The sequence below is a fragment of the Bacillus sonorensis NBRC 101234 = KCTC 13918 genome, from assembly GCF_001592005.1.
Classification (GTDB): domain Bacteria; phylum Bacillota; class Bacilli; order Bacillales; family Bacillaceae; genus Bacillus; species Bacillus sonorensis.
Genome location: NZ_BCVZ01000027.1, coordinates 1 through 43,319 on the forward strand (window position 1 = coordinate 1; position 43,319 = coordinate 43,319).

Below are 43,319 nucleotides of genomic sequence, written 5' to 3' on the forward strand. Positions count from 1 at the left end.
TCATTTCCGCTTCAATCAGAAGCGACTTTATTAGTATAACATTTTCAACTAGGCGTGTCAAATGTTTTTTATTTTTTTCAGTCGCTGCTGCTTTAGTAAAAAACCGTTTCGCTAACAGCGACGTCTAATAATATATCACCATCAAGAATCAGAGTCAACACTTTTTTTTATAAAATATCCTCGGTGAAAAATCTTTTGTCCCTTTGTTTCAATCGGCTCTACTCCAACCAGGTCCTTTTCGACCAAAAACTCAAGAATAGCGCCGAGGTCCGCCGTGAAATATTTAAGCTCAGGATGTGTGAGCAGTTCGGCAAATTGCCAAACGTTTTTTTCGCCCATCACATTCAGAATGTGTGCGGCTCCGATTTCAGCTTTGGAATGAATGAGAAAATCGCTTGCGAGGAATAATAACTCCAGCCGTTTTTGCAGACTCTCATTGCTTTCAATCAGTTCTTTATAAAGCTTATATACCTGCGGCTCCATATGCCGGACTTGGTTCCATACCGTTACTTCGGGATGGAAGCCTTTATCAATCACTTCGATTCTGGCCAGATGATGAAGAGCGTGCACGATGGAATTGTAAGCATCCAAAAACTGATCATCTTCAAAAAACGCTTTTCCTTCTATATACCTTCTGATTAATTTTCCGTATTCAAGCCCAATTTTCAGTTTTCGCTCTGAAAAAGGGAATGTATTGAGCTGTTCAATCAGCTTTACGATATATTCGTTTCGGTCAAAGAGAATTTTCCCGTTCAAAATCCAATCTATGATTCTTCTGTTTGTTCCAAGCAGGATCCATTCTTGAAGCTGTTCAACGGAAATGATATGAAGAGAAGCCGTTTTTCCGTCAAATTCATAATGCTTCACGAATACCGGTTCCTCAGCCTTATTTACGATTACTAATAATGCCGCATCAAAGTTATCTGTTGCTGAAGAGGTTTGGTTTCTCCTCTCTATGATCATCACAGCTAAAGTATCAGGGCGGCTTGCTCTTTCTTGGTAAATCGGACGGAGAAGATTTTCCATCACCATTCCTCCAATACAGATGTAAAATACGTTCTCTAAAATGCTTCTCTTTCGTTTTCTACCTACTTCTACGAGCCAATAAAAACTCCTTTATTTTGAAAACACATTGACATATTATAATCAATTCCCCGGAAACTCTCTATAGAAAAATACCATTTCATTCATTTTTATTAAAGAATAACACATCTTAGATATGCTATATTAGAGAGAGGGGGATGAATATGGCGAAATATTCTAGTAAAATCAATAAAATCAGAACGTTTGCCTTAAGCTTAGTATTTGTCGGCTTCATCATTATGTATGTCGGTATCTTTTTCAGGTCTTCTGTCTTGCTGATGTCGGTGTTTATGCTCTTGGGGGTTTTATCTATCATGCTGAGCACGGCGGTTTATTTTTGGATTGGTATGCTTTCAACAAAAGCGGTCAAAGTCATCTGTCCGAATTGCGAAAAGCCGACCAAGGTCCTCGGCCGGGTTGATATGTGCATGCACTGCAGGGAGCCTCTTACGCTTGACAAAAATTTAGAAGGAAAAGAATTTGATGAGTCATATAATCGAAAGTCCGTCAGGCAGGCACTGAAACAAAAATAAGCTGACCGTTAAAAAAGCGGCCAGCTCTTTTTAATGGCTTTCTTTTTTATCGCATTCCTGACATAAACCGTATATCTCCAGTCTGTGGTGACTGACTTTAAATCCTGTCACATGTGAAGCAAGCTGCTCTACTTCATCCAGCCCCGGATAGTGAAAGTCTACGATCTTTCCGCAGCGTTCACAAATCGCATGGTAGTGCTCGGAAGTCACAAAGTCAAACCGGCTTGAAGAATCTCCGTATGTCAATTCTTTCACGAGCCCTGATTCTTTAAATACCCGTAAATTGTTGTAAACCGTTGCTACGCTCATGTTCGGAAATTTTCCTTCCAGAGCTTTATATATATCATCTGCAGTTGGATGAGACATAGAATTTACGAGGAATTCCAGAATGGCATGACGTTGAGGAGTAATTCGCACCCCGGTTTCCTTCAACGCTTCCAACGCTTCTTTCAGGTTATGTTCAGCCATCGTCATGCACCTCTCTTCTAAAAAAAATTCTTATATTATAACGTTTATAATTAGTGTAACTCCAGAGCGGAATTTTTGTCAATTCCAATCCCTGTGAAAACCCTATTTTCAAATCAAAATCCTCTTAATATACATCATGTTCAATCATCCGGCAGAATATGTCCATAACATGAGGCCAAACCTGTTGCGGCCCGGCCCCATGCTTGTTCTTATTTTTCATACACTTCTTTTACAGCTTGCAGAGCCTCTGCAACGTGGTCTTTCACCCTTACTTTCCGCCATTCTTTCACAAGGCGGCCTTCTTTATCAATTAGAAAGGTTGATCGTTCGATCCCCATATATTCTTTGCCAAAATTCTTTTTCAGTTTCCAAACGCCAAAGCTTTCAGCGAGTTTATGCTCATCATCGACAAGCAGCAGAAATGGCAGATCGTGTTTTTCCTTGAATTTTTCATGTTTTGCCTGATCATCAGGACTGACGCCGATGATGACGGCATCAAGTTCTGCAAAGCTTTCATGGCTGTCTCTGAAATCGCATGCTTCCGTCGTGCAGCCCGGTGTCATATCTTTCGGATAAAAATAAAGCACGATGTATTTCCCTTGAAAATCTGACAGTTTTACTTTTTCGCCGTGATCACCAAGCAGTTCAATTTCAGGAACCTTTTGTCCAATTTCTACAGTCATTGTTTTGCCTCCTGTATATTTAAAAGTTTGCTTCCCTTCATTATAAAAAACAGTTCCCTCCTGTTCAAATCAAGCCTGAGAAAACAGGGCCGGTGCGGCTGTCTTTTTGCTCTCAGATCACAACGTGTTACAATATAGCCATACACAGAGGTTATAGAAATGGGGAGGACATTATGCAGCATACACAATCAGAAAAGCTTCATGAAGAAGCTCTTCAGCATATCGTAGGCGGTGTCAACAGCCCGTCCAGATCATATAAAGCCGTGGGCGGCGGATCGCCTGTCGCGATGGAAAAAGCCCAAGGCGCTTATTTTTGGGATGTAGACGGAAATAAGTACATAGATTATCTTGCGGCATACGGACCGATTATTACCGGCCATGCACACCCGCACATTACAAAAGCCATTCAAAAAGCGGCCGAAAATGGGGTGCTCTACGGAACACCGACAAAACACGAAGTCATGTTTGCCAAAATGCTGAAGGAAGCCATTCCGGCATTGGATAAAGTAAGATTCGTCAATTCGGGAACGGAAGCTGTCATGACAACGATCCGCGTCGCCCGCGCGTATACCGGCCGGACGAAAATTATCAAATTTGCCGGATGCTACCACGGCCATTCGGATCTCGTGCTCGTCGCTGCCGGATCAGGACCTTCAACACTGGGTACACCGGATTCAGCAGGAGTGCCAAAAAGCATTGCAAATGAAGTGATCACCGTTCCTTTTAATGATATTGACGGCTATAAAAAAGCCCTTGAAAAATGGGGAGACGATGTTGCGGCAGTGCTCGTTGAACCGATCGTCGGAAACTTCGGAATCGTTGAGCCGAAAAGCGGATTTCTCGAACAGGTGAATCAGCTGACTCACGACGCCGGCGCACTGGTCATTTATGATGAAGTCATTACCGCGTTCCGCTTTATGTATGGGGGAGCACAGGACCTCTTGGGCGTCAAGCCTGATCTGACGGCGCTCGGCAAGATCATCGGCGGCGGACTGCCGATCGGCGCATACGGCGGCAAAAAGGAAATCATGGAGCAGGTGGCTCCGCTCGGCCCTGCATATCAGGCAGGGACAATGGCGGGCAATCCGGCGTCGATCTTATCAGGAATCGCCTGCCTGGAAGTCCTGAAAGAAAATGGGACGTATGAAAAGCTTGACCGCCTCGGCGCCATGCTTGAAGAGGGGATTTTGAAGCACGCCAAAACGCACGGCATCGAGATTACCATCAATCGTTTAAAAGGCGCCCTCACCGTCTATTTCACAAATGAAAAAGTCGAGAATTACGAACAAGCCGAAAATACGGACGGCGAGATGTTTGCGGCATTTTTCAAACTGATGCTTGAACGGGGAGTCAACCTCGCCCCTTCCAAATATGAAGCATGGTTTATCACGATCGCACATACGGAAAAGGATATCGAAGATACGCTGAAAGCCGTTGATGAGTCATTTAAACAATTGAAACAACAAGTGTAACAAAGAGAGCGTTTTTGCTCTCTTTTTTATCAATGAACCGATATTTTGAAAAGGTGTCTCCAGGTCATTTGGCGCTAGAAGAAACAGCTTGTTTTTCTTTTTTTTGACAATGGTTTGTTTTTTCTTAGAAATGGGTTGAATATTTCAGAAGATCGCTGTATATTACTTTATTGTTTGGCAAATTAGCAGAGAAATGTTCTGGTACGATTCATTTTCTGTAAAGAACGAATTTTATTATAGAAAGGGATGCAAGTACAGCCTAATGAAACTTGGTGCCCGTATTCTCAAAACAGGCATTGCCATTACGCTTGCACTTTACCTCGCAGCATGGATCGGCCTGCCTACCCCGGTGTTTGCCGGTATTGCCGCTATTTTTGCGATACAGCCTTCGATCTATCGTTCATTTTTGACGATAGTCGATCAAGTGCAGGCGAATATTATCGGTGCTGCAACAGCTATTATTTTTGGACTTATTTTTGAACCCAGTCCGATTATCATCGGATTGACGGCGGTCATTGTCATTGCGATTAATTTGAAGCTCAAGATCGAAAATACGATTTCGATCGCGCTTGTCACCGTTATTGCGATACTGGAAAGCTCCGGCGACAACTTTTTAATGTTCGCTTTGGTGAGAACCGGAACAGTCATTCTGGGCGTTCTGTCTGCGTTCCTGGTCAACCTGATCTTTCTGCCGCCCAAATATGAAACAAAGCTCGCCAGCCATATTGTCGAGAACACAGATGAAGTCATTAAATGGATTCGTCTTTTGACGCGGAAAACGACAGAGCATAAGATGCTGAAAGAAGACATTGAAAAACTGAAAGAAAAAATGATGAAGGTCGACCATCTTTACTTGCTGTACAAAGAGGAAAGAAGCCATTTAAAACGAACGACGTATGTGAAGTCAAGAAAGCTCGTTCTTTTCAGGCAGGCGATCATCGCGTCCAACCGTGCGCTTGATACCTTAAAAAAGCTGCACCGTCTTGAAAATGATTTTTACCATATGCCGGAGGAATTCCAGGAAACGCTTGTGGAAGAACTTGATTATCTTCTTCACTGGCACGAGCGGATTCTGATGAGATTTGTCGGCAAGATTAAAACACATGATACGGAAGACCTTCTTGAAGAAGGGGACGTGTACAAACAGCATTTGACAGAATCGTTCCTGAAAAACCAGGATAAATTGAAAGAAGAACTATTGGATTACAATATGCTGACCATTATGGCGAGCGCGGTTGAATACCGCGAGCAGCTCGGCCATTTGGAAACGCTGATCTCAAGCTTCCAGACGTATCATCGCGAAGACAGCGAGCTTGAAGTCGGTGATGATGAATGAGCCGCCAACGCTCGGCATGCTGAAAAGCCGGTTAACGACATCGTTAACCGGCTTTTTTATTTGCCTTCTTTCATTTTCGGGTCAAGAGTATCCCGCAGCCCGTCGCCCATTAAATTGAAGCCGAGCACCGCCAGCATAATCGATATACCCGGAAAAAACAATGTCCAGGGAGCCTGTGCCAAGTAAGGCCTGGCATCAGCAAGCATTTTTCCCCATTCAGGGTTTGGAGCCTGCGCCCCCAATCCCAAAAATCCGAGTGCGGCCGCCTCGATAATCGCTGTTCCAATATTGAGCGTGGCCTGGACGATAACGGGCGCCATACTGTTCGGCAAAATATGCTTAAACATCATGCGGAAATTGGACATGCCGACCGCCCTTGCAGAAAGGATATACTCCTCCTGTCTGATGCTGAGCACTTTTGAACGGACAAGCCTTCCAAACGTCGGGATATTAATGATGGCGATTGCAATCAGCGCATTTTCAAGCGAAGGGCCGAGAATGGCGACAATCGCAATCGCGAGAAGGATGCTTGGAAACGCGAGCATAATATCAAACATTCTGGAAATCAGCCCGTCCGCCCATTTGCCGTAAAAACCGGCAATCAGCCCTAATATCGTTCCCGCAACAGCCGAACCCAGGCAAGAAAAGAATCCCACCCAAAGAGAAAGCCTTGCGCCGTAAATCACCCTGGAAAAAATGTCTCTGCCAAAGTCGTCCGTTCCAAAGAAATGTTCTGCAGATGGCGGAGCCAGTCTTTCTGATAATGACTGGTCATTTAATCCGTATGGAGCGATGAGCGGCGCGAAAATGGCCAGAAGGATAAAGAGTGCGACAAGTATGCTGCCGGCGGCCGCAAGCTTGTGCTGAAAGAACTGCTGCATATGTTCCGACAGAGGCGAGCGGACCTTTTCTTCTACCCTCTGCCGTTCTTCCTGCAGGACAACCATATTCCCCGCCTCCTAATACTTAATTCTCGGATCGATCACGGCATACAGCAGATCAACGATAAAATTGATCATGACGAAGATGAAGGCGATCATAAGGATGCCCGATTGAATCACCGGATAATCCCTATAGCTGATCGCATCATAAATGTAGCGGCCGATGCCGGGCCATGCAAAAATCGTTTCCGTCAAAATCGCGCCGCCAAGCAAAAGTCCTGTCTGCAGGCCGATAACGGTAAGAATCGGAATAAAAGCATTTTTTAGACCGTGTTTATATACGACGGAAAACATATGAACGCCTTTTGCTTTTGCCGTGCGGATATAATCAGACTGAAGAACCTCAATCATACTTGCTCTCGTAATTCTCGCGATAATCGCCGCGGGGATTGTCGCAAGGGCCGTCGCCGGGAGAATTAAGTGGCGGATCGTTTCGCCGAACTGGTCAAATCTTCCCTGCAACAGTGTATCAAGCGTGTGAATATAAGTGATGGCTTCTACCGGATTTCTCACATTTTCCCTTCCGGTAGTCGGCAGCCAGCCGAGCTCGATGGAAAAAAACCATTGCCCCATTAATCCCAGCCAAAAAATCGGCATGGATACGCCGATTAAAGCAATCAGCATGGCTGTATAATCAAACACCGAGTTTTTAAACCAAGCGCTGATCATTCCGGCATTCACCCCGATCAATACCGCAATCATCATCGCAAAAAAAGCGAGTTCGAGAGTGGCGAACAAATAAGGCTGCATTTCTTTTATAATCGCCGCCCCCGTGCGGATGGAAGTCCCCAGATCCCCTCTCAATAAATCTCCGATATATCTTCCATATTGAATATACCAAGGCTGGTCAAGGCCGAGCTGAACGGTCAGCTGCTGGACCGCTTCTTTTGTCGCCCTTTGGCCGAGAATCACCTGTGCAGGATTTCCGGGAATAAAGCGGATGATTGAAAAGACGACGAGGGTCATGCCGATAAGAACAGGTATCAGCATGACGGTTCTCTTCAAACAGTAAGCAAGCAATGGCAGTCACCACCTTGTTCAACTATTTCCATTCTACGCCCGACAACACTTCACTCCCCGTCGGGTGCGGGACATATCCTTTTATGTCTTTTGAGCCTGCCAAAACCGGTGTCGAGTGAACAAGCGGGACCCACGGCGATTCTTCATGAATCAGCTCCTGCGCTTGTTCATAAAGCTTATTTCTTTTCTTCTGGTCGGGATCTGCCTGTGCTTCGATTAAGATGTCGTGAAGCTCGTCATTGCTGAAATACGTATAGTTGTTGCCGCCGATATTGTCCTTATCAAGCAATGTGTAGAGAAAATTGTCAGGATCGCCGTTATCCCCCGTCCAGCCCATTAAAAACGAGTCGGCTTCGCCTTTGCTTGCTTTATCTATATAGGTAGCCCAGTCATATGTGACGATTTCCGCTTTGACTCCGATTTTTTCAAAATCAGATTGAATCACCTCGGCGATTTTCATGCCGTCCGGCATATACGGACGCGGAACGGGCATCGCCCATAGCTGCATCTTGAATCCGTCCGGATATCCCGCTTTTTTCAATAATTCTTTTGCTTTTTTGAGATCGTACGGATATGGTTCAACACTGTCATTATAGCCTTCGAGTGAAGGAGGCAGCGGATTTTTCGCAGGGTCTGCAAGGCCGCCGTAGAAGGAATCGATGATCGCCTGTTTATTGACGGCATGGTTTAACGCCTGGCGGACAAGCTTATGATCCAGCGGCTTTCTCGTTGTTGTCAGTCCGAGGTAGCCGACGTTCATGGACGGCCTTTCAAAAATTTTCAGGTTGGGATCGCTTTTGATGCTTTCAATATCTGACGGATTCACGCCGTCCATCAAATCGATTTCACCGGTTTTTAGCGCATTCAAGCGGGCCGAGTTTTCCGGAATCGCTCTGAAAATAATCTTTTTCAGTTTCGGTTTTTCCTGATCCCAATAGTCTTCATTTTTTTCAAGGACGATCCGGTCATTCGGTTTCCATTCAACGAATTGATACGGTCCAGTGCCGACGGGGTGTTCCCTGAATTTGTCCCCGTATTTTTCGATCGCCGCCGGGCTGGCGATTCCAAATGAAGTCATCGCGAGGTTTTTTAGAAACGGTGCCTGCGGACGCTTTAAAATAAATTGGATTTTATGGTCATCAAGAATTTTTATATCTTTTATGACATGCCCATCATCCTTTTTATAGCCTCCGAACATCCCATAGTAAGGAAATTTTTCTTCATCCCCGTTCATCCACCGGTCAAAATTGTATTTCACGGCTTCTGCATTAAAATCGGTTCCGTCATGAAATTTGACGCCTTTTCTCAGCTCAAGCGTATAGGTCAGACCATCGTCTGAAGCCTCCCATTTGACGGCCAGGCCCGGGTGAAGGGTAGTGTCCTGCTCTCCGTAGTTCAGCAGCGTTTCAAAAATGTTTGTCGTCACCTTGAATGCTTCGCCTTCAGTCGTTGTAATCGGATCAAGCGAGGTTGAATCACCGCCTCTTCCGAAAATGAGCGTATCTTTTTCATTTTTGGCACCGCCCCCCTCTTTTTGGCTCTCTTTTCCAGAGCATCCCATTAAACATAAGGACACAGCCAGCATCATTCCCAAGGCTTTCAGCCAATGTTTTCTTTTCATTCTCTAAGCCTCCCTGTTGGTTAAATGACATGCGGTATAATGGCCATTCGCCGTTTCGGCCAGCGCCGGCTCCGCCTCCTCGCATATTGCTTCACGTTTCCGGCATCTCCCGTAAAAAGGACACCCTTTTTCATGAGCACCAGCAATATGAACGTCTGCTGCCGCTTCATCCACTTCTCCCTTTCCGATAACGGGCACTGCTGCCAAAAGGGATTCTGTGTAAGGATGTTTCGGCGCTCTAAATAATGTGTCGGCATCAGCCATTTCGACGATTTTTCCAAAATACATGACCGCCACCCGGTCGCTGATATAGCGAACGACGCCAAGATCATGCGAAATAAAGAGAAAGGTTAGTGAAAAAGCTTCCCGCAGATCTGACAGCAGGTTTAAAATTTGCGCCTGTACAGACACATCCAGCGCTGAAACGGGTTCATCGGCAATGATCAGCTTCGGCTTTGTGATCAGCGCCTTTGCAATTCCGATTCTCTGCCTCTGTCCGCCGCTGAATTGATGGGCATAACGCTCTCCATATGAGGCGTCCATGCCTACGATCTCAAGCATTGAGCGGACGACATCTTTCCTCTCGGCTTTCGTTCCTAACCGATGGACAATCAACGGCTCTTCTAAAATATCTTTGATTTTCATCCGGGGATTTAAAGACGCATAAGGGTCTTGAAAAATCATTTGAAACTGCCTTCTCATCCCGCGGAGCTCTTTTGCTCCGAGTCCGGTGATCTCATGTCCGAGAAAGACCACCTTGCCTGAAGTCGGTTCTGTCAGCCGCAAGATCGATTTTCCCAAAGTTGATTTGCCGCAGCCGGATTCACCTACAATCCCGAGAATCTCTCCTTTTTCGACCGAAAACGAAACATCATCAACCGCTTTGACCGTTTTTTTTCGAGAGACCGGATAATATGTTTTCAGCCGGCTGACGTTTAAAAGCTCATTAGTCATCTGTCCCTCCTTCTTCCTCATAGAGAAAGCACCGTACGGCGTGTTCATCATGTAATCTGCCAAGCTGCGGTTCTTCTTGAACGCAGCGATCGACTTTGTGCGGACATCTGGGGGCAAACATGCAGCCTTTTTTGATCGTTCCGGGCTTCGGCACTTGTCCTTCAATCGACGTCAATCTCTCCGATTTGCGGGTGAATGCGGGAATGGAAGCAAACAGCCCTTTCGTATAAGGATGTTTCGGATCTGCAAAAATGGCTGCGACGCTTCCTTCTTCAACGATTCGGCCGGCATACATGATCATCACTCTTCTGCACGTATTGTGCACAACGCCGAGATCATGAGTGATCAGAAGAATGGCTGTTTGAAATGCTGTGTTCATTTTTTTTAAAAGAGAAAGAATTTGGGCCTGGATGGTGACGTCAAGAGCGGTTGTCGGTTCATCGGCAATCAGCAGCTTCGGATCGCAAATGAGAGCCATCGCGATCATGACCCGCTGCCTCATACCGCCCGATAATTCGTGGGGATACTGTTTCATCAGCTGGTCCGCCCTCGGAAGGCCGACGGTTTCCAGCATGCGGACGGCTTTTTCGGCTGCTTGCTTTTTGTGTCTATTTGTGTGGCTGGATAGAGCTTCTATCAGCTGATCTCCAATCGTGAACAGGGGGTTGAGAGAGGTCATCGGCTCCTGAAAAATCATTGCTATTTCATTGCCGCGCATATGGCGCCATTCTTTTTCCGACTGCATAAGAAGATTCTTTTCCTGAAACAAGATCCGTCCTTTAGTGCGGGTATTGGCATTCAGTCCCATCAGGGCAAGGGAAGTGACGCTTTTGCCGCAGCCGGATTCCCCGACAACTCCGATGATTTCTCCTTTATGGATGGTGAAAGAAACGCCTTGAACAATCGGAATGTCAGATTTTTTTTTTTGAAACGAAATGGAAAGATCCGATACTTCGAGCAATTTCTCCTTTGTCACATATACACCTCCGGAGCTTGTATTTTTTAAATTGTATTTACGCTGCATAGGAAATATGTACGAAATTTATAGAAGAGAAAAAGCCCGGCCTCCGTTTGCGATAAACGAAAGTCAGGCTTTATACATGTCAGCTTAATTTTTGAATCGTAAATAATTGCTTATAATGGCCGTCGCGGCTCATCAGTTCCTGATGCGTTCCCATTTCGGCAATTTGTCCGTTTTCGATCACGACGATTTTGTCAGCATGCGTGATCGTGGACAGTCTGTGAGCCACGATAAAGGTTGTCCGGTCTTTTGCGAGCTTTTCCATCGCTTCTTGAATATAATGCTCGCTTTCAAGGTCAAGCGCTGAGGTGGCTTCATCCAAGATCAAAAGCGGCGGGTTTTTCAAAAACACCCGGGCAATCGAAATCCGCTGCTTCTGCCCTCCTGAAAGCTTGACGCCCCGTTCCCCGACCTTTGTCTCATATCCCTCGGGCAGCTCCATAATAAAATCGTGGGCATTTGCCGCCTTTGCTGCTGCAATGATGCTCTCCATCGAAGCGTCAGGGTTTCCGATTGAAATATTTTCACGGATCGATTCGCTGAACAAAAATGTATCCTGCAGCACCATGCCGATCTGGTTTCTCAAGCTTCTCGCCTGGTAATCGCGGACATCGACACCATCAATATACAAATGGCCGGATGTGACATCATAGAACCTGGGGATCAGGCTGACCAGCGTAGATTTCCCGCCTCCGCTCATACCGACGAGGGCGACCGTTTCACCTTGTTTTGCTGTTAACGACAGGTTTTTCAAGATCATTTCATTTGTTTTTTCATATTGAAACGAGACGTTTTTAAATTCGACAACGCCTTGTAAATGGTCCGCTTTTATGGCATTGGGCTTATCCTTTAATTCATACGGTTCATCGATAAACTCAAACAGCCTGTCCATGGAGGCGATCGATTGGGTCAATGTCGTCGATGAATTGATAAGGCGCCTCAGCGGATTGTAAAGTCTTTCGATATACCCGACAAACGCAACCATCGTACCGACCGTCAAATTCCCGTGAATAACATGGTAGCCTGCAACTGTAATGATAATGAGCGGCGCCAGATCCGTAATCGTGTTGACAACGGCAAATGTTTTCGCATTCCATGCCGTATGGCGGATCGCTTTGCCGAGGAAATTTCCGTTTTCATGGTCAAACTGCTTTTGTTCATGATCTTCAATGGCAAAGCTTCTGATCACCGGCATTCCCTGAACCCGTTCATGAAGATGGCCCTGCACCTCGGCCAAAGCCTGGGACCGCTCTCTCGTCAGGGTTCTGAGCCTGCCGTAAAAATATTTAACCGAGAGCCCGTAAAGCGGGAACAAAATAATCGAAATAAGGGTCAGCTTCACATCCATCGTCATCATGATGGCAACGGCGATAAAAATCGTAATGACATCCAGCCAGACGTTCATAAGCCCGATGATGACAAATTCTTTCGTTTGCTCGACATCATTGATCACCCTTGAAATAATTTCGCCGGCTCGCGTATTCGCGTAATATCTGAGGCTCAGTTTCTGAATGTGGGAAAAAAGCCTGTCCCGGATGTCATAGAGCACCTTGCTTGCCGTCCATTGCGCAAAATATTGCCGGTAGTATTCGACAGGCGGCCGAAGCACTAAATAAACGGCGAACACGACCGCCATTACGGTAAATAGTGAAGACGTTTTTTCCTGAGCCGTCCCGGTTCCCTGAATGATGTCATCGACCACATATTTCAGGAGAAGCGGGATGACGAGCGGAATCGAAAATTTTATAATGCCGATCAGGACTGTCAAGATGATTTTCCATTTATACGGCTTGACAAATTCCATATATCTTCTGATGATACCCACAGTATCCCCCCTCTGTTTTTGTCTTTGTGTGAGTCCACCACAAAAAACCTGTTGACTCTCAACAGGCTAAATGGCTTATTTTGTATAATGGAGATACCGTTCATACCAAAAATCGATAAACTCCGGAGCAAACGGACCTTTTCTTTGATGAATCCAGTGAAGCAGCGTATTCAAATGGTATCTCAGGATACCGTCTATTTCCTTTGGATAATTCATCGCTTTTTTATGGTCTGCGTATTCGTCTTCATCAAGAATATGGTAGGTCATATCGGGAAAGACCTTTACGTCCAGATCATAGTCAATGTATTTGATGGCTTCATCGTCCAAAGCAAACGGCGAGCTGATGTTGCAATAGTAATAGATGCCGTCTTCGCGAAGCATGCCGATGACGTTAAACCACTGCTTTGCATGGAAATAACAAATGGCGGGCTCTCGTGTAACCCATGTCCGGCCGTCAGATTCCGTGACCATTGTCCGGTCGTTGGCGCCGATGATGCACAATTCCGTTGCTTTTAATATCGTCGTTTCGCTCCAAATCCGATGAATTTGCCCATTGTGCTTGTAGCTATGAATTTGAATGGTTTCTCCTTCCTTGGGAAAGCCCATGTTTCTCCCCTACTTTCTTTGCAAAAGCCTTACAAGTCAGTGTTTCACATCGCCTGTCCGACAGTTCTTTTATTTATTATAACGTTTGAAAATAAAAAATGAAAATAAAACAGCCACTCCGGAACAGGAATGGCTCTTTTCAGGAAAAAAAACTCAGGCTTCAATTTTTTGATATGCCTGAATCACCTGTTCCGTCTGTTTTTGAAATAAATCCTGAATGGCGGCAAGGTCTTTTCGCTTTTGAGATATGTCTTCCCGAATCGATAAAAGCTGGGCTTTTTTTTCGAGGGCCATCAGTTCTTTTTCGATTTGCTGGCATCTTTCAATCTCGGCTTGAAGATATAGTAGCTTATCCATAATTTCCATCTGGCCTTGAACCAAATTTTCAAATTCCGGCATTTATATCCTCCATTCTTTGCTCTACTCCATTTATTGCCTAAGTATCATTTCTCTATACCTGCTGAATGTCCTTTGACTGATTCTGCCTAAGATTCGGAAGTTTTGTCGGATCACAAGCGGAAAGAAAAAAGCACCCCATCCGATCATGAAGTGCTTTTTCCTGTTTCAGTGATTAGCTGTTTTGCTGTTTGTTTTGCTCAGCTTGCTGGTTATTTTTTCTCACTTGCTGCGCGTCAGTTTCGCTGGCAAATTCAGTGCCGAACTGACCACCTTGAGCAGAAGCTTGGTTTTGTTGTCTTACTTTTTGTGCGTTTGTTTTGGATTGTTGGTTAGCCATTGTATATCACCTCCACGACACTTAGATTGTGCAGACGGGTGATATCCTATTCACTCAGGCAAAAAAATTTAAACGAGCAGGGAGCGTCCGCCGTCGATAATGATCGTCTGTCCGCGGATCATATCCGCTTTTCCTGACGTCAAAAATTCGATGGCATCGACCATATCGCCGATTTCGACCATGCGGCCGGCCGGCGTATTTTTACGGGCATCCTCAAGAAGCTCTTCCCGGTTTGGAAAATGCTTCAGCGCGTCGGTATCGATCGCACCTCCGGATACCGCGTTGACGACGATGTTTTTCGAAGCAAGCTCGACTGCAAGATATCTCGTTAATGACTCAAGCGCCGCCTTGGAAACGCCGACTGTCGTATAGTTTTCCAAATAGCGGATCGAACCGAGGGAGCTGATGCTGACAATATGGCCTCCGCCCGTTTTTTCCATCAGCTTCGCCGCTTCTTGCGCGCAAAAAAGCAATGCTTTGGCATTGATGTTCATCGTCCAGTCCCAATGGCTCTCTTCAAGCTCCATGACAGGGCGCAAAACGCCTGATGCGGCATTGTTGACAAAAACATCAAGTCTGCCGAACGCTTCTTCAATTTGCTGAAACATATCTTTAATTTTCGCCGGCTGGCCGACATTCGCTTTAACAACCAGTGCTTTTACGCCGAGCTGTTCGATTTCCTCAGCTGTTTCCATTGCCGCTTTTTTGCTTCTTGCATAGTTGATGACGATATTGTAGCCGTTTTTCGCCAGTCTGAGAGCCGCCGCTTTTCCGACTCCCCTGCTGCTTCCTGTAATCAGCGCACATTTTCTTTGTTCCATCTGTCATTCATCTCCTAGTATAGATATTTGAATCTGTTTAAAAATAATGTTATCCAAGACCAAAAGGAGGCTTTCGCCTTATGTACGTCGGACGCGACATGAGCGAGCTCGATCAAACGCCTAAGCATGAATGGAAAGATGCGGAGCTCCTCTATTTCCACCACGCCTTCCAGCAAATGATGCCTTTTTTAAATCAGGAAGGGCATGAAGAATATGTGGAGGTTGTACAAGAAATTAAAGCCAGAGGCGGCCTCCGCCGCCAAGAAGCCGACTATACGCACGGCACTGAAATTCATTATGATTAACGGGCAGCATTCACAGTCAAGCTGCCTATTTCATATACATATTCCATATTTTCTGGTGCGACACAGGGAAGGCGTATTCAGCAAGCTCTTCTTTCGTCACCCTTTTCAAATAGGTACCATCCGGCTGATTCAGCACTTTCCCGAAAAAAACGGAAATGTTCCAGACAAGGTGTGTAAAGACGTGTTCAACGATCCCTTCAAGCGGGCCGATGTCGGCCTCGATTCCGGCTTGTTCCTTCAGAAAAGCTGAAAGCTGCTCCCGTTCTGTTTTCAGGCCTTTTTGCGTTTCTGTATTTGGAAATTCCCACAAATTCGCAAGCAGGCCGGATTCAGGTCTTTTATGAATGTAGAAATAACCTTCTTCATCTGTCAGAACAACGGCAGCAAGGCTTTTCAATCCGGGCTTCTTCTTTTTGCTTTTGACGGGCAGCTCTTTTTCGCACCCTTCAGCAAAAGCAGAGCAATGTTCACGGACCGGGCACAAAAGGCAGGAAGGCGATTTCGGCGTGCAGATGACCGCGCCAAGCTCCATCAGCCCCTGATTAAATTCAGACGGTTTATCTTTTGACATAAAGGCTTCCACGATGTTTTCAAATAATGTTTTTGTCTTTGGTTTTGCGATGTCGTCCCATACGGACAGAATCCGGGACATCACCCGCATCACATTGCCGTCCACCGCCGGAACCGGCTGATTGTAGGCGATGCTCAGCACCGCGCCTCTGGTGTAAGGGCCTACTCCTTTTAACCCGCCAAATTCCTCTTTTGAGGAAGGAACAACTCCGCCATACCGTTCATGCACTTCTTTGACTGCGCTTTGCAGATTCCGGACGCGGGAATAGTATCCCAGTCCTTCCCATGCTTTAAGCACTTTTTCTTCATCAGCTTCGGCGAGGGCTTTTATGTTCGGAAACTTGTCGATAAAATTGTTAAAATAAGGGATGACCGTTTCAACCCTGGTCTGCTGCAGCATGACCTCCGAAACCCAGATTTTATAAGGGTCCGTGTCTGAACGCCAGGGAAGATCCCGTTTTTCTTTTTCATACCAAGAAATTAAATCTTCTTGAAACTGTTGAATATTTTTTTGCTCTAATTTTTTTTTCAAATCAATCATGAAACTTCTCCTTGCCTGTCCTCGTCACATTAACACACTGCACTTTTGTTCTTTTGGCTTTTTGTTGTAAACTAAATGCATACACGATAAACATGTTACATGAAAAGTGGGGAAAGAAAAAGCGTTAAATATTTCAGGACATGAATTGGGACGGCGTACAGGTTAAGGTATAACAAAACATGATTTTCAAACACCGTTAGGGGAGGTCACCAATGGATACTGGCACACACGTTGTCATGGGTGTTGCGCTCGGCGGCATCGCAACGTTGGATCCCGTCGTCGGCATGGATCCTTCTATGGCTCAGGCCGTAATGATTGCGACCATCGCCGGATCACAGGCTCCTGATATCGATACGATTTTAAAATTGAAAAACAACGCTGTTTATATAAGGCATCACAGAGGGTTGACACATTCAATTCCCGCCGTCCTCATTTGGTCTATATTGTTTCCGGGGATTCTGTATTTGTTCTATCCGGGAGCGAACCTGCTGCATCTTTGGCTGTGGACGCTCGCCGCAGTCGCATTGCACGTGTTCGTCGATATTTTCAATGCGTACGGCACCCAGGCGATCAGACCGTTTTCAAGAAAATGGGTGGCGCTTGGGTTGATTAATACATTTGATCCGTTTATCTTCGTGAGCCATCTTGCGGCCATCGCCGTCTGGCTGGCGGGCGGGCATCAGGGCTATACGTTTTTAGCCCTCTACATCATCCTGGCGGGATACTACCTGTTGAGATTTTGGATGCAAAGGCGGATCAAGCAATCGCTTCGCCAGAAAATCGATGATATTGAAGAAATCATCATCTCGCCGACAATGAAATTCAGACAGTGGCGAATCGCCGTCAAGGCAAAATCCGCTTTTTACGTCGGCAGAAGCATCGACGGAAACGTCGTTATCGTCGATACGTTCAACAGGGTGCCGGTTCCCGAATCATCTGTTATGAAAGCGGCAAAACAAGATAAAAACATTTCTGCTTTTCTTTCTTTTTCCCCTGTCTACAAATGGGAAATCGATACGTATCAAGACCATTATGAAGTCCGGTTCATCGATTTGAGATACCGCAGCAAAGGGCACTATCCGTTTGTTGCCATCGCCCATATCGACCGGGACACCATGGAATTAATCACATCCTATACAGGGTGGATTTTCAGCGAAGAAAAGCTTCAGAAAAAATTAAAGCTTGGCTCTGTTTAAGAGCCAAGCTTTTTTCTTCTCCGGCTGTACCATATACCTGCGCCAAGACTGATGATGGTGATAGCGAGTGTTTCTTTGAAGTACGGCGGCTCATATACGAGCTGTATGTCGTTTTCCCCTTTATCGACAGTGAAGCCGATGAAGGAATAGTTTGCCTTTTGAACGGTTTGTTTTTTACCGTTCACCGTGACTTCCCAGCCTTTTTCAAATGGGATCGGGAGCACCATATAGCGGTCTTTGTTTAAGTTTTGATAGCTGATCGACAATTTATTTTGTTCCCACGTCATATGCGCAGACGGCGCCTTTTTCGCTGCCGCTTTTTTTAGGGCTTGATAATTCTCCTGATACAGTTCGAGATCATCAAGTTTGTACGTTCCTTCCGGCAGCCGGATCGAAATCTTATCCGCCTTCGGCACCCTGATCGTCAAATCGTAGATTCCCGTTTTATAGATCGACTGATTTGATTTTCTTGACGTGACATAGTCATTGACTTTCAAGTTGAAGAACTGGTCTTTGGCAAGGCTCTTCAAGTAAAAGCTGACATAGTAGTCGCCCTCTTTCGGGACGTCTCCGGGAGGGATGAGATCGATTCCGCCGTTTTCCGCTGTGACATGCAGCACGCCGTTTTTATAGGTTGCCCCTTTCATGCTTACGTTCGTCTGTCTGATCAAATCAGGAGCTTTCGGAGGCTTCGCTTTTTGATCAGGGTTTTCTAAAACGATTCCCTCCAGCATCGCATGTTCTTTAGCCAATGCGGGCGCCCCCGACAAATCTCTTTCTGAAAAAGCGGTATCAGCCGTACGGATGAACGGCAGTGTATATTTGTTTTTAAATACAGCATAATGCTGCGACTCGTCCGCTTTCTCAAATCCGTATGGCGCGTCAGACGCGTTCTCTTTTTCCCTCATGTAGTACTTCCCGTACAGCAGGCTGTATAAATTGGCGCGGCCGCCCATTGTCGCGTAGCGGCTGACACTTTCCCTTCCCATGTCGACCTCAAGGTCTTTCCAATAAAATAGCAGAAGGTTTTGATTAAGAATGCTCGAATACGCGCTGAAGCCGTTGAAATCCTGGATCAGCGGCGTGTTGTTGCGAACGCCGTTCATCCAGTCGATCCTTGTATACGGGTCTCCGCCGTCGTCTTTTTTCATGTTTTGCAGGAGTTTGCGCTGTTCTTCCCCGTCGTAGTCATTGCTTGTCATATAGTCTTTCGAAACACTTTTTATATCGCTTCCTTCTGAAAGGACGTATTTTTCATATACGTTGGCTATCAAAACCGTCGAAACCAATATACAGCCGTTCAAAAAAAACAGCGATTTTTTATATCTTAAACCAACAGCCGCAAAAGCGGCGATTGCCAAAAAGAGCAGAGCAAGGATGCCCCAATTTTTCAGCAATGATAAATCAACATCTTCGTACCGGATGACGGCTATGTACACAAGAAGGGTAAGCAGGCATGACCATGCGATTTCTTTTCGCTTTATGTTTTTGATCTCCGTCAAGCCGGCGGCCACGGCCGCGCCAATCGTAAATGCGAGCAAATATTCAAATCGGTTCTGAGGGGCGGAGAAGCCGTTAAATGCGCTCGCAGCGATCGGACTGAAATGGAGAAGCCCCAATACAACGCTGATTCCGGCAAACAGCCTGAATGTTTTGTTTTTGTAAAATGAAAGGACAAACAAAAACAGGACAAAGGCTGCCGGCAGAAGGATGATGCGGCTTGAAAACAAGATGTCATCCGTGAAATCGTACATCGCGATCGTCTGGTCGTACGGCGGCCGCAAATTGTTCAAAAAGCCGTATACGGCAGGGACAAAGGAAACAGCGCTGACTCCAAAGGAGATCAGACACGATACCGCAAACAGCCTGAATTGCTCCCACTTTGACGCCTCGCGGTCATAAAGCCGGATCAGCCAGCGGAAAATGACATAGATCGCAATGAAAATCAGGTTGATATAAGCAAAATAAAAATTGTTGAACAGCGTCAAAGAACAGGCAATGATAAACAGGCCGGGACGCTTTTCCCTGATGATTTTTTCGGCGCCGACGACAAGCAAAGGCACCCATAGCATGGCATCGCTGAAAAATTCCCAGAATACCGTATGGCGGAAATAGATGACCGATGTTCCGTACAAAACGGCACCTGTAAAGGCGGCCGCTTTATGTTTTACCATATAGAAAAACGCATAGGAAGTGATCAAGATGATGAGGCTCAGCTTGACAATGCTGATAAAGACCGCGGCATTCGCCCAAAACAGCGGATCGGCATCCCCCGCCATATGAAAAAGCTGCAGCAGAAAAACGGCAACCGCAGAACCGATAAACACGAAAGATGTCGTGAAATAATAGCCAAGCTGGCTGTAGATCCCGCCTCCGAGGCCGAAGGAATAGGAATAAAAAAAGTTGCCTTGTTTATACTGGTCAAATAGAAATGACTTAAAAATGACCATTTGCGCAAGCCCGTCGCCGTTCCCTACCATGTAGCGATCTTCGGTCCACTCATATAAAAAAAACAAATGGGCGGCCAAAGAAATGACAAAGCTTGAGATGACAAATAAAAATGCTGTTTTTTTCATACTTTTCCCCTGTCTCTTTTCAAAATCTTTCCTGTCAGCAAAAATGTCAGAGGAACGGTTAAAAACATGGAAGCCAGCGGTGCTGCCGCACTGTTCATTTTTAAAAGGTTGACAAAAACATACATAAACAAAGAAGACGCGGCCAAATTGAACAGCTGTGTCAGCGGAAACTGCAAAAACTTCGCAAGAGTCGGTCTGGTTTTAAATGTAAAATAGCAATTCAAGAAAAATGAAATGACAAGGCTGACAAGAAAACCGGCAATGTGTGATCCCATGTAATCAATATGCAGCACAAAATGCAGCAGCAAATAAACTACATAGTAATTCAATGTATTCAAGACGCCGACAATGGCGAAACGAATAAATTCAAGATTCATTTTTTTCATGAGCTTCTCCATGCCCGATGTTTGCCTCCTGTATTAAATAATGAGGCCGCTTCTTCGTCTCATAGTAGATTCTCCCGATATACTCGCCGATGATCCCGAGGCTGAGGAGCTGAACGCCGCCAAGAAACAAAACCGCAGAAATGATTGTAAAATAGCCCGGAACGATCACGCCGTATTTTAGTATCCGAATGAACGTTGCAATAATATAGATCAGCGACAGAAAAAGAATGAAGATGCCGGTGTAGAAGCAAATTCTCAGCGGTCTGTTGTTAAACGAAACGATCCCGTCGATCCCATAGTTCAACAGGTGGCGGAACGACCACTTTGATTTTCCGTTTTTCCTCTCGACATTTTCATAATAAATAATTTTTTGATCAAAGCCGATCCAGCAAAACAAACCTTTTGAAAAACGGTTTCCTTCGCTGAGTTTCAAGAGCGCGTTCACGGCTTTTCTGCTTAACAGGCGGAAGTCGCCGACACCGTCCCGCAAATCAACCTCAACCGCTTTGTTGATAAAACGGTAATAAAGCGATGACAGATAGGAACGGATCGGATTGTCTCCCTTGCGGTTCCGCTGGGCGATTACTTGATCATAGCCTTCTTCAAACCCTTTAATAAAATCGTGGAGAAGGTATGTCGGATGCTGCAAATCAGCGTCCATCACAACGACCGCATCGCCCCTGGCGTGTTGAAATCCGGCGAGAATGGCCGCTTCCTTGCCGAAGTTTCTTGAAAATGAAATATATTTCACCCGCTCGTTTTTTTCTGCCAGATTTTTTATTTCCTCCAAAGTTTGATCTGTACTGCCGTCATTTATGTAGTAAATTTCATAATCATACTCAATGGATTGAAATTCGTTCCTTAATGATTCATAAATCAGTTTAATGTTGCTTGCTTCATTATAGGAAGGAATAATAATTGAAACGAATCCTTTCTTCACTTAAAGGCACCTCTTTTGGACATAATAAACTCGCATCCGGCATGCTGAGCAGGATACTTTACGCACACCTTATTACAGCAAAAAGAAAGCCGTAGGTATGCGGCACTATTTTCTACAAGATTATTTTGTCATTATATCAAACATCTATGAACAAGTGGCAAAAAATGATATCCCATCAGGAAAAATAGCGAAGAACAAGGGTTAGTTTCCCATTTTTATGATAGTTGTCTTACTGGAAAATATTGATCCATATCAAGTGCCGGCTTTTCCCCAAACGCCAAAGAAGCGGCGAGTGAACCGGCATAAGGGCCGATCGTTAAACCGGAAGGCCCGAAACCTGTGGCTGCGATCAAACCTTTAGGTCCCGGAATATATCCGAGAAGAGGCAAATAATCCTTTGTAAACGGACGGAATCCGACTCTTATTTCTTCCAGGGTGGCGCCATGAAGCCCAGGGGCAATGGACAAGGCTTCAGCCAACACTTCCTGCATCCCTCCGGCGGTGATCCTGTAATCGAATCCGGAGCCGGTTTCCCGTGTCGCTCCTGCCACAACCCGCGAACCGGAAAATGAGACGATGTAGTGGTCTGTATCAGGCAAAATGACCGGCCAACTTCCAGTCTCATGCCCCTGAAGCTTCAAATGAACGATCTGGCCGCGCTGGGGCTCCAAAGGAAGCCGGATGCCCAAAGGCTGAAGCAGTTGATTCGTCCAGGCGCCTCCAGCCAATATCACCGCGTCTGCGGACATCAGGCGGCCGTTTATGGTGACGCCCTTTACTGCGCCCTGTTCAACAGAGAGCTCTGCTTTACCGTTCACCAAGACGGCGCCGCACTTTTTGGCCGCCGAAAGAAGCGCATTCCGGAGCAGATGGCCGTCAGCGCGGGCCGCTCCTGACACATAAATCGCTTTAAGTCCTTCAGCAAGCGGCGGAAAAAGCCGTTTTGCTTCATCGTTTGATAAACGGGCGATGTCGCCGGCTTCTGGCGCTTCACGCTTTTGTTCTCTTAATTTTCTTTCAATTCGGTCGAGGGCATCAATGTCTCCGCTGACCCGCAGCGCGCCGGTTTTCGCGTAGCCCACATCAGTTTCCCCATCTCCTTCAAGCTGTGAAACAAGAGAGGGATAATATGCGGCGCCTGCTTTTGCGAGACGATACCATTCTTCGCTCCTGGAAGAAAACCACGGACAGATGATTCCTGCCCCCGCTTTGGTTGACTGCCCTTCATGTCCTTCATCCAGAATCGATACTTCCGCTCCTTTTTTCGCGAGATGATATGCGGCGCTTGCGCCGGCAATCCCCGAGCCGATGACGATTGCTTTCATTTCATCACATTCCTTTCATACATTCAGATGAAGAAACATTAATGCAGCAGTCCGTTGTCTGTAGAGAATAAATCTTGAAAAGAAGATTTGTCGGTCTGGAATAAATGCAGATGGCTGCCATAGTGGTCAATCCATTCTAAAACGACGCGCTCTGTCAGTTCTTTTCCTCTATATGGATGGCCGGCTTTGGCAAATGTCGATTCAAAGTCTTCCCATAGCAGTTCAACCCATGTTCTCGCCTGTGCGTAGCTCAGCATATGGTTCTTTTCAAGAAGCGCATTTGTCAGCTTTTCAAAGTGTCCTTCCACCTTGAATATTCCCTCCTTCCCTTAGGAAAAAACTTTCTTTTTGAAAACGTCATCCTTTTCATATACTAACATTACGTCTTCTGAAGCGAAGACGCAAACATTTTGGACTTGAATGGAGGAGCCTAAAAAGATGCGGAATAAAGCAAGAGGCTTTCCGAACATGAACAACAATAAATTTGAAGGTGAGCCCCGGGCCAAAGATGATTTTGCTTCAAAGCGCCCTGACGGAAGCACAAATACCCACCCGCAAGAAAGAATGAGAGCTTCCGGCAAACGCTAAATTTTTCTGGATGGAGTGAGTTTCTTTGTGTGCAAACCGTAAACCGTATACAAACGATTTTAACCAGATGAAAATGCAGAATTATCCGCAGCCATGGGCGAACACGAAGCATGCTCGCGCACAGGTCAACGGAGAAACGCAGCAGACCCAGGACTTGATCATTCTCCAGCGCAATACGCGCATCCGCACAAGGTAGCCGCCAATAGGAAAAGGGTTAAGCTTGTCCTTAATCCTTTTCCTTTAATAGTGAAATCGGCAGCGCCTCTTCAGCATCAGGTGTTGCTGCGCGGTGCCCCCAGGCAAAAACGCCGTTTAAGTAGCGGATATAAAAATCCTCTCCCGCATCTTCAATTTCGTATACTTCGCCTGGCTTAAAATCCGCCGGATTTAACAGGTATGCCTTTGCCATCGCGATTTTCCGCTCATGGACGGCAAGCTCATTAACGATCCCCATCTGTTCCGCCTTTCTCGCCTTTTCGGTAAGGTTCCCGATCTCCCTTTGCAATTCGGCCGCTGTCATGTCACTGTATCTTTTCTCCATGTTTTCATCCCTTTTCATCTAGATATTGATCGATCATATCAAGCGAAAATCCTTTTCTGAACAAAAACTGTTTGACCTTCATTTTCGTTTCATAAGAACCGTCGTAATGATAGCGCCTCATCGCTTTTTCTCCCTGCTTGTCCAGCGCTTCTCTTTCCGAATCGTCATCATTTTCATAATCGATTTCCAAAAGAGCCGCACTGATCGCTTCAAAGGAAAATCCCTTCCGGATGAGCTGCTGTTCGATCGCTTGTTTTGTCTCTCTTGAGGATAGCTTTTTTCCTTTTTTGAGCAGTTTTTCGGCGTGCTTTACAGCGGCTGCAACCTGCTCGGAAAATGTAAATGAACGCAATGCTTCCTGAATCAGGTCTTCATCGATTCCTTTTAATTGAAGCTCCTTGTATAGGACGTCCGGGCCTTTGCCGCTCGTTTTGCGGTGGGTGCTGACATAAGCGGCCGCAAATTCCCGATCGTCCAAATATTTATGGCTTTTTAGCATATGGATGATTTCTGTCACCGCAGAATCTGCGACGCCTTTTTTCTTGAGATGGTCTTTGACTTCTTTTGTCGAGCGCATCCTGTATGAGAGATAATCGAGCGCTTTGTTAAAGCCCTTTTTAATATCATCTCCATACTGGATTTCGATGACGTCAAGCTCATCAAGCAGTTTTCCTTTTCGCAGATCGAACTTGACGAGAACATCCATATCGACGCTGAACGCGTATTTTTCGTCCAGAAAAATATTGACCCGGTCTTTATTGTTTTTCTGGGCGGAAATTTTAGTGATATACGGCATAAAAAGCTCCCTTCTCTCGTTTTCTTTTTTTACAATAAGGTAAAGGATCACCAAAAGGGAGAGATCATGATGAATATTGCGATTGCCGGCGGAACTGGTTTTATCGGAAAACATTTGATTAAAGCGTTAACCGCCGGAGGACATCACGTCTATATTTTATCAAGAAAACCGGCAGAAACCGAACAAAAAAACATTTCATATGTTCTTTGGCAAAATGACGGCGCCCTGCCGGAAAGAGAGCTGCCTGAGATTGAGGTGTGGATCAATTTGGCCGGAGCGACGATTTTCGGGCGCTGGACCGAAAAAACGAAGGCGGTCATTTTGCAAAGCAGGCTTCAATCCGTGAAAGAGAGCGCCCGCATCATTCAGGAGCAAAAGGTAAAGCCGAATGTCTATATTCAAGGAAGCGCGGTCGGAATTTACGGGACGAGTGCTGACAAAACTTTTACAGAAACATCGTCTGTTTCAGACGGGGATTTTTTAAGCAGGACGGCGGCCGCCTGGGAAAAAGAAGCAAAGCAAATCGAAGCGCTTGGAATCCGCACCGTCTGCATGCGTTTTGGCGTAGTCCTCGGCAAAGACGGCGGCGCTCTTTCGAAGATGGCGCTTCCTTATCAATGGTTCGCCGGGGGCAGAATCGGTTCCGGCCGCCAGTGGATGTCATGGATTCATATTGATGATGCTGTCGGCATCATTCAATCCGCCATTCAAAACAGCCATCTGTCAGGTCCGGTCAATGTCACGGCTCCAAATCCCGTGCGAATGGAGACATTCGGAAAAACGGTCGCCAAGGTGAAAAACAGGCCGCACTGGCTGCATGTTCCTGGATTCGCGCTCAAAACCGTTCTTGGCGAAATGAGTCTTCTCATCCTGAAAGGACAGCGGGCCATTCCGGAGAAAAGCCTTTCAAACGGCTACCATTTCCGCTATCAAACGATAGAAGACGCCCTGCTCGATTTACTTGTTTAAGCACTTTCCCGCAATCGCCTTGTATCTTTTCCGATCTTCACGGCGTAAAATATAGAACAATTCGTTACAGCTGATATGAATAGGGAAGGCAAATGGTGCGCCACCAGATCTCTGGTTTTAGTGGGTTCGATTCCCACCCCGAATTTTTTAATGTACAGGCAAGCCGATTCGCATATTAAAAAATTTCGAGGGTGGAGCAAGCGACTTTTTTCAGTTATCAACCGCCGCCCTCGCGTGAAGGAGGGGCTCCCATGCTGAAAAAACGTGAAATGAACGACTGCCATGCGCTTTTTGAGCTGATGACACACCCTGAGGTTTTTCCTTTTGTCCGGAATAAGGCGGAGACCATTGAAGAGTACATGTTTCACGTCAAGAACATCATCGAGGATGAAGAACAGGGAAAACTGATATCCCGCACGATTCTTGATGAATGGAACCAGCCGATCGGCTGCATCAGCTTATATGAACTAGAGGAACAGCAGGGGTTTTTGGGGACGTGGCTCGGAAAGCCTTATCATGGAAAAGGCTACAATCAGCGGGTGAAAAACGCATTCTTCTGTGAGCTCTTTTATGAACAAAACATTGAGGCGGTTTTCATGAAAATCAGAAAAACAAACACCCGCTCCCTCAAAGCCGCACAAAAGCTGCCATACGCGGTTCAGACGGACTCCGGCAGGCTGAACAGCGCGGACAGCGGCGCCTATCATTTATTTGAAATTCCTAAAGATCTCTATATTCTACACAGCCTGAGGGCGTTTGAAGGCGGAAGCCGCCGGCTGAAAGAAGCCTAACATGGTATAAATGCCTCTAAAACGGACAGCCTGTGAATAAATCTGATGTTTAGGAGGCTTTAAAAATGGCTGAAAAGAAAAAGCGTGACCAAATTAAATCGACCTTGACCAAAACGCAGGAAGTCATGTATCAGCGGGAATTTAAAAGAGCAAAGCGGGCCGCCAATGAAAAATCATAATGCATAGCGGCAGCCTGATCGGCGAACAATAACAGATGACCGGCTGATTAATGACGAGGAGTGATTTCGAATGGGCAGAAATTCAATCCACAAAAACCGGGATAAAAACAAACAAAAGCTTCCCCAAGTGCCTGATCAGTATAAAAAAGAAACTGACGGCGTTTATGAGGAATATTCTGCAGAGCTTGCCGATCAGGATGACCGCGAAGCTCGAAGCCGCATGGAGGCAGCTGACAACCGCGCCAAAGAGCGGCAGTCAAAGTAGCATTTCGAAAGCCCTGTTAGCAGGGCTTTCTTCTTTAAGAAAGCTCCGTAAGAAGCTGCTTTGCGGGTGTCCTTGTTTGCGCTTCGGGTATTTCCGCCGGATAGCCGATCTGCAAAAGAGCGGCAAACCGTTCATTACTGTTCAGCCCCATTAATTCCTGCAGTTTACGATTATAAAGGATCTCTCCGCTTTTCCATACCATCCCGATTCCCTTTTCCCAGGCGAGAAGCTGAAGGTTTTGGATCAAACAGCTGACAGCTGCGAAATCGTCATTTCTGGCCCGTTCATTTTCATCTTCTTTTACAACGACAAAAAGAAACGCCGGGACACTCATGATATGCTTCCTGAATTTTTTAATTTGTTCTTCCGTCCGATTGGGCTTTATTTCCTTCAATACCGCATCTAAATTGTCGGCGTGCTTCTTTTTTCCGCTCTCAGTACCGATATAAATAAACCGCCACGGCTCGGTCAGCCGGTGGTTGGGCGCATAAACCGCGTCTTCGAGCAGCTCAAGGACAAGCTCTTTAGGCACGGGATCATGTGTAAATTTTCGTATCGTTCTTCTATTTCTTATTGTTTCACGAACGCTGCCTTTTTTAGCTTGCAAGGTATCGCTCATATAAGCGCCTCCTCAAATGAAAATGATTATCATTGTTGATTATAATCGTTTATCATCACGTTTTCAATGATAAACCGCCTGTTCAACCGGAGGCCCTCCATCCTGAGCGGCCGGAATTTTAAATGTCGATTACCCGCTTTTCCGCAAAAACGGCCGTTCCCGTCATCAGCACCTTCATCCGGCCATTTTCTTCGAGAACTCCGATTTTCACTCTGCCGTCCTTGCCGATTTCCTGCCCCTGTTCGATCAGAAACTCCTTTTGATCCGCTTCACAAAATGGCTGGCCGTATATTTTCATATAAGCCCCCATCACCCCGGAAGCCGTTCCTGTAACAGGATCTTCAATTGTCCCGGAATATGGCGAAGAGAAATGCCTGCCGTGAAGGTGGCTGTCCTGATGGATCGTCTCTAAAGAAAAAGGATGGACAGAAGCGCTGGGCATGTCCGTCAAAATCGCTGGGAACTCTGAATTGTCCGGCTCCATCTTCCGGCATGCATCCAAGCTTTGCACAGGTACCAGCAGCGTCCAAATCCCTGTGCTTCCGTATACTGGCGGCAAAGCATCATGAAAATCAGCTTCAGTAATGCCAAGGGCTCCGGCCAATTTTGCCCGGTCTCCGGTAAATGGGCGAAATTCCGGCGGAGCCTGCTCCAATGTCATAAAAAAACGCTGTTCTTCCTCAGAATAATCCGTTTTAACTGTGAGATTTCCCGCCTTTGTCTCAATCTTCAGCTCCTCGCCTGCTCCGACCTCGCCTTTCTCATAAAGCGCATAAAGAGAGGCCACGGTCGCATGGCCGCATAAATTCATTTCATGCCCTGGCGTAAAATAACGGATGCGAATGTCAGCCGACTGGCTTGACAGTAAAAAAGACGTTTCGTTATATCCTGCTTTTTCGGCAATCTTCTGCATCTCTTCATCAGTCAAATGGCTTCCTTCAAGCACGATCCCCGCCGGATTTCCTTTATCCGCGGCTTTGGAAAATGCATCATATCTGAGAACTTCGACTTGTTTCATATGGATCCCCCTGGTATCTGGCTTCCTGTTTATTATAAGCGGAATATTTTGATTTTTGAATCGAATCCGGCAGCCGAACGAAAAAAGCTGTCTTCTATGCATGAGAGACAGCTTTTTCGTTGGTCTATACCGCTAATCAAAACCAGTCGTCACTTCGTCCTTCTCCCGATCAGCCTCGTCACGAGAAACATCGTGGCCGGAAGGGATCTGTTTTTTCTGTAGGCCAAATACTTTCCGCGCCAAACCGGTTTGTATTTTTCTTTGAAAGAGCGCAGGCCGCTGAAACTGTACATATATCTGACATTGTTAAAAATCACGGCGGCGAGCCGCTCCGTCCAAAATGACTGAAAGGACGTGCCGACGTTTGAGAGCGGGGCCATCCCCATATTAAACGCGGTATAGCCCTGTTCTTTGCCCCATTGAAACAGATGAATAAACAGCGCATCCATAATGCCCTTCGGGGCGTCTTGCGAATAGCGCATCAAATCGATAGAAATCTCGCCTTCCTGGTACATCGGCATGATATTCATAAAAGCGACGATTTCGCCTTCCTTATCTTTCAATACGGCGATCGGCGCCTTCTGCAAATATTCTTCCTTAAAATATCCGAGTGAAAAGCCTTTTTCCTTTTTTCGTCCGAGCCACTCATCAGATATGTCTTTCAGTTGCTGGAGAAATTCATGGGAAAACGGCGGCTGTTCGACATGAAACGTATACCCTTCCCGCTCAAAACGATTGTAGATCGCCCTTAATCCGGCCCGCTTTTTCCCTTTAATCGTGAACGGATTGAGATCGACAATCGCTTCTTCTCCAAGCTTAAAGAAGCGGTAGCCGAAATCATGATAGAGCCCCATATCCTCCCGCTCAATCTGATAGAAGGTGACGAGATACCCTTTTTGATCAGCCAAATGAAGAAATTCTTTTAAAATGAGCGGAAAGGATTCTTTTTGGCCTGACGGATCACCGAGAACGACGAGACGCTGGCCGATTTTGGCGAATTGAATCAGCGCATTGCCGTCGCTGGAATAGAAAAACCGCTTATCTCCCAGGAAGCCTAAATGGCTTAAAGCGTTCCCGCCCTTTTCGTTTAAAAATTGCTCCAGCTTTGCAAAATCGGGCTCTTCGCCGATCGGCTTTACCTTTCTGTTGAACTGCCAAATAAAAATGACGCAAAACACCGGAACAAAAAATAAAGCAAACATTGTCGTATAATTAACATGCTGTTCACTGTGGATGTAATATTCCTTTACAAGAACATGTCCAAGCCTCTCCCAGATAACGGAGGCAATGATATTGTAGTTTAAAAGGGCGAAAAGATAGATAAACCCCGCCCATGCCATTTGTGCAAATGAGTAGACAGCCCGCTCTCTCGTAAATTGCCCGCGCAGCAAAATGAACAGGATGAACACGAGAGGAATGATAAATACCGCGCTGATATTAAAACCTTTAAAAAGACTGAACACAAAAGCAAACACCAAAGCGGTCAGCGTCATATACAAGGAACGCCTTGTCCGCTTATAAAGCTCCAGCGGAACGATCAGCAGGATTAAACCAAAGCTGATAGACAGGCCGTTCAACACCGTCAGCGCATGGCGGGAAAGGTCTGGTATGAGCATGCTCCTGTCAATCGGCAGCGCAGCCGACGCAAGGACTACCGCTCCGCAGCAAAATGAAATAATAGCAAGCGAGCCATTCAGCAAACGGAGCAGCAACGCTCTGTGTAAAACGAGCAGAATGTTGGTCGTTTCAATTGCCGGGGCAATAATCGGCTTTTCTTCAAGCTTTTTCATCGTATTCCCCGTCATGTCAACAGCCGCCAAAATCAGGCCGATTCCAAATGGAATAAATGAATACGCGAGCCTGTAAAGAACGATGGCCGTCAGCGTGATTTCACTATCGACGCCAAATTGATTCAGTCCGACTAAAAAAAGCAAATCAAACGAACCGAATCCGCCGGGGACGAGGCTGATCATACCGGCGACGGAAGCGATCGTAAAGACGCCCAGCACGATTCTTGCGTCCAGTTCGACTCCCAAGGTCACAAGGGAAAAATACATGACAATCCCCGCCGCGATCCATTCAACGACAGATGCCCCTAAATATGAAAAAAAGACGGACGGTCTCATCCCAGCCATGTTTCTTCTTCTGATCAAGAAAAGGATGATCAGAACGGGGACGATCAGCGCCATTCCGATGACGCTCAGAAAGAGCCACGTCTTTTCAACAAGCAGATTCCCCGGAGAAATCAGCTTGATCAGGACGAAAATGCTGAGAACGGACAGGCCGAGAAGAACGGAAGTTGCCAGTGACGCGATACCCTTAATCAGCCGTTTGACATCGCTGACATGCTCTTTATAAAGGATCGTTCGTAAACCTGCGCCTGACAGGCCGCCGAATCCGAGAACATTGTTAAAAGAATTGGCGATCCATGAAATCTTGACCGTTTTCCATTTGGAAATCCTCATCCCGAGGGAACGGACAAGAACAAAATCGTATAAAGACATGGCCAAAATGGCAATGAAGCCGATAAAGATCAAGATAAACAGGCTGCTTCTTTCTACATCGTTTATAATCAGCATAGTTTCTTTAAAAGATAGACCGGACAGTTCTTGTTTTGCCTGGTAAATGACCAGCAGCAGAACGGCGACCGGAAATATAATTCTCAAGACTGACAGCGCACTTTTTTTCATAAAAACCTCTTCTTTCATATGTACGTGCCGTAAACACGGCGGTTTCCAGGTAATTGGATCAATTGATTACCCTCAACCATATTACTTTAAAACATCCGCTAAAAAAAGCGATATACCAAACGGCTGCCGATTCTTTCACAGTTTTAACCATCATAGCTGAAATCAGACAACCATCGGCAATAAAAAAACGCGCAAAGCGCGCGTTTTGCTTCAGGCCCAGCCCATTCTTTCCCTGAGCGACGTGATATGGGCAATGTGGTGCTTCGAATGCCAAACATAGAGGGAAAGCGCATGATGAAGGCTGATTTCTTCCCGGCTGTCTGGATGAAGATACGCTTTCTGGTAATCCGCTTCTTGCAATGCTTCAAAAAGAGCGGCCCAGCGATTGTGCAGCGATTCCAAAAGCTCAATTGACAAATTGGGGGCAAATGTGAGGGAGTCGGTCAGCCCCGCCCAGTTTTGCTCATCAAACGTTCGAATCAGCGGCACATCTTCCGTCAATGCCAGTTTACAGCGAATATAGCCGTTCAAATGGCTGTCGGCCAGGTGGGAGACGACCTGGCGAACCGTCCACCCCCCTTTCCGGTACGGCGTGTCCAGTTGTTGATCATTCAATCCTTGAACGGCTTCTTTCAGCAAAGCAGGCGCCTGTCTCAGCGCTTCGATCAATGCCGCGCGCTCGTGCTCGTCCGTTTTCTGCGGAGCGGTGAATGCCCCGATCGGATATTTGAACTGTTCCAGTTTGATTTCCCCCTTTTAATCACAGTACACCGGATGGGAAGCGTTTGTCTCCTGAAAAAGAAACGCAATCTGTTCGTATGTATTTCTCGCCTCTGATAATTCAGGCAGGTTCTCCAGTGAGAAAAAATCAACGTTTTTCGTTTCGGTTCCGGCGGCTGCCTTTCCTCCAACAATATCACAGGCGATAAACATTTTATAGACATGATAGGCGGACGGGGGATGATTGTGGCGCTTTTTATCCATGACCGCCAACAGTCTTTTCGCTTCAACTTTAAAGCCTGTTTCTTCGAATGCTTCCTTGACGGCAATTTCTTTCGGGGTAAGCCCGATATCAGCCCAGCCGCCCGGCAGAGCCCATTTGCCGTCTGCTTTTTCCTGAACGAGAAGGAGCCCGCCTTCTTTAAAAATGACGGCGCGGACATCCACTTTCGGCGTTTGATAACCCGATTCATCAGCAAAAAGTTGTTTCACTTTCAAAAAATCGGTTTCTGCGTATTCAGCGACCATTTCACAGCTGATCTCGCGAAGCCGAATAAAACGCTCCTTGTCAAATTCATCTTTTGTATAGGCGAGCCCGGCTTGGGCGAGCGCCTGGATTTCCTTCGCCCAGTCCAGCCATTTCATCTTCTTTTCCATCATCATCCCCCTCACGATATAAAAGATGCCGAATGATATACGCGGTCAAGCCATTTTTTCCGTTTTTCCGCTGTGCTGTCTTTCACTTCCGGCAATAAGAACCGTTTGACTTGCCGGACGCCGCAAAACTTCAAGATGTTGTCTTTGACCGTAATCCAGTCTGCGTCCCGCCTCCAAAACCGCAAATACCAGCCTGGAGCGTCAGCCGTGTAATAGACGGAAGCCGAGCGCGCCTTCAAGAGCCCTTTCGGCAGCTTTCCTTGATAAGTATAAGCTTCACCTGCGACAAATACCCGGTCAATGAAACCTTTTAAAATCGCCGGCATTCCACCCCACCACAACGGATAAATCAAAATGAGGTGATCAGCGTTTTTTATGATGCTCCGGTATTTCGCTGTTTCAGGGTCGTTCTTTAAATCTGACCGCCTTTTCTTTTCATTGAATACGAGAACAGGATTAAACTGTTCTTTGTATAAATCGATGACAGTATAAGAATGCTTTCCATCCTCAAGCGCCTGTACGACCCGTTTAAGAATCGCACCGTTAAAACTGTTTGGATCGGGGTGTGCGTATATGACGGCAACCTGCATGTTCGCTTCTCCTCTCTAGATTATTTGAAAAGAACCACCTGGTGGAATTATATTGTTTATTTTACATGTTTTAAAGAAATTAAGCTTTGATTCCAAAAGATGTTTTGGTAAAATAAAAATAAAAACGACACATGTGTCGTTTTAAAAGGAGGAACTATGAGCGTTGAAAACAGGCTGGGGCTGAACAAACCTTTTAATATTCTTATCGGCTCGCAAATTCTTTCCAACTTTGCCGATTGGATTCAGCTGCTGGCGGTTTTAAGTTTAGCCGGATTTCAGTTTCATGCCTCTTCTTTGGAAATGTCCGCTTTAATGATATGCTTTGCTGTTCCCGCAATTGGAATCGGGCCGTTGGCAGGCGTGCTGGCTGACCGCTATAACCGAAAAACGATCATGATGATCTCTGAAATCGGTCGTTCCTGCATAGCTTTTATGATGTTATTTGCCGGGTCCATTTGGCACATTTACGTTTTATTATTACTCCTTAGCTCATGCTCCGCTTTTTTCACCCCAGCCAAAAATGGTAAATTAAAAGAAATCATCCCCGGTCCAAATATGCAGCAAGCCGTTTCCGTCAGCGGAATGGTTGATCAAGGCAGCAAAATATTAGGGCCTGCTTTAGGCGGGGGATTAATCGCGGCCTTCGGCATCGATTTATCCTTTTATTTCAATGCGGCGCTGTTTCTTTTTTCCGGGCTTTTATTGTCAGCTTTGCCAAAAGACCGCTTTTTTGAACGAATTGATGCCGAGGGGAAGCCCCGCGTCCGGATGCTTGCGGATTTTACACAAGGTCTTGTTCTTATTCAGAAAAACAGCTTGCTTTTGACAGGCTTGGCCGTTTCCTTTTTTGTCATTTTGGTGCTGCAAATGGCAGATTCACAGATTGCCGTTCTGATCAGAGAGCTGCCCGGAGCGCCGGCCGAACTGCTCGGGTTTTGCATAGCTGCAAGCGGAACAGGGATGCTGTCAATGACCGCCTTACTCGGGAAAATCACAATTCGATCGTTTTTAAGCTGCTTTATTACTGGTTCCATGCTGCTCGGGATTTCGATCGGAAGCGCGCCATTGATCACAGGCCGGACTGAGGAATGGCTGTACATTTTATTTCCTATTGTTTTTTTGATCGGAGGGGCCGGATTTACACTCGTTTACATCCCCTTTCATATTCTCACACAGCAAACGGTTGATTCAGCGTACATTGGGCGCGTTTTTGGAACCGTTCAAAGCTTGACCACTTTGGGCTCTGTAGCGGGAATGGCCGGCGGCGGACTTCTCGCACAATGGGCCGGCGTCAAGAGCGCATTTATCCTTTCCGGAAGTCTGCTGACGGCTTTTGGAGCAGCCATTATGATATGGTCCAAAGAAAGGGGGGCATCCATTGTCACCGAAACTCACGAAGGAACAGAAAGACAAACGGAAGACTGACATTTTGAAAGCTGCTGAACGAGTCTTTAAGCGAAAAGGCTTTGAGATGACAACAATGAAAGATGTTGTTGAGGAATCCGGCTTCAGCCGTGGGGGCGTGTACCTTTATTTTTCAAACACAGAAGATATGTTCAAAGACATCATTGAAGAACATCTGGATGATTTTTTAACCTATTTAAAAGAACGCGGACATTCGGAAAAAAGTGTATGGAAGATCATACTCTCCTATCTCGATGATGTAAAAAAGGGGCTTGATGACATAGCGGAATCATTCGCACCCGTGCAGTTTGAATATTTCTTTACAAGCTGGCGGAACAAAGAACGGAAAACGTATCTGATGAAAAGATATGAAACATTTACCGCCCATTTTACTGAGCTTTTGAAAAAAGGGGCGGACAGCGGAGAATTCAATCTGCTGCAGCCGCCTGAAACAATCACAAAATTTTTCATCGCCATGAATGACACCATTGTGATGCAGACCATTTATTTAGGAAAAACGGAAGCAGACACACCGGGGCAAATTGAAGCTTTAAAACTCTACCTGAGGCATGTTCTCCAAGTCCAATGAGCCCTTGAAAAAACCCTTTCCGTCAGATGAGGAAGGGTTTTTCAGATTTTAATTTATCTTTGTGGCGGCTGTATTTAATTCTTTGATGATCTCCATTCCGCCTTGGCGCTCCCATTTCTCCACGGCTTCAGTAAAGCCCTGTTCATCGATTTCTCCGAGAATAAATTGAAATGTCGCATCATCGATGATCTTTTTTAATTCTGTTCCCCTGTCCGTCTGTGTATCGGAATGAAGCGGTTCGGCCGGATTGAGGACGGCGATTGCGCGGTTGTCCTTTTCCAGTTGTTCATGTTTGGCGCGCAGCGGGTCTTCAGCGCTCTTCAAAGCATGCTTATTGATGCCGATAAGCTGCTGGAGCGGCTGAATGTCCGCCTCCCATACACGATAGTTTTCTTGTTTTCGAATATATTGCTGATTTCCCTTCTTTTCATAGTGTACGCCTTCAATGCCGTATACCATTAAATGGTTAAGGTCCTCCTCAGCGATCCGGTCAAAAAAGGCAAGGATCTTTTTAAGCTCCCCTTCAGACTTGACGGTTGATTTTGAAATGGCAAACATGCCGCCATGGCCGCCGAGCGCCCATGTGTGCTCCTGTCCGTCAGGGCCTTTGATGCGGTTTGTGATATCAAGCTCAAGCCCGGCGTTCAGACTTTTACCCTGATCCCGCAAATTCATTGCATCGCTCATCGCTCCAATGTAGATCCCCGCTTTTCCTTGGATCACCAGTTCCTGCTGCTGCGTTTTGCCGGTCACCGCAAAATCACCGTTCATCAGCCCGGCCTTATAAAGCCTTCTCATATATGTCATCGTCTCCTGATAAGCGCCGCTCTTAAAATCGGGATACAACCTCCCGTTTTTATCCACACCCCACTCGTTCGGTGCGCCGAAGTACGATGCGAGCGTTTTGAACGCCCCGAATGTCAAATCATGACGATCGGCAAGACCGATCGTATCGTCTTTTCCATTTTGATCAGGATCCTGCTCTGTAAAAGCTTTGGCTATGTCGTAGAGATCTTCCACAGTCTCGGGCATTTTTAATCCGAGGTTGTCAAGCCAGTCTTTCCGGATCACAACGCCCTGCCTGGCCAAAGGTCTTTCACGATAAATCCCGTACACTTTGCCATCGATCGAGATATTTTTTAAAATGGTTTTATCCATTTTTTTTAAATTCGGATAGTCTTTCAAATACGGACCGATTTCCCAAAACATCCCCGAGCGCAAAGCGCTGATGACAGCCGAATCCTCAAGGTCAGGCAGGGTGATGATTTTGGGCATGTTGCTGCCGGCAAGCGCAGTATTGATCCGTTCTTCCTTTGTTGAATCAGGAACCCACATGAGGTCAAGCTTTGTCTTCGTTTTTTCTTCAATGACGGCCAGCGCTTTGCCTGTCGGCGGCTGTGGGGTATGAAGCGGAACAAGCCAGTCAAGCTGAAGCACCGATTCCTCTTCATTTGCCGCTTTTTGATCATGGGCGCAGCCGGCCGATAAGACGAACACCAATACCAAACAAAATAACCTTTTCATGCTACCCCTCCGTTTCTAAAAAAGACAACGTTTTCAAAAAGGAGAAATGCCCGTCATGCATCACCCGAAATATTATATAGCCGAGCATTCTTTTTCGATTCAGTATATGCAAAGGAAAGGATTTACCGAGATGAACGCACCGCATGGCCATGAAGGCTATGAACTGTATTATTTGCTGAACGGAGAACGAACCTACTTTATCAATCAACATGTATACACTGCTGAAAAAGGCAGCATGATCATCATCAACCCCCATGACTTGCACAGAACCTCAAGCTCGGAGGTTCAGGAATTTGAACGTATATTGATCAATTTTTCTCATGATTTTATCAAGCCCCTTCTCGCATGCAGCCGTTATCCGCTTCTTCCGTTTCCGGCACACACCAACTTCATCTCTTATCCGCTGCGGGAGCAAACAGCTGTTGAGCAGCTGTTATTGGAGATGAAGAAGGAGTGCAGTCTCAAAAAAGAAGGGTATGAGGATGTTGTCAGGGCCCTGTTGTTTCAGCTGCTTTTTAACATTTACCGGGCCCTGAAAAACGGCGGCCAAACCGAGGTGAAGCAGCTCCATCCAATGAACGAAAAAATATCGGAAATCGCCTCATACATCCACGATCACTATCATGAGACAATCACGCTGAACGGATTGGCAGAGCGGTTTTACATCAGTCCATCCTATTTAAGCAGAGTGTTTAAAAAGGTAACAGGCTTTCATCTTCATGAATACCTCCGTCACATCAGAATCCGGGAGGCCAAAAAATACCTTCGTGATACAGACGAAAAAATTTTGAACATCGCCGGGCAAGCCGGTTTTAATCATATCAGCCACTTCAATAAAGTCTTTAAAGACATCGTCGGCATCCCGCCGCTTCAATACCGGAAAAAAAGCAGGGATGCTTAAAAAGGCGTATAGCGGAACCAGTCAAAATCAGCGGCAAGCTTTTTCTTGCTGCCGCCGTTGTTTGCGTATATCCCGACCATCGTTCCCGTATGGCCTTTTTCGTCGCGGGAGCCTTCATCGCTTAAAAAGCTGGCGTCTTTCGTACCGCCCGCATGGTACCAATGCTTTTCTTCATAGCTGTAATAAAAATCCCTTGCCTGTTTATTGATGACCGCTTTTAAATAAATCGGCCCTTCCTTTGCGTTTTTTTCACCAAGCGTTTTCTGCACGCCGTTGCGGTTCTCCATCACCTTGACTTTTAACCGGTCTTCATAGATCAGGCAGCATTTCAAATAATTGTTCGTGCTGTAATAGCAGGTAAGCCCTGCCTGCTCACCGTATTCCGAAGGCGTAAAATGGAGCTTCAGCACCGCGCTGTATTGGTGGTGTTTTTCTCTTCTGACGATTGTATTTTTCGCCTGGATCTCGTGCAAATCAGCGTCGCCCGTCCACAGCCTGAGAAAGCCGGGCTTTTCCGTTAAAGACCAGCCGGAATGATCCGGATTTCTGACAAACTGCCACTGGACATCAAGCGAATCATCAAGAAAATCGTCAAAAGTCTTTTCTTCCCACCGGGTCTCCGGCAGATTCGGCGCCGTTTGGACGATGCTTGGCCCGTTCAGATTATTGATGACAAACCAGCCATCATCCTTCCATTGAACAGGATCCAAGGCTGTTTCTCTGCCAAGAGTCGTGAATCTTCCTTGATTCGGCCGGCCGCAAAGGTACACCGCCCGCCATTCGCCGTTTTGCGTTTTGACAAGCTTGCCATGTCCGGCTCTCTGTATCGGGGCCTCAGGATCTGATTGCGTTAAAATCGGATTATACGGACACGGCTCATATGGACCGTACAATTGCTTGGAACGGGCGGTCGTGATGGAGTGGGAGTAGCCTGTGCCCCCCTCGGCCAGAATGGCGTAATAATACCCATTGGTCCGGAGAAGGTGCGGACCTTCCGGAGCTCTTCGGCCCGTTCCTTCCCAAATCAGCGCCGGCTCGCCGATGATCTCTGTGCATTCATCATTTAAAGGAAAAAGCGTACATCCGGGACTAAGGAGCATATAATGTCGTCCATCATCATCGACAAAATGGGAAGGATCGATGCCGCTGCCTTCATCGATGAACACCGGTTTTGAATAAGGCCCCTCAGGACGGTTTGACTTCATCATGATCTGCCTGCGGATCAGCTTTTTGCCGTTGATCACGGTCGGTCCGTTCAATCTGTGGGTCGCGAAAATGTAGAACATTCCATCATGATAAGAGATATCCGGCGCCCAAATGCCGTGGGAATCTTTGATCCCAGACAGGTCCAGGCCGTCATTTTCGGTGATGCCGTGACCAATGATTTTCCAATTGACCAAATCCTTTGAATGTGAAATAACGATCGCCGGAAAATATTGAAAGGTTGAATTCACCATATAATAGTCTTCATCGACCCTGATGATGGACGGATCGGGATGAAAACCCGTCAACACGGGATTCGCATATGTCTTTTTAGTCAAAGCGGCCATCCCCCTCCTGACTGACGATAAACCAATCGAAATCGCAATAGCTGCCATCAGGCCCGTCTGTTCCTGCATCCGCACAGTACATTCCCACTTTGGCACCAATCCATATCCCCGGAACGGCCTGAAACACATCTCCCATCGCTGTGAAATGATGATGATCCTGGCTGTAGCTGAAACGGCATACCGCTTTTTCATCAACCTGTACGCGAAGATACACCATCCCATCGGAAACCGGGTGCTCCTCTGTTTTGATATCCTCGTTCCCGGCGTCTTCGATGCTGCCTTTATAAAATGCGATGACATGCCCTTCATTTTCGGACTTTGAAAGACCGAGATAAGCATACTCTTTTCCCATCACGGCAAGCCCGGCGCGGATTGTTTCTGATAAAGCATATAATGTCAGCTTGACCGTCGCCGTAAAGCCCGGTCCCGGAAATTTCTGCATGACGAGGTTCGGCATGCCGCCCAGTTTAAAACGGTCAGGGGAATGGCGGCTGTACAGACGAAGATGCCCCGGCCTGGCTTGGAGAGAATACCATTCCTCTTTCGGGTTGGCCTGCCATTGCCACTGAAGGGAGAGATTTTCTGACGTAAAATCATCGCTCGTTTGACTGGCGGGCTCTGTCACGTCTCCGCTTTTCATCTTCGGTTTCTGCCATTCTAAAACCGGCTCGCCGATCCCGTCTTTGTTGCTGTCTTCTCCCATTTTCGGCCAGCCGTCTTCCCAGCGTACAGGCTGGAGGTGAACGACCCTGCCGAATGCAGCGCGATCTTGAAAATGGAGAAACCACGATTCCCCGGTATCAAGTTCGACCAAGCCTCCCTGATGCGGTCCGTTTATGGCTGAGTTCCCTTGATGGAGGACAATCCGGTCTTCATACGGACCGTAGATCGTTCTGCTGCGGAGAACCGTCTGCCATCCTTCCTTCACGCCCCCCGCCGGAGCAAAAATATAATAATAGCCGTTCCGCTTATAAAGCTTCGGCCCCTCGATCGTAGGGTGGTTCAATGTCCCGTCAAATACGATTTCACCATCGTCCTCCAAAGCCGTCCCGTCTTCTTTCATTCTGCACAGGTTGAGCTTGCTTTTAATCCCGATCCGGCTGTTTGCATAGGCGTGTATCAAGTACGCTTGGCCATCATCGTCCCAAAATGGGCAAGGATCAATCCAGCCCTTTGTTTTTTTCACATGAACCAAAGGCTCCCAGCCGCAGAACGGATCCCTTGTCTTGCTCATGAAAATTCCTTCATCAGGAGTGGCGAAGTATACCCAAAACACGCCGCCATGGTAGCGAATGCTCGGCGCCCATGCCCCCTTTCCGTGAGCCGGTGCTTCATAATCTTCAAAAGGGAGTCGATCAAATACATGGCCGATGATGGTCCAATTCACCAAATCGGAAGAATGCAAAATCGGAATGCCGGGAAAACAAGAAAAACTTGAAGCCGCCATAAAAAAATCGCTGCCTTTCCGCACGACATCAGGATCTGAATAATCCATAAAAAGAACGGGATTACGAAACCGCCCGTTTCCGAGATTGGGATTCCAGACGGCCGAATACTTCAATTTCCCAGTCAAATGCTTTGCCACGAATCCTCACCCCTTTTATTTTTCCAAATAAAAGCATTTGGTAAATTTATGTTAGCACAGCTTTCGACTATGAATCTTTGTTATTGATGTCTGTTTTTCCACATTCTTTGCTTTATTTGTTTTTTGATCAAAATGACGGCATAAAAAAAGGCGAAACTGAATCGTTTCACCTTTTTTCTTACTTCATGGTTAATCTGATGCCGACTCCTGAAGCCGGGTCTTTAACAAACCATGCATCATCTTTTTCCTCCGGCCGATGCCCTGAGCTTTCCAGCCTATGAAGGATGTTTTCAAGCTCGGCCCGGTCTGGAAGCACAACCGTATAATACGCCATGCCGCAAGCTTCCGGCGGAGCAAAAGGAGCCTGATGTCCGGCCCACAGATTTAATCCGATATGATGATGATAGCCGCCTGCAGAGACAAAAAGTGCTGACATATACCGGTAATCTCCTGCAATCCCAAAACCGAGGACTGAATGGTAGAATTCTTTTGCCTGATGTAAGTCCCTCACATGAAAGTGAACATGGCCGATTTTGGTTTCTGGAGGAAGCCCCTGCCATTCTTGATCTCCGGCCTCCTCCAAGAGTCCCGCGATATCAACCGGCTCCGTTCCCATCACATAGTTCCCCTGATCATCCCGCTTCCAGCCTTCACGGGGGCGGTCGCGGTAAATTTCAATGCCGTTGTGATCAGGATCTGATAAATAAAGAGCCTCACTGACAAGATGATCGCCCTGGCCGATGTCAATTCCATGGCGGAGCAAATTTTTCAAAGCCAGGCCCAGCTCTTTGCGGTTCGGCAGCAAAATAGCGTAATGGTAAAGCCCTGCAGCCGCCCTTTCAGGGAGCACAACGGCATTTGGAATCTCTTCTATCACGAGCAGCGGATGCTTGCCGTCAGCAGTGAATTCTGCGGTCTTGTCATCCTGCTTTAATAGTTGAAACCCGATTACGTCCCGGTAAAAGGAGATGGACCTTTTCAGATTGCTGACTTTCAGTTTGACATAGCCCAGTTCTGTATGCGGATGTATTTCCTGAGTCATCATGATTTCCTCCTTTCCGGACGCTGTTAGGTTAAGACAATTTCTCAGATACTTCCTCTTGGCGTTTGGCGCGAAACAAGCCGTCCAAAGAGAGCAGGCTGCTTCCGCTCAGGGCAAGGTGGGCGGACATCGCAAGCAGGGTCAGGTCAAATTCATAGCCTGCTCCTCCGTTCGTACCCATAAAACCGGAAGAAAGCTTCACTGTGAAAATCGCTCCAAGCATGACAAGAGCAAATAAAACGCCTATGATCCGCGTACCAATACCAAGAATCATCAAGGCCCCTCCAGCCAGTTCAATAATTGCTACGATATAAGCAAGAAACCCTGGAATGCCGACACTGCTGAAAAATCCGACAGTGTTTTCAATTCCGCCTTGAAACTTCGAAATACCGTGAAGCAAGAATGTAAGACCTGTAATCAAACGTAAAATCAACCCGCCAATTTCATATTTTTTGTTCATTAGAATCTCCTTTTTTTTCATTTTTATGAATTCCAAAAGCTTTGACATCTAACAATTCACCCTATTAATCTATCGGCATATTCTAGATAATATACCAGTATATTCCTCCTTTTTTCGTTCGTTACTTACTTTGTGTAAGTCAGTATATATAAATAACAAACTTACGTCAAGATATTTTCTGAACTTTGCTCATTTATTCGAAAATCGTTATAATATGCCTAGAGAGGTGAGGAACATGAGCCTATCATCTTTATGTCCCAAATTTGAAAAAGGAATGAAAATGATAAGTCAGCGCTGGAATGGATTAATCATTCACCAGTTACTTAACGGACCGCAAAGGTTTTGTCAAATAGAATCTTCTCTTCCCATCAGCGGAAGACTGTTATCCGAAAGATTAAAAGAACTTGAACACGAGGGCATCATCCACCGCCATGTCTATCCGGAAACACCCGTACGGATTGAGTACTCCTTGACCGAAAAGGGGCAGGCTCTTGAACCGGTGATCAGAGGAATCGAAGAATGGTCGCAGAAATGGATCGAAATTGAAAGCTTACAAGAAAAAAAACATTAAAAAAGGCATGCCGACTTGTGCACTGCCTTTTTGTTTGCCTATTTTTCATTTTTCCTATAGTCAATCATATGTCTTCAAACGGCAAAACCGCCGTTTATCCTCCTTTGCGGCATTGGGATTCATGGTATATTGAAAGAGCAGAAAGGAGGCGAAATCATGAGCGCGGCACTAGAACAAACCATTAGAAACGTATTCAGAGAGGAGCTTCTGCCATTTAAAAAAGAACTCGTCTCGATAAAAAATGAAGTCGTTTTGATGAAAACTGACATCGCTTCGGTCAAAGGCGAAGTCGGTGAGCTTAAAAAAGACAT

Annotated in this window: 46 protein-coding genes and 1 pseudogene; 15 read left to right on the top strand and 32 right to left on the bottom strand. The window is 46.3% G+C overall.

The genetic code is table 11. From position 1 onward, the window contains the following. Nucleotides 1-141 precede the first annotated feature (141 nt). Entirely contained in the window at nucleotides 142-1,026 is an 885-nt protein-coding gene (locus tag BTR1S_RS19695) for a nucleotidyltransferase-like protein (protein ID WP_006639840.1), read from the bottom strand. Nucleotides 1,027-1,247: 221 nt separating this feature from the next. Here BTR1S_RS19695 and BTR1S_RS19700 point away from each other — a divergent pair, with 221 nt between their 5' ends. Beyond that, entirely contained in the window at nucleotides 1,248-1,616 is a 369-nt protein-coding gene (locus BTR1S_RS19700; RefSeq protein WP_006639841.1) for a YgzB family protein, read from the top strand. 30 nt (nucleotides 1,617-1,646) lie between these two features. Here the strand turns inward: BTR1S_RS19700 and perR are convergent, their stop codons facing one another. Both perR and bcp read right to left on the bottom strand, forming a co-directional pair. After that, complete coding sequence (perR, locus tag BTR1S_RS19705; protein ID WP_003179961.1) at nucleotides 1,647-2,084, bottom strand: peroxide-responsive transcriptional repressor PerR; 438 nt, start codon at nucleotides 2,082-2,084, stop codon at nucleotides 1,647-1,649. Between the two features lie 209 nt (nucleotides 2,085-2,293). Continuing rightward, complete coding sequence (gene bcp, locus BTR1S_RS19710) at nucleotides 2,294-2,767, bottom strand: thioredoxin-dependent thiol peroxidase (protein ID WP_006639842.1); 474 nt, start codon at nucleotides 2,765-2,767, stop codon at nucleotides 2,294-2,296. Between the two features lie 173 nt (nucleotides 2,768-2,940). Between bcp and BTR1S_RS19715 the strand changes: the two genes are divergently transcribed. Beyond that, the gene (locus tag BTR1S_RS19715) at nucleotides 2,941-4,239 is read left to right on the top strand and encodes a glutamate-1-semialdehyde 2,1-aminomutase (RefSeq protein WP_006639843.1); all 1,299 of its coding nucleotides are present in this window, start codon (nucleotides 2,941-2,943) and stop codon (nucleotides 4,237-4,239) included. Nucleotides 4,240-4,501: 262 nt separating this feature from the next. After that, on the top strand, nucleotides 4,502-5,575 hold the full coding sequence (locus tag BTR1S_RS19720; RefSeq protein ID WP_029418784.1) for an FUSC family protein: 1,074 nt from the start codon (nucleotides 4,502-4,504) through the stop codon (nucleotides 5,573-5,575). 56 nt (nucleotides 5,576-5,631) lie between these two features. Here the strand turns inward: BTR1S_RS19720 and BTR1S_RS19725 are convergent, their stop codons facing one another. The 10 genes and pseudogenes from BTR1S_RS19725 to fabL all read right to left on the bottom strand — a co-directional run bounded on the left by BTR1S_RS19725 (nucleotide 5,632) and on the right by fabL (nucleotide 15,120). Further along, nucleotides 5,632-6,522: an ABC transporter permease gene (locus BTR1S_RS19725; protein WP_006639845.1), complete on the bottom strand. Its 891-nt coding sequence runs from the start codon at nucleotides 6,520-6,522 to the stop codon at nucleotides 5,632-5,634. A gap of 12 nt (nucleotides 6,523-6,534) precedes the next feature. After that, nucleotides 6,535-7,536, bottom strand: a complete 1,002-nt coding sequence (locus BTR1S_RS19730; protein ID WP_029418783.1) for an ABC transporter permease — start codon at nucleotides 7,534-7,536, stop codon at nucleotides 6,535-6,537. A gap of 22 nt (nucleotides 7,537-7,558) precedes the next feature. Beyond that, entirely contained in the window at nucleotides 7,559-9,157 is a 1,599-nt protein-coding gene (locus BTR1S_RS19735) for an ABC transporter substrate-binding protein (RefSeq protein WP_006639847.1), read from the bottom strand. A gap of 3 nt (nucleotides 9,158-9,160) precedes the next feature. Then, nucleotides 9,161-10,111 carry an ABC transporter ATP-binding protein gene (locus BTR1S_RS19740; RefSeq protein ID WP_006639848.1) on the bottom strand — a complete coding sequence of 317 codons (951 nt, stop codon included), beginning with the start codon at nucleotides 10,109-10,111 and terminating at the stop codon, nucleotides 9,161-9,163. Further along, entirely contained in the window at nucleotides 10,104-11,087 is a 984-nt protein-coding gene (locus BTR1S_RS19745) for an ABC transporter ATP-binding protein (RefSeq protein WP_006639849.1), read from the bottom strand. Before BTR1S_RS19745 ends, BTR1S_RS19740 begins: the two co-directional genes overlap by 8 nt. A gap of 127 nt (nucleotides 11,088-11,214) precedes the next feature. After that, nucleotides 11,215-12,957: an ABC transporter ATP-binding protein gene (locus BTR1S_RS19750; protein ID WP_006639850.1), complete on the bottom strand. Its 1,743-nt coding sequence runs from the start codon at nucleotides 12,955-12,957 to the stop codon at nucleotides 11,215-11,217. Between the two features lie 75 nt (nucleotides 12,958-13,032). Beyond that, complete coding sequence (ntdP, locus tag BTR1S_RS19755) at nucleotides 13,033-13,563, bottom strand: nucleoside tri-diphosphate phosphatase (RefSeq protein WP_006639851.1); 531 nt, start codon at nucleotides 13,561-13,563, stop codon at nucleotides 13,033-13,035. Between the two features lie 153 nt (nucleotides 13,564-13,716). Beyond that, a complete protein-coding gene (locus BTR1S_RS19760) occupies nucleotides 13,717-13,962 on the bottom strand; it encodes a YgaB family protein (RefSeq protein WP_006639852.1) in 246 nt (81 codons plus the stop codon). A 172-nt stretch (nucleotides 13,963-14,134) separates the two neighbouring features. After that, nucleotides 14,135-14,284: pseudogene (locus tag BTR1S_RS19765) on the bottom strand (gamma-type small acid-soluble spore protein); the annotation flags it as partial. Nucleotides 14,285-14,367: 83 nt separating this feature from the next. After that, complete coding sequence (gene fabL / locus BTR1S_RS19770; protein WP_006639854.1) at nucleotides 14,368-15,120, bottom strand: enoyl-[acyl-carrier-protein] reductase FabL; 753 nt, start codon at nucleotides 15,118-15,120, stop codon at nucleotides 14,368-14,370. An 80-nt stretch (nucleotides 15,121-15,200) separates the two neighbouring features. Between fabL and yfhS the strand changes: the two genes are divergently transcribed. Beyond that, entirely contained in the window at nucleotides 15,201-15,425 is a 225-nt protein-coding gene (yfhS, locus tag BTR1S_RS19775) for a mother cell protein YfhS (protein ID WP_006639855.1), read from the top strand. Between the two features lie 25 nt (nucleotides 15,426-15,450). Here the strand turns inward: yfhS and mutY are convergent, their stop codons facing one another. After that, nucleotides 15,451-16,536 (bottom strand): A/G-specific adenine glycosylase, encoded by a 1,086-nt coding sequence (mutY, locus tag BTR1S_RS19780; RefSeq protein ID WP_029418782.1) that lies wholly within the window; start codon nucleotides 16,534-16,536, stop codon nucleotides 15,451-15,453. A 212-nt stretch (nucleotides 16,537-16,748) separates the two neighbouring features. On the opposite strand from mutY, the gene BTR1S_RS19785 reads away from it, so the two are divergent. Then, the gene (locus BTR1S_RS19785; protein WP_006639857.1) at nucleotides 16,749-17,732 is read left to right on the top strand and encodes a metal-dependent hydrolase; all 984 of its coding nucleotides are present in this window, start codon (nucleotides 16,749-16,751) and stop codon (nucleotides 17,730-17,732) included. On the opposite strand, the gene BTR1S_RS19790 is transcribed toward BTR1S_RS19785, so the two are convergent. The 5 genes from BTR1S_RS19790 to BTR1S_RS19810 form a co-directional block, all read right to left on the bottom strand. Continuing rightward, a complete protein-coding gene (locus BTR1S_RS19790) occupies nucleotides 17,729-20,308 on the bottom strand; it encodes a YfhO family protein (RefSeq protein WP_029418781.1) in 2,580 nt (859 codons plus the stop codon). The genes BTR1S_RS19785 and BTR1S_RS19790 overlap by 4 nt on opposite strands. Beyond that, entirely contained in the window at nucleotides 20,305-20,706 is a 402-nt protein-coding gene (locus BTR1S_RS19795; protein WP_029418780.1) for a GtrA family protein, read from the bottom strand. The genes BTR1S_RS19790 and BTR1S_RS19795 overlap by 4 nt, the downstream gene beginning before the upstream one ends. Beyond that, a complete protein-coding gene (locus BTR1S_RS19800) occupies nucleotides 20,675-21,634 on the bottom strand; it encodes a glycosyltransferase family 2 protein (RefSeq protein WP_006639860.1) in 960 nt (319 codons plus the stop codon). Before BTR1S_RS19800 ends, BTR1S_RS19795 begins: the two co-directional genes overlap by 32 nt. A 215-nt stretch (nucleotides 21,635-21,849) precedes the next feature. Beyond that, the gene (locus BTR1S_RS19805; protein ID WP_029418779.1) at nucleotides 21,850-22,959 is read right to left on the bottom strand and encodes an NAD(P)/FAD-dependent oxidoreductase; all 1,110 of its coding nucleotides are present in this window, start codon (nucleotides 22,957-22,959) and stop codon (nucleotides 21,850-21,852) included. Between the two features lie 38 nt (nucleotides 22,960-22,997). Beyond that, nucleotides 22,998-23,267 (bottom strand): YfhJ family protein, encoded by a 270-nt coding sequence (locus BTR1S_RS19810; protein WP_029418778.1) that lies wholly within the window; start codon nucleotides 23,265-23,267, stop codon nucleotides 22,998-23,000. A 130-nt stretch (nucleotides 23,268-23,397) separates the two neighbouring features. On the opposite strand from BTR1S_RS19810, the gene BTR1S_RS19815 reads away from it, so the two are divergent. Further along, the gene (locus BTR1S_RS19815; protein ID WP_006639863.1) at nucleotides 23,398-23,547 is read left to right on the top strand and encodes a small, acid-soluble spore protein K; all 150 of its coding nucleotides are present in this window, start codon (nucleotides 23,398-23,400) and stop codon (nucleotides 23,545-23,547) included. A 25-nt stretch (nucleotides 23,548-23,572) separates the two neighbouring features. Beyond that, nucleotides 23,573-23,743, top strand: a complete 171-nt coding sequence (locus tag BTR1S_RS22240) for a YpzG family protein (RefSeq protein ID WP_006639864.1) — start codon at nucleotides 23,573-23,575, stop codon at nucleotides 23,741-23,743. Nucleotides 23,744-23,773: 30 nt separating this feature from the next. Here BTR1S_RS22240 and BTR1S_RS19820 read toward each other — a convergent pair whose 3' ends face one another. Together BTR1S_RS19820 and recX are read right to left on the bottom strand one after the other, a co-directional pair. Further along, nucleotides 23,774-24,088, bottom strand: a complete 315-nt coding sequence (locus BTR1S_RS19820) for a YfhH family protein (RefSeq protein ID WP_029418777.1) — start codon at nucleotides 24,086-24,088, stop codon at nucleotides 23,774-23,776. Nucleotides 24,089-24,092: 4 nt separating this feature from the next. Next, nucleotides 24,093-24,884: a recombination regulator RecX gene (gene recX, locus BTR1S_RS19825; protein ID WP_029418776.1), complete on the bottom strand. Its 792-nt coding sequence runs from the start codon at nucleotides 24,882-24,884 to the stop codon at nucleotides 24,093-24,095. Between the two features lie 69 nt (nucleotides 24,885-24,953). Between recX and BTR1S_RS19830 the strand changes: the two genes are divergently transcribed. The 4 genes from BTR1S_RS19830 (at nucleotide 24,954) to BTR1S_RS19840 (ending at nucleotide 27,088) form a co-directional block, all read left to right on the top strand. Further along, nucleotides 24,954-25,853, top strand: a complete 900-nt coding sequence (locus BTR1S_RS19830; RefSeq protein ID WP_029418775.1) for a TIGR01777 family oxidoreductase — start codon at nucleotides 24,954-24,956, stop codon at nucleotides 25,851-25,853. A gap of 251 nt (nucleotides 25,854-26,104) precedes the next feature. Next, entirely contained in the window at nucleotides 26,105-26,644 is a 540-nt protein-coding gene (locus tag BTR1S_RS19835; protein ID WP_029418774.1) for a GNAT family N-acetyltransferase, read from the top strand. A 65-nt stretch (nucleotides 26,645-26,709) separates the two neighbouring features. Beyond that, a complete protein-coding gene (locus tag BTR1S_RS22245; protein WP_006639869.1) occupies nucleotides 26,710-26,823 on the top strand; it encodes a YfhE family protein in 114 nt (37 codons plus the stop codon). 70 nt (nucleotides 26,824-26,893) lie between these two features. Then, nucleotides 26,894-27,088 carry a YfhD family protein gene (locus BTR1S_RS19840; protein ID WP_029418773.1) on the top strand — a complete coding sequence of 65 codons (195 nt, stop codon included), beginning with the start codon at nucleotides 26,894-26,896 and terminating at the stop codon, nucleotides 27,086-27,088. A gap of 34 nt (nucleotides 27,089-27,122) precedes the next feature. Here the strand turns inward: BTR1S_RS19840 and BTR1S_RS19845 are convergent, their stop codons facing one another. The 6 genes from BTR1S_RS19845 to BTR1S_RS19870 all read right to left on the bottom strand — a co-directional run bounded on the left by BTR1S_RS19845 (nucleotide 27,123) and on the right by BTR1S_RS19870 (nucleotide 33,382). After that, nucleotides 27,123-27,707, bottom strand: coding sequence for a nitroreductase family protein (locus BTR1S_RS19845; RefSeq protein ID WP_029418772.1), 585 nt, complete (start codon nucleotides 27,705-27,707; stop codon nucleotides 27,123-27,125). 118 nt (nucleotides 27,708-27,825) lie between these two features. Further along, nucleotides 27,826-28,725, bottom strand: a complete 900-nt coding sequence (locus BTR1S_RS19850; RefSeq protein WP_029418771.1) for a PhzF family phenazine biosynthesis isomerase — start codon at nucleotides 28,723-28,725, stop codon at nucleotides 27,826-27,828. Between the two features lie 149 nt (nucleotides 28,726-28,874). Beyond that, complete coding sequence (mprF, locus tag BTR1S_RS19855; protein WP_029418770.1) at nucleotides 28,875-31,415, bottom strand: bifunctional lysylphosphatidylglycerol flippase/synthetase MprF; 2,541 nt, start codon at nucleotides 31,413-31,415, stop codon at nucleotides 28,875-28,877. Nucleotides 31,416-31,625: 210 nt separating this feature from the next. Then, nucleotides 31,626-32,162, bottom strand: coding sequence for a YfiT family bacillithiol transferase (locus tag BTR1S_RS19860; RefSeq protein WP_029418769.1), 537 nt, complete (start codon nucleotides 32,160-32,162; stop codon nucleotides 31,626-31,628). A gap of 9 nt (nucleotides 32,163-32,171) precedes the next feature. Then, on the bottom strand, nucleotides 32,172-32,792 hold the full coding sequence (locus tag BTR1S_RS19865; protein ID WP_029418768.1) for an NUDIX hydrolase: 621 nt from the start codon (nucleotides 32,790-32,792) through the stop codon (nucleotides 32,172-32,174). 11 nt (nucleotides 32,793-32,803) lie between these two features. Then, a complete protein-coding gene (locus BTR1S_RS19870) occupies nucleotides 32,804-33,382 on the bottom strand; it encodes an NAD(P)H-dependent oxidoreductase (RefSeq protein ID WP_006639876.1) in 579 nt (192 codons plus the stop codon). Nucleotides 33,383-33,538: 156 nt separating this feature from the next. Between BTR1S_RS19870 and BTR1S_RS19875 the strand changes: the two genes are divergently transcribed. Both BTR1S_RS19875 and BTR1S_RS19880 read left to right on the top strand, forming a co-directional pair. Further along, on the top strand, nucleotides 33,539-34,807 hold the full coding sequence (locus tag BTR1S_RS19875; protein ID WP_029418767.1) for an MFS transporter: 1,269 nt from the start codon (nucleotides 33,539-33,541) through the stop codon (nucleotides 34,805-34,807). Then, entirely contained in the window at nucleotides 34,761-35,375 is a 615-nt protein-coding gene (locus tag BTR1S_RS19880) for a TetR/AcrR family transcriptional regulator (protein WP_029418766.1), read from the top strand. The genes BTR1S_RS19875 and BTR1S_RS19880 overlap by 47 nt, the downstream gene beginning before the upstream one ends. A gap of 48 nt (nucleotides 35,376-35,423) precedes the next feature. On the opposite strand, the gene BTR1S_RS19885 is transcribed toward BTR1S_RS19880, so the two are convergent. After that, nucleotides 35,424-36,899, bottom strand: coding sequence for an extracellular solute-binding protein (locus tag BTR1S_RS19885; RefSeq protein ID WP_029418765.1), 1,476 nt, complete (start codon nucleotides 36,897-36,899; stop codon nucleotides 35,424-35,426). 55 nt (nucleotides 36,900-36,954) lie between these two features. On the opposite strand from BTR1S_RS19885, the gene BTR1S_RS19890 reads away from it, so the two are divergent. Further along, nucleotides 36,955-37,800 carry an AraC family transcriptional regulator gene (locus BTR1S_RS19890; protein WP_006639880.1) on the top strand — a complete coding sequence of 282 codons (846 nt, stop codon included), beginning with the start codon at nucleotides 36,955-36,957 and terminating at the stop codon, nucleotides 37,798-37,800. Here the strand turns inward: BTR1S_RS19890 and BTR1S_RS19895 are convergent. The 4 genes from BTR1S_RS19895 to BTR1S_RS19910 all read right to left on the bottom strand — a co-directional run bounded on the left by BTR1S_RS19895 (nucleotide 37,797) and on the right by BTR1S_RS19910 (nucleotide 42,437). Continuing rightward, complete coding sequence (locus BTR1S_RS19895) at nucleotides 37,797-39,350, bottom strand: glycoside hydrolase family 43 protein (protein WP_006639881.1); 1,554 nt, start codon at nucleotides 39,348-39,350, stop codon at nucleotides 37,797-37,799. The two genes, BTR1S_RS19890 and BTR1S_RS19895, sit on opposite strands and share 4 nt — an antisense overlap. Further along, on the bottom strand, nucleotides 39,334-40,935 hold the full coding sequence (locus BTR1S_RS19900) for a glycoside hydrolase family 43 protein (protein ID WP_029418764.1): 1,602 nt from the start codon (nucleotides 40,933-40,935) through the stop codon (nucleotides 39,334-39,336). Before BTR1S_RS19900 ends, BTR1S_RS19895 begins: the two co-directional genes overlap by 17 nt. A gap of 178 nt (nucleotides 40,936-41,113) precedes the next feature. Further along, nucleotides 41,114-41,977: a VOC family protein gene (locus BTR1S_RS19905; protein ID WP_006639883.1), complete on the bottom strand. Its 864-nt coding sequence runs from the start codon at nucleotides 41,975-41,977 to the stop codon at nucleotides 41,114-41,116. 31 nt (nucleotides 41,978-42,008) lie between these two features. Next, nucleotides 42,009-42,437 carry a DoxX family protein gene (locus tag BTR1S_RS19910; RefSeq protein WP_029418763.1) on the bottom strand — a complete coding sequence of 143 codons (429 nt, stop codon included), beginning with the start codon at nucleotides 42,435-42,437 and terminating at the stop codon, nucleotides 42,009-42,011. Nucleotides 42,438-42,672: 235 nt separating this feature from the next. On the opposite strand from BTR1S_RS19910, the gene BTR1S_RS19915 reads away from it, so the two are divergent. Further along, nucleotides 42,673-43,008: a winged helix-turn-helix transcriptional regulator gene (locus BTR1S_RS19915; protein WP_006639885.1), complete on the top strand. Its 336-nt coding sequence runs from the start codon at nucleotides 42,673-42,675 to the stop codon at nucleotides 43,006-43,008. Nucleotides 43,009-43,319 lie beyond the last annotated feature (311 nt).

Excerpts from the sequence above, each read along its gene's own strand:
- BTR1S_RS19875 (WP_029418767.1), top strand. The coding sequence starts at position 33,539 with ATGAGCGTTGAAAACAGGCTGGGGCTGAACAAACCTTTTAATATTCTT.
- BTR1S_RS19865 (WP_029418768.1), bottom strand. The coding sequence starts at position 32,792 with ATGGAAAAGAAGATGAAATGGCTGGACTGGGCGAAGGAAATCCAGGCG.
- BTR1S_RS19830 (WP_029418775.1), top strand. The coding sequence starts at position 24,954 with ATGAATATTGCGATTGCCGGCGGAACTGGTTTTATCGGAAAACATTTG.
- BTR1S_RS19850 (WP_029418771.1), bottom strand. The coding sequence starts at position 28,725 with ATGAAACAAGTCGAAGTTCTCAGATATGATGCATTTTCCAAAGCCGCG.
- BTR1S_RS19795 (WP_029418780.1), bottom strand. The coding sequence starts at position 20,706 with ATGGAGAAGCTCATGAAAAAAATGAATCTTGAATTTATTCGTTTCGCC.
- recX (WP_029418776.1), bottom strand. The coding sequence starts at position 24,884 with ATGCCGTATATCACTAAAATTTCCGCCCAGAAAAACAATAAAGACCGG.
- BTR1S_RS19700 (WP_006639841.1), top strand. The coding sequence starts at position 1,248 with ATGGCGAAATATTCTAGTAAAATCAATAAAATCAGAACGTTTGCCTTA.
- BTR1S_RS19835 (WP_029418774.1), top strand. The coding sequence starts at position 26,105 with ATGCTGAAAAAACGTGAAATGAACGACTGCCATGCGCTTTTTGAGCTG.
- mprF (WP_029418770.1), bottom strand. The coding sequence starts at position 31,415 with ATGAAAAAAAGTGCGCTGTCAGTCTTGAGAATTATATTTCCGGTCGCC.
- BTR1S_RS19720 (WP_029418784.1), top strand. The coding sequence starts at position 4,502 with ATGAAACTTGGTGCCCGTATTCTCAAAACAGGCATTGCCATTACGCTT.
- BTR1S_RS19790 (WP_029418781.1), bottom strand. The coding sequence starts at position 20,308 with ATGAAAAAAACAGCATTTTTATTTGTCATCTCAAGCTTTGTCATTTCT.
- BTR1S_RS19915 (WP_006639885.1), top strand. The coding sequence starts at position 42,673 with ATGAGCCTATCATCTTTATGTCCCAAATTTGAAAAAGGAATGAAAATG.
- perR (WP_003179961.1), bottom strand. The coding sequence starts at position 2,084 with ATGGCTGAACATAACCTGAAAGAAGCGTTGGAAGCGTTGAAGGAAACC.
- BTR1S_RS19815 (WP_006639863.1), top strand. The coding sequence starts at position 23,398 with ATGCGGAATAAAGCAAGAGGCTTTCCGAACATGAACAACAATAAATTT.
- ntdP (WP_006639851.1), bottom strand. The coding sequence starts at position 13,563 with ATGGGCTTTCCCAAGGAAGGAGAAACCATTCAAATTCATAGCTACAAG.
- BTR1S_RS19910 (WP_029418763.1), bottom strand. The coding sequence starts at position 42,437 with ATGAACAAAAAATATGAAATTGGCGGGTTGATTTTACGTTTGATTACA.
- BTR1S_RS19885 (WP_029418765.1), bottom strand. The coding sequence starts at position 36,899 with ATGAAAAGGTTATTTTGTTTGGTATTGGTGTTCGTCTTATCGGCCGGC.
- BTR1S_RS19905 (WP_006639883.1), bottom strand. The coding sequence starts at position 41,977 with ATGACTCAGGAAATACATCCGCATACAGAACTGGGCTATGTCAAACTG.
- BTR1S_RS19735 (WP_006639847.1), bottom strand. The coding sequence starts at position 9,157 with ATGAAAAGAAAACATTGGCTGAAAGCCTTGGGAATGATGCTGGCTGTG.
- BTR1S_RS22245 (WP_006639869.1), top strand. The coding sequence starts at position 26,710 with ATGGCTGAAAAGAAAAAGCGTGACCAAATTAAATCGACCTTGACCAAA.
- BTR1S_RS19715 (WP_006639843.1), top strand. The coding sequence starts at position 2,941 with ATGCAGCATACACAATCAGAAAAGCTTCATGAAGAAGCTCTTCAGCAT.
- BTR1S_RS19760 (WP_006639852.1), bottom strand. The coding sequence starts at position 13,962 with ATGCCGGAATTTGAAAATTTGGTTCAAGGCCAGATGGAAATTATGGAT.
- BTR1S_RS19805 (WP_029418779.1), bottom strand. The coding sequence starts at position 22,959 with ATGAAAGCAATCGTCATCGGCTCGGGGATTGCCGGCGCAAGCGCCGCA.
- BTR1S_RS19840 (WP_029418773.1), top strand. The coding sequence starts at position 26,894 with ATGGGCAGAAATTCAATCCACAAAAACCGGGATAAAAACAAACAAAAG.
- mutY (WP_029418782.1), bottom strand. The coding sequence starts at position 16,536 with ATGATTGATTTGAAAAAAAAATTAGAGCAAAAAAATATTCAACAGTTT.
- BTR1S_RS19870 (WP_006639876.1), bottom strand. The coding sequence starts at position 33,382 with ATGCAGGTTGCCGTCATATACGCACACCCCGATCCAAACAGTTTTAAC.
- BTR1S_RS19895 (WP_006639881.1), bottom strand. The coding sequence starts at position 39,350 with ATGGCCGCTTTGACTAAAAAGACATATGCGAATCCCGTGTTGACGGGT.
- BTR1S_RS19695 (WP_006639840.1), bottom strand. The coding sequence starts at position 1,026 with ATGGAAAATCTTCTCCGTCCGATTTACCAAGAAAGAGCAAGCCGCCCT.
- BTR1S_RS19890 (WP_006639880.1), top strand. The coding sequence starts at position 36,955 with ATGCATCACCCGAAATATTATATAGCCGAGCATTCTTTTTCGATTCAG.
- yfhS (WP_006639855.1), top strand. The coding sequence starts at position 15,201 with ATGTACGTCGGACGCGACATGAGCGAGCTCGATCAAACGCCTAAGCAT.
- BTR1S_RS19740 (WP_006639848.1), bottom strand. The coding sequence starts at position 10,111 with ATGACTAATGAGCTTTTAAACGTCAGCCGGCTGAAAACATATTATCCG.
- fabL (WP_006639854.1), bottom strand. The coding sequence starts at position 15,120 with ATGGAACAAAGAAAATGTGCGCTGATTACAGGAAGCAGCAGGGGAGTC.
- BTR1S_RS19820 (WP_029418777.1), bottom strand. The coding sequence starts at position 24,088 with ATGGAGAAAAGATACAGTGACATGACAGCGGCCGAATTGCAAAGGGAG.
- bcp (WP_006639842.1), bottom strand. The coding sequence starts at position 2,767 with ATGACTGTAGAAATTGGACAAAAGGTTCCTGAAATTGAACTGCTTGGT.
- BTR1S_RS19845 (WP_029418772.1), bottom strand. The coding sequence starts at position 27,707 with ATGAGCGATACCTTGCAAGCTAAAAAAGGCAGCGTTCGTGAAACAATA.
- BTR1S_RS19725 (WP_006639845.1), bottom strand. The coding sequence starts at position 6,522 with ATGGTTGTCCTGCAGGAAGAACGGCAGAGGGTAGAAGAAAAGGTCCGC.
- BTR1S_RS19785 (WP_006639857.1), top strand. The coding sequence starts at position 16,749 with ATGGATACTGGCACACACGTTGTCATGGGTGTTGCGCTCGGCGGCATC.